This window comes from Actinoplanes italicus, from assembly GCF_003001815.1.
GTDB classification, from domain to species: Bacteria; Actinomycetota; Actinomycetes; order Mycobacteriales; family Micromonosporaceae; genus Actinoplanes; species Actinoplanes italicus.
In genome coordinates, this window is sequence record NZ_PVMZ01000015.1 from 113,449 (window position 1) to 171,119 (window position 57,671).

Annotated in this window: 50 protein-coding genes and 2 pseudogenes (2 of these 52 only partly in view); 30 read left to right on the top strand and 22 right to left on the bottom strand. The window is 70.8% G+C overall.

All coding sequences use genetic code 11. The annotated features are described in order from the left end of the window. Positions 1-2,245 carry the 5' portion of an AfsR/SARP family transcriptional regulator gene (locus tag CLV67_RS31650; protein ID WP_106324950.1) on the bottom strand. The gene continues 1,019 nt to the left of window position 1, outside the view, so the window shows 2,245 of its 3,264 coding nt (coding positions 1-2,245); its start codon is at positions 2,243-2,245; its stop codon lies beyond the left edge, outside the window. 95 nt (positions 2,246-2,340) lie between these two features. Between CLV67_RS31650 and CLV67_RS31655 the strand changes: the two genes are divergently transcribed. Further along, entirely contained in the window at positions 2,341-2,964 is a 624-nt protein-coding gene (locus CLV67_RS31655; RefSeq protein ID WP_146169361.1) for a hypothetical protein, read from the top strand. A gap of 23 nt (positions 2,965-2,987) precedes the next feature. Here CLV67_RS31655 and CLV67_RS31660 read toward each other — a convergent pair whose 3' ends face one another. The 3 genes from CLV67_RS31660 to CLV67_RS31670 are packed head-to-tail and all read right to left on the bottom strand — an operon-like array spanning position 2,988 to position 5,484. Next, on the bottom strand, positions 2,988-3,659 hold the full coding sequence (locus CLV67_RS31660; protein WP_106324955.1) for a potassium channel family protein: 672 nt from the start codon (positions 3,657-3,659) through the stop codon (positions 2,988-2,990). Then, positions 3,652-4,986, bottom strand: coding sequence for a TrkH family potassium uptake protein (locus tag CLV67_RS31665; protein ID WP_106324957.1), 1,335 nt, complete (start codon positions 4,984-4,986; stop codon positions 3,652-3,654). Before CLV67_RS31665 ends, CLV67_RS31660 begins: the two co-directional genes overlap by 8 nt. Positions 4,987-4,998: 12 nt before the next feature. Beyond that, positions 4,999-5,484, bottom strand: a complete 486-nt coding sequence (locus CLV67_RS31670) for an anthrone oxygenase family protein (protein ID WP_106324959.1) — start codon at positions 5,482-5,484, stop codon at positions 4,999-5,001. Positions 5,485-5,684: 200 nt separating this feature from the next. On the opposite strand from CLV67_RS31670, the gene CLV67_RS31675 reads away from it, so the two are divergent. Then, positions 5,685-7,163 carry a hypothetical protein gene (locus CLV67_RS31675; protein ID WP_106324961.1) on the top strand — a complete coding sequence of 493 codons (1,479 nt, stop codon included), beginning with the start codon at positions 5,685-5,687 and terminating at the stop codon, positions 7,161-7,163. Positions 7,164-7,391: 228 nt separating this feature from the next. Continuing rightward, positions 7,392-8,342, top strand: a complete 951-nt coding sequence (locus CLV67_RS31680) for a pectate lyase family protein (RefSeq protein WP_106324963.1) — start codon at positions 7,392-7,394, stop codon at positions 8,340-8,342. Positions 8,343-8,407: 65 nt separating this feature from the next. On the opposite strand, the gene CLV67_RS31685 is transcribed toward CLV67_RS31680, so the two are convergent. The 6 genes from CLV67_RS31685 to CLV67_RS31710 form a co-directional block, all read right to left on the bottom strand. After that, on the bottom strand, positions 8,408-11,761 hold the full coding sequence (locus CLV67_RS31685) for an NACHT domain-containing protein (RefSeq protein WP_146169362.1): 3,354 nt from the start codon (positions 11,759-11,761) through the stop codon (positions 8,408-8,410). Positions 11,762-11,802: 41 nt separating this feature from the next. Then, positions 11,803-12,231, bottom strand: a complete 429-nt coding sequence (locus tag CLV67_RS31690; protein WP_106324967.1) for a hypothetical protein — start codon at positions 12,229-12,231, stop codon at positions 11,803-11,805. A gap of 97 nt (positions 12,232-12,328) precedes the next feature. Next, the gene (locus CLV67_RS31695) at positions 12,329-13,981 is read right to left on the bottom strand and encodes an alpha/beta hydrolase (protein WP_106324969.1); all 1,653 of its coding nucleotides are present in this window, start codon (positions 13,979-13,981) and stop codon (positions 12,329-12,331) included. Next, complete coding sequence (locus CLV67_RS31700; protein ID WP_170154072.1) at positions 13,978-14,268, bottom strand: hypothetical protein; 291 nt, start codon at positions 14,266-14,268, stop codon at positions 13,978-13,980. The genes CLV67_RS31695 and CLV67_RS31700 overlap by 4 nt, the downstream gene beginning before the upstream one ends. A gap of 58 nt (positions 14,269-14,326) precedes the next feature. Further along, positions 14,327-15,367: an LLM class F420-dependent oxidoreductase gene (locus tag CLV67_RS31705; RefSeq protein WP_106324973.1), complete on the bottom strand. Its 1,041-nt coding sequence runs from the start codon at positions 15,365-15,367 to the stop codon at positions 14,327-14,329. Positions 15,368-15,369: 2 nt separating this feature from the next. Continuing rightward, positions 15,370-16,449, bottom strand: coding sequence for an alcohol dehydrogenase catalytic domain-containing protein (locus tag CLV67_RS31710; RefSeq protein ID WP_106324975.1), 1,080 nt, complete (start codon positions 16,447-16,449; stop codon positions 15,370-15,372). 89 nt (positions 16,450-16,538) lie between these two features. Between CLV67_RS31710 and CLV67_RS31715 the strand changes: the two genes are divergently transcribed. From CLV67_RS31715 to CLV67_RS31735, 5 genes are all read left to right on the top strand, one after another. Next, complete coding sequence (locus CLV67_RS31715; RefSeq protein ID WP_106324977.1) at positions 16,539-17,126, top strand: TetR/AcrR family transcriptional regulator; 588 nt, start codon at positions 16,539-16,541, stop codon at positions 17,124-17,126. Between the two features lie 169 nt (positions 17,127-17,295). Continuing rightward, positions 17,296-18,057, top strand: coding sequence for a glucose 1-dehydrogenase (locus CLV67_RS31720; RefSeq protein ID WP_106324979.1), 762 nt, complete (start codon positions 17,296-17,298; stop codon positions 18,055-18,057). A 2-nt stretch (positions 18,058-18,059) separates the two neighbouring features. Next, positions 18,060-18,998, top strand: coding sequence for an SDR family NAD(P)-dependent oxidoreductase (locus tag CLV67_RS31725; protein ID WP_239166771.1), 939 nt, complete (start codon positions 18,060-18,062; stop codon positions 18,996-18,998). Between the two features lie 142 nt (positions 18,999-19,140). Continuing rightward, complete coding sequence (locus CLV67_RS31730; RefSeq protein WP_239166770.1) at positions 19,141-19,593, top strand: pyridoxamine 5'-phosphate oxidase family protein; 453 nt, start codon at positions 19,141-19,143, stop codon at positions 19,591-19,593. 43 nt (positions 19,594-19,636) lie between these two features. Next, positions 19,637-20,239 carry a TetR/AcrR family transcriptional regulator gene (locus tag CLV67_RS31735; RefSeq protein ID WP_106325223.1) on the top strand — a complete coding sequence of 201 codons (603 nt, stop codon included), beginning with the start codon at positions 19,637-19,639 and terminating at the stop codon, positions 20,237-20,239. Here the strand turns inward: CLV67_RS31735 and CLV67_RS31740 are convergent. The 3 genes from CLV67_RS31740 to CLV67_RS54820 form a co-directional block, all read right to left on the bottom strand. Next, positions 20,219-21,250: an MBL fold metallo-hydrolase gene (locus CLV67_RS31740; protein ID WP_170154073.1), complete on the bottom strand. Its 1,032-nt coding sequence runs from the start codon at positions 21,248-21,250 to the stop codon at positions 20,219-20,221. The two genes, CLV67_RS31735 and CLV67_RS31740, sit on opposite strands and share 21 nt — an antisense overlap. A 97-nt stretch (positions 21,251-21,347) precedes the next feature. Continuing rightward, positions 21,348-22,856: an aldehyde dehydrogenase family protein gene (locus tag CLV67_RS31745; RefSeq protein WP_106324983.1), complete on the bottom strand. Its 1,509-nt coding sequence runs from the start codon at positions 22,854-22,856 to the stop codon at positions 21,348-21,350. Positions 22,857-22,889: 33 nt separating this feature from the next. Continuing rightward, positions 22,890-23,993 carry an SDR family oxidoreductase gene (locus tag CLV67_RS54820; protein WP_106324985.1) on the bottom strand — a complete coding sequence of 368 codons (1,104 nt, stop codon included), beginning with the start codon at positions 23,991-23,993 and terminating at the stop codon, positions 22,890-22,892. Positions 23,994-24,042: 49 nt separating this feature from the next. On the opposite strand from CLV67_RS54820, the pseudogene CLV67_RS31755 reads away from it, so the two are divergent. From CLV67_RS31755 to CLV67_RS31770, 4 genes and pseudogenes are all read left to right on the top strand, one after another. Next, positions 24,043-24,771, top strand: a pseudogene (locus CLV67_RS31755) (enoyl-CoA hydratase family protein); the annotation flags it as partial. Positions 24,772-25,001: 230 nt separating this feature from the next. After that, positions 25,002-25,829, top strand: a complete 828-nt coding sequence (locus CLV67_RS31760) for a CoA transferase subunit A (RefSeq protein WP_275414944.1) — start codon at positions 25,002-25,004, stop codon at positions 25,827-25,829. Further along, positions 25,826-26,518, top strand: coding sequence for a CoA-transferase subunit beta (locus CLV67_RS31765; RefSeq protein WP_106324989.1), 693 nt, complete (start codon positions 25,826-25,828; stop codon positions 26,516-26,518). The genes CLV67_RS31760 and CLV67_RS31765 overlap by 4 nt, the downstream gene beginning before the upstream one ends. After that, positions 26,515-27,564: an NAD(P)H-dependent flavin oxidoreductase gene (locus tag CLV67_RS31770; protein ID WP_106324991.1), complete on the top strand. Its 1,050-nt coding sequence runs from the start codon at positions 26,515-26,517 to the stop codon at positions 27,562-27,564. The genes CLV67_RS31765 and CLV67_RS31770 overlap by 4 nt, the downstream gene beginning before the upstream one ends. Here CLV67_RS31770 and CLV67_RS31775 read toward each other — a convergent pair. Continuing rightward, positions 27,548-28,663: an acetyl-CoA C-acetyltransferase gene (locus tag CLV67_RS31775; protein ID WP_106324993.1), complete on the bottom strand. Its 1,116-nt coding sequence runs from the start codon at positions 28,661-28,663 to the stop codon at positions 27,548-27,550. The genes CLV67_RS31770 and CLV67_RS31775 overlap by 17 nt on opposite strands. A gap of 63 nt (positions 28,664-28,726) precedes the next feature. On the opposite strand from CLV67_RS31775, the gene CLV67_RS31780 reads away from it, so the two are divergent. From CLV67_RS31780 to CLV67_RS31795, 4 genes are read left to right on the top strand one after another with little or no spacing between them, the layout of a single operon-like run. Beyond that, the gene (locus tag CLV67_RS31780; protein WP_106324995.1) at positions 28,727-29,860 is read left to right on the top strand and encodes an acyl-CoA dehydrogenase family protein; all 1,134 of its coding nucleotides are present in this window, start codon (positions 28,727-28,729) and stop codon (positions 29,858-29,860) included. Between the two features lie 48 nt (positions 29,861-29,908). Then, positions 29,909-30,670, top strand: coding sequence for an acyl-CoA dehydrogenase family protein (locus tag CLV67_RS31785; RefSeq protein WP_106324997.1), 762 nt, complete (start codon positions 29,909-29,911; stop codon positions 30,668-30,670). Then, positions 30,667-31,536, top strand: a complete 870-nt coding sequence (locus tag CLV67_RS31790) for a TIGR03619 family F420-dependent LLM class oxidoreductase (protein ID WP_106324999.1) — start codon at positions 30,667-30,669, stop codon at positions 31,534-31,536. The genes CLV67_RS31785 and CLV67_RS31790 overlap by 4 nt, the downstream gene beginning before the upstream one ends. Before the next feature lie 10 nt (positions 31,537-31,546). Beyond that, positions 31,547-32,020, top strand: a complete 474-nt coding sequence (locus CLV67_RS31795; RefSeq protein WP_146169363.1) for a hypothetical protein — start codon at positions 31,547-31,549, stop codon at positions 32,018-32,020. A 973-nt stretch (positions 32,021-32,993) separates the two neighbouring features. On the opposite strand, the gene CLV67_RS31800 is transcribed toward CLV67_RS31795, so the two are convergent. Further along, positions 32,994-33,455 carry an integrase gene (locus CLV67_RS31800; RefSeq protein WP_106325003.1) on the bottom strand — a complete coding sequence of 154 codons (462 nt, stop codon included), beginning with the start codon at positions 33,453-33,455 and terminating at the stop codon, positions 32,994-32,996. A gap of 566 nt (positions 33,456-34,021) precedes the next feature. Between CLV67_RS31800 and CLV67_RS31805 the strand changes: the two genes are divergently transcribed. Then, the gene (locus CLV67_RS31805) at positions 34,022-35,059 is read left to right on the top strand and encodes a hypothetical protein (RefSeq protein WP_106325004.1); all 1,038 of its coding nucleotides are present in this window, start codon (positions 34,022-34,024) and stop codon (positions 35,057-35,059) included. Here CLV67_RS31805 and CLV67_RS31810 read toward each other — a convergent pair whose 3' ends face one another. After that, a complete protein-coding gene (locus CLV67_RS31810) occupies positions 35,060-36,034 on the bottom strand; it encodes an alcohol dehydrogenase catalytic domain-containing protein (protein WP_239166767.1) in 975 nt (324 codons plus the stop codon). A gap of 80 nt (positions 36,035-36,114) precedes the next feature. Here CLV67_RS31810 and CLV67_RS31815 point away from each other — a divergent pair, with 80 nt between their 5' ends. From CLV67_RS31815 to CLV67_RS31840, 6 genes are all read left to right on the top strand, one after another. Continuing rightward, positions 36,115-37,245 (top strand): hypothetical protein, encoded by a 1,131-nt coding sequence (locus CLV67_RS31815; RefSeq protein WP_106325006.1) that lies wholly within the window; start codon positions 36,115-36,117, stop codon positions 37,243-37,245. A 4-nt stretch (positions 37,246-37,249) separates the two neighbouring features. Next, positions 37,250-38,017 (top strand): SDR family oxidoreductase, encoded by a 768-nt coding sequence (locus tag CLV67_RS31820; RefSeq protein ID WP_106325008.1) that lies wholly within the window; start codon positions 37,250-37,252, stop codon positions 38,015-38,017. Further along, on the top strand, positions 38,014-39,135 hold the full coding sequence (locus CLV67_RS31825; RefSeq protein ID WP_106325009.1) for a sulfotransferase family protein: 1,122 nt from the start codon (positions 38,014-38,016) through the stop codon (positions 39,133-39,135). Before CLV67_RS31820 ends, CLV67_RS31825 begins: the two co-directional genes overlap by 4 nt. 360 nt (positions 39,136-39,495) lie before the next feature. Beyond that, a complete protein-coding gene (locus CLV67_RS31830; RefSeq protein WP_106325011.1) occupies positions 39,496-40,479 on the top strand; it encodes a polysaccharide deacetylase family protein in 984 nt (327 codons plus the stop codon). Positions 40,480-40,609: 130 nt separating this feature from the next. Beyond that, positions 40,610-41,383: a tRNA(His) guanylyltransferase Thg1 family protein gene (locus CLV67_RS31835; protein ID WP_106325013.1), complete on the top strand. Its 774-nt coding sequence runs from the start codon at positions 40,610-40,612 to the stop codon at positions 41,381-41,383. 56 nt (positions 41,384-41,439) lie between these two features. Further along, positions 41,440-43,326, top strand: coding sequence for an ABC transporter ATP-binding protein (locus tag CLV67_RS31840; protein ID WP_106325015.1), 1,887 nt, complete (start codon positions 41,440-41,442; stop codon positions 43,324-43,326). On the opposite strand, the gene CLV67_RS31845 is transcribed toward CLV67_RS31840, so the two are convergent. After that, positions 43,289-43,861: a hypothetical protein gene (locus CLV67_RS31845; protein WP_106325017.1), complete on the bottom strand. Its 573-nt coding sequence runs from the start codon at positions 43,859-43,861 to the stop codon at positions 43,289-43,291. The genes CLV67_RS31840 and CLV67_RS31845 overlap by 38 nt on opposite strands. Positions 43,862-44,127: 266 nt before the next feature. Here CLV67_RS31845 and CLV67_RS31850 point away from each other — a divergent pair, with 266 nt between their 5' ends. The 4 genes from CLV67_RS31850 (at position 44,128) to CLV67_RS31865 (ending at position 46,663) form a co-directional block, all read left to right on the top strand. Further along, positions 44,128-44,331 (top strand): cold-shock protein, encoded by a 204-nt coding sequence (locus CLV67_RS31850; RefSeq protein WP_106325231.1) that lies wholly within the window; start codon positions 44,128-44,130, stop codon positions 44,329-44,331. 133 nt (positions 44,332-44,464) lie between these two features. Further along, positions 44,465-45,043, top strand: coding sequence for a TIGR03086 family metal-binding protein (locus CLV67_RS31855; RefSeq protein ID WP_106325019.1), 579 nt, complete (start codon positions 44,465-44,467; stop codon positions 45,041-45,043). A 45-nt stretch (positions 45,044-45,088) separates the two neighbouring features. Then, positions 45,089-45,856 carry an alpha/beta fold hydrolase gene (locus tag CLV67_RS31860; RefSeq protein ID WP_106325021.1) on the top strand — a complete coding sequence of 256 codons (768 nt, stop codon included), beginning with the start codon at positions 45,089-45,091 and terminating at the stop codon, positions 45,854-45,856. Positions 45,857-45,865: 9 nt separating this feature from the next. Next, positions 45,866-46,663 (top strand): helix-turn-helix domain-containing protein, encoded by a 798-nt coding sequence (locus CLV67_RS31865; RefSeq protein WP_239166766.1) that lies wholly within the window; start codon positions 45,866-45,868, stop codon positions 46,661-46,663. Here the strand turns inward: CLV67_RS31865 and CLV67_RS31870 are convergent, their stop codons facing one another. Continuing rightward, complete coding sequence (locus CLV67_RS31870) at positions 46,664-47,749, bottom strand: NAD(P)H-dependent flavin oxidoreductase (RefSeq protein WP_106325023.1); 1,086 nt, start codon at positions 47,747-47,749, stop codon at positions 46,664-46,666. Beyond that, positions 47,739-49,334 (bottom strand): acyl-CoA synthetase, encoded by a 1,596-nt coding sequence (locus CLV67_RS31875; protein WP_106325025.1) that lies wholly within the window; start codon positions 49,332-49,334, stop codon positions 47,739-47,741. Before CLV67_RS31875 ends, CLV67_RS31870 begins: the two co-directional genes overlap by 11 nt. 53 nt (positions 49,335-49,387) lie before the next feature. On the opposite strand from CLV67_RS31875, the pseudogene CLV67_RS31880 reads away from it, so the two are divergent. Continuing rightward, positions 49,388-50,176: pseudogene (locus CLV67_RS31880) on the top strand (crotonase/enoyl-CoA hydratase family protein); the annotation flags it as partial. A 97-nt stretch (positions 50,177-50,273) separates the two neighbouring features. On the opposite strand, the gene CLV67_RS53695 reads toward CLV67_RS31880, so the two are convergent. The 3 genes from CLV67_RS53695 to CLV67_RS31900 form a co-directional block, all read right to left on the bottom strand. Then, complete coding sequence (locus CLV67_RS53695; protein WP_249037976.1) at positions 50,274-51,128, bottom strand: M23 family metallopeptidase; 855 nt, start codon at positions 51,126-51,128, stop codon at positions 50,274-50,276. Between the two features lie 381 nt (positions 51,129-51,509). Further along, positions 51,510-52,061: a tetratricopeptide repeat protein gene (locus CLV67_RS31890; protein ID WP_106325029.1), complete on the bottom strand. Its 552-nt coding sequence runs from the start codon at positions 52,059-52,061 to the stop codon at positions 51,510-51,512. A 2,235-nt stretch (positions 52,062-54,296) separates the two neighbouring features. Continuing rightward, the gene (locus CLV67_RS31900) at positions 54,297-55,844 is read right to left on the bottom strand and encodes an acyl-CoA synthetase (protein ID WP_106325031.1); all 1,548 of its coding nucleotides are present in this window, start codon (positions 55,842-55,844) and stop codon (positions 54,297-54,299) included. 90 nt (positions 55,845-55,934) lie between these two features. On the opposite strand from CLV67_RS31900, the gene CLV67_RS31905 reads away from it, so the two are divergent. Together CLV67_RS31905 and CLV67_RS31910 are read left to right on the top strand one after the other, a co-directional pair. Then, the gene (locus CLV67_RS31905) at positions 55,935-56,903 is read left to right on the top strand and encodes a Zn-ribbon domain-containing OB-fold protein (protein WP_239166993.1); all 969 of its coding nucleotides are present in this window, start codon (positions 55,935-55,937) and stop codon (positions 56,901-56,903) included. Continuing rightward, positions 56,900-57,671: the 5' portion of a lipid-transfer protein gene (locus tag CLV67_RS31910; protein WP_106325033.1), read on the top strand. It continues 134 nt past the right edge of the window; the window shows 772 of its 906 coding nt (coding positions 1-772); the start codon lies at positions 56,900-56,902; its stop codon lies beyond the right edge, outside the window. The genes CLV67_RS31905 and CLV67_RS31910 overlap by 4 nt, the downstream gene beginning before the upstream one ends.

The following is a 57,671-nucleotide window of genomic DNA, read 5'->3' on the forward strand; positions in this document are numbered from 1 at the left end:
GCTGGGCGAGGGACCGCAGGCGTGCGGTGCGCTGCTCGGTGGTCTCGGTCAGCAGTCCCGGTTCGTGGCCGGTGCGGTTGAGGACCAGGAACGCCTCGGCGCAGTCGGTCTCGACCGGGTCGGTGTCGCCGGGGACCGCGAGCACCACCCGCAGCCAGTACGCGGCGTCGTCGTGCCGCCCGAACATCTGCCAGTACCAGCACAGGTCCAGGGCGAGCGACATCGCGGCGCGGGCGTCGCCGCGGTCGCTGAGGTGACGCAGGGCGGCGAGCGCGTTGTCGTACTCGGCCCGTAGGTCGCGCAGTGCCGTGACCTGGCCGGAGGTGCGCAGCCGGGCGTCGGCGTCGGCGACGAGCGCGGCCAGGTGCCGGGCCGCGGCGTCGCGGACGTCGTCGAGGGCACCCTGCTCGGCGAGGCGTTCGATGCCGTACTCGCGCAGCGTCTCCAGCATCCGGTAGCGGCCGCCCGGCGCCAGCTGCAGCAGCGACCGGTCGACCAGGGCGGCCAGCAGGTCGGCGGTGGCCGGGCCGGTGCCGGCGATCGCCCCCGCGGACGCCGTGGTCACCCCGCCGGGCAGCACCGCGATCCGTTCGGCGAGCGCCCGTTCCTCGCCGGTGAGCAGATTCCAGCTCCAGGCGATCACCGCGCGCAGCGTGCGGTGCCGGGGCTGCGCGGTACGGCTGCCGGTGGTGAGCAGCCGGAACCGGTCGGAGAGGCCGTCCGCCAGCTCGGTCAGGCCGAGGGTCCGCAGCCGGGCCGCGGCGAGTTCGAGGGCCAGTGGCATCCCGTCCAGGGCGCGGACGATCCGGATCACGTCACCGGCTGTGGCGGCGTCCACGGCGAACCCGGGCCGGACCGCGGCGGCACGTTCGGCGAACAGGCGCACGGCCGGGGTGGCCGCCGCTTCCGGGCCGGTGGCGCCCGGTTCGGGCAGGCCGAGTGATCCGAGCGGCACGAGCGTCTCGCCGTCGACGGCCAGCGGCTCCCGGCTGGTGGCCAGCACGCGGAGCCGCGGGCAGCGTGCCAGCAGGGCGCTGACCAGGTACGCGATCGCGTCGATCAGGTGTTCACAGTTGTCGACGACGAGCAGGAGCTCGCGGCCGTACAGCCGGTCGGCGAGCAGGTCGACGTCGCTCAGCCCTTCCGGCCGGACCCGGTTGACCGTCTCGAACAGGGCCGATCCGCGCAGCCCGGCGGATGCCACGACCGCGGCGCCGACCTTCGCCGGCTCGGTCACCGACGCGAGGTCCACCAGCCAGACCCCGTCGCGGAACCCACCGGCACGCCGCCGCGCGGCCTCGGTCGCGAGCCGGGTCTTACCGGCCCCGCCAGGTCCGAGAACGGTCACCAGACGCCCGGCGGCGAGCAGCGCCTCGATCCTCGCGAGGTCGCCCTCACGGCCGACGAAGCTGGTCAACGGCTCCGGCAGGTTGGTCAGCGGCGGCGGGCCGCTCGCGGTCTGCGGTGGTCCGGCCTCGATCATCGGCGGCGGTACGTCCGGAGCACCGCGCAGCAGACGCAGGTGCCGGTCCCGCAGCGCCGCCCCGGGATCGGCCCCGAGCCGGTCGGCCAGGTCGGCGCGTACCCGCTCGTAGACGGCGAGCGCGTCGGCCTGCCGGCCCTGCCCGGCCAGCGAGTCGATGAGCAGCGCGGCGAGCCGTTCGCTGAGCGGGTGCTCGGCGACCAGACCCGTCAGCCGGACCGCGGCTCGTTCGGCGTGCCCGAGGGCCAGCTCGGCCTCGGCCAGGTCTGCGCCGGCCTCGACGATCGTCTGGTCGAGCCGGGTGGCGTAACCGGGGGCCGCACCCCGCAGTTCGGTCGCGATCGGCCCGCGGACCAGGACGGCCGCGTCGCCGAGCGTCCCGGCGGCGCCGGAGGGATCGCCGGCCCGCAGGTGGTCGCGGCCCTCGGCGGCGAGCCGCTCGAAGCGGAGGGCGTCGACGTCGTCCGGGGCGACGGCCAGCCGGTAGCCGCCCTCGGCCTGTGCGACGGTGTCACCTCCGCCGAGCAGCCGGCGCAGGCGGGAGATCAGGGACTGCAACGCGTTCGCCGGGTCGGCCGGCTGCTCCTCCGGCCAGAGCGCCTCGGTGAGCAGGCCGGGCGGCACCGGACGGCCGCCGGCGGCGGCCAGGCGGGCCAGCAGGCCGCGCAGGCGGGCGCCGGGAACGGTCAGGACGGCGTCGCCGCGGGTGACCCGCAACTCGCCGAGCACCCCGACCCGCAGCCGGTCCCCGTCCGCCCTCACGTGACGATCCTGCCGCGTGCTGTCCACCGTCCCCAAATCGGGCGCACGCCACGCCGGTCCCCCACCCCGGAACTCCGATCCCTTACGGTTGAATCATGGCAAATGTCCCATTGCATCGCAAAATTGCTGTCGCATCCGTAATCGCCGCCCTGCTCGGCCCGGCCAGCCCGGCCATGGCCGCGCCGGCGCCCGACCAGCTCCAGAAAGGTCTGCTCACCGTCGCCGAGGCGCCGCCCGGCTACACGGTGGCTCCCAAGCTCGCGACGAGCACCGACGTGCGCTACCCGGCGACCGGGACCATGTGCGCGAACAAGCCGAAGACGAACGACGTACGCCAGACCAAGGTGGCGATGCGCGGCTTCGTCGAGTCGGACGGCACGATCATCGTGACGATGATCGGGGCGCCCGGCGCGAAGTACGCCCAGGCCGCGGTCAAGGCGGCCGCGGACACCCCGGCCCGCTGCCCGAACCAGCAGCTCAAGGAAGACAAGGTGACCACCACCAAGCTGGTCCTGCCGAACCTCGGCAAACCCGCCGCCGGCGTGCGGCAGATCCTGACCCGCAAGGACGGCAAGCAGGAGCGCCTCCTGCAGGTCGGGGTGGCCGACGGAGACGTGTCGGCCACGTTCGTCCAGTCGCAGGGCACCGCCGCCGACGAGGCCGAGTTCCTCAGGTTCGTCGCCGCCGGCGTGAAGAAGCTCAGCCAGATCCCGCGCTGACGGATCGCCGTCCTGGTCGTCGCTCAGTTCTCGGCGGCGTACGCCTCCACCTTCTCGGTGTCACCGGCGACGATCAGGACGGCGCCCTCGGGAACCGTGGTCTCCGGCCGGGCGTACACGAAGTCCTCGCCCGGCCGTTTGGTGCCGACCACCGTGACGCCCCACTTGGTACGCAGACCGAGCTCGGCGAGGGTACGCCCGGCCGCGCCGCGGGGTGCCCGGACCTTGGCGATCGCGAAGCCGTCGTCGAACTCGATGTAGTCGAGCATCCGGCCGGTGATCAGGTGCGCGACCCGCTCGCCCATCTCCGACTCGGGGAAGACGACGTGATCGGCGCCGACCGAGGACAGGATCTTGCCGTGCTTGACGCTGGTGGCCTTGGCCCAGATCTCCGGCACGCCGATCTCGGTGAGCGTCAGCACGGTCAGGACGCTGGTCTCGAGGTTGGTGCCGATGCCGCAGACGACACGCTCGAACTCGTGCACCCCGAGCTGGCGCAGCGCCTCCTCGTCGGTGGAGTCGGCCTCGGCGACCTGGGTGAGGCGGTCCGACCAGTCCTGCACGATGCGTGGGTCGGAGTCGACGCCGAGCACCTCGTAGCCCATCTCCAGCAGGGACTCGGCGACGGCGCCGCCGAACCGGCCGAGGCCGATCACCGCGACGTGGCCGCCCTTGGGCAGTTTCTCGTCAGCCAACGAGGGGCCTCTCCTCCGGGTAGCGGTAGTGGCGGCGGCGGGTGTTCAGGGCGATCGCGGTGCCGACCGCGATCGTGCCGACCCGGCCGACGTACATCAGGATCACCAGGACCACCTGCGCGGACGGCGGCAGGCTCGGCGTGATGCCGGTGCTCAGGCCGACGGTCGCGAAGGCGGAGGTGACCTCGAACAGGGCCCGGTCGAACGGCACGTCCTCGGTCAGCGCGTCCAGTGCGACCGTACCGGTGGCGACCAGCGCGACGCCCATCAGGGCGACCGTGACGGCCTGCCGCTGGGAATCCTCGGCGATCCGGCGCTTGCGGATCACCACGTCCGGCTCGCCGCGGATCTCCGCCCAGATCACGAACCCGAGCAGCATGAACGTCGTGAGCTTGATGCCGCCCGCCGTGCTGGCGCTGCCGCCGCCGATGAACATCAGGCCGTTGGTGACCGCGATCGTCTCGCTGTTCATCTTGCCGAGGTCGATGCTGTTGAAGCCGCCGGACCGGGTCATCACGTCCTGGGTGAACGCGGCCAGGACCTTGCCCGGCGTGCTCAGCGGCCCCAGCGTCCCCGGATTGCGCCACTCGAAGACCAGGAAGACCAGGAATCCGACGCAGGAGAGCAGCAGCGTTCCGGCCACCGTCAGAAAGGTGTGGGTCGACCAGCATCCGGGCGTACGCCACTCGCGCGCGAGTTCGAACAGCACGGGGAAGCCGATCGCCCCGGCCATCACCCCCAGCCCCAGGGTGATGCAGATCCACGGATCCGTGACGAACCGCACCAGGCTGTCGGAGTAGAGGGCGAACCCGGCGTTGTTGAACGCCTGCACCGCGTGGAAGACCGCCTCCCACAGAGCCCGCCCGATCGGGTAGTCGTACGCCGACCAGAAGCGCACGGTGAGGACCGCGGTGATGATGCTCTCGGCGACGAGCATGACCAGAGCCACCCGGACCAGGAGCCCGACCATGTTGGCACCCGCCAGCCCTGCGCTCTCGGCCTGTGCCAGCAGCCGGCCACGCAGGCCGAGCCGCCGCGAGACGAGCAGGCTCAGCAGCGTGGCCAGGGTCATGATGCCGAAGCCGCCGATCTGGGTCAGAACGGTCAGCAGCACGTGCCCGAAGGTGGACCAGTAGGTCGGCGTGTCCACCACGGCGAGGCCGGTGACGCAGACCGCGGACGCGGCCGTGAACAGCGCGGTGACGAACGGGGCGTGGCCCGGCTCGGCACGGGCGGCCGGCAGCATCATCAGGCCGGTCCCGATGATGATCAGGGCCAGGAACGCGAACGGTACGACGCGTGCCGGGTGCCGCCAGGGTGATCGCACCGATGAGTCATATCACCCGATGTGGGCACCGTGCTCGACGAGGGCCCAGGCACCGGCCAGGAAGGCCCCCGTCGAGGTGACCGTCCGCACCGCGTTCCACCGCGTCCAGGGGGTGAAGAACGCGGCCCGCTGCCCGCCCGGATCGGCCAGCGCGGCGGGGTCGCCGAGCCGGTCCAACCGGTTGTTGAGCGGGATGTTCACGGCGAACGTGACGGCCAGCGTCGCGACGTACAGCAGCAGCGCGGCCAGCAGCGGCCCGGCCACCCGCGGGTGCTCGGAGTTCTGGAACAGGGCGACGGCGGTGAGCACCGGGGAACCCATGAAGAGCAGCAGGAACAGCGGATTCTGGATGGCCGTGTTGATCCGCTGCATGACGTCGACGGCGGACCGGTCCGCGGCCCGGCGCATACCGGGCATGACCGAGCCGGAGTACGCGTAGAACAGCCCGGCCATCAGCCCCAGCATGAGGACGGCGAGCAGAATGACGACGGTACGCATCCGGCACTCCCGAAGGTCGGCGATCGGCTCGGTTCACCTTCACGGGGCGGTTCGCCCTCGCGTCGCGACGGTACGATGTCGGGACAACTCCGCCAACCGGGCACGGATGTCCTGGTCGTGGGAGTGCGACGGTTGACACGTTGCGGTCGGTGACCGGTGTTCACAAAAGCCGGTTATCCTCCTCCGCCGGGGAGGACAACATGAAACTCGTACGGGGGATTCTTGCGGGCATTCTGGTCGCCGCCACGGCGACCGGTCTGATCGCGTGCGGCCCCATCGGCGTGCAGGACTCGCGCCTGGTGGAAGCCGGCGGCGCGAGTAAGTCCGCATTGGACGGACACGTCCGTTTCAGCGTGCCCGCCGGTGGCGGCACCGGGGACATCCGGGTCCGGTTCGTCCGCGGACCGCTTCCCGCCGACCGCCCGATCCCGGCCGGGATCGTCACCGTGGGTGACATGGTGAGTATGGAAGCGCATGGTGACGTCGAGCGCGGCCGGATCACCATCGACTACCACGAGCTCCCCGCCGGCGTGCTCCCCGAGATGCTCAACCTCTTCGGCTGGTCCGGTGATCTCGGCGGATGGGTCCCGTTGCCCGGCACCATCACCGACACGGTCGACCGGTCGATCTCCGGCGAGACCATCCTGTTCGACAGCTTCGTGATCGGGACCTGGCACGTCACCACCGACGCGGTCGGCGACTCGATCACCACCGGCACCGGCACGCTCGTCCCGGTGAAGACCGGCACCAACCGGGGCTTCTGGCCGTACGCACGGGCGGCCGCCGTCTCCTCCCTGGCGGACACCCTGGAGCACCTGACCGGGCCGCCGGAGGATCTGTCCTGCGAGCCGCGGGCCACCGGCACCACGGCCGCGGTCGCCTCCGTCCCGGGCGGGCGTTTCGACGCCTGCGTCCTGGCCGGCACCGGCTCCCGGCAGATCCGCGTGCGCAATCGTTTCCCGTTCCCGATGATCCTCCAGCTGCCGCCGGACGGCCGGGTCCGCCCGGTCGTGGACACCGAGGTCACCGCGTTCTCCCCGGACCTGCTGGACGGCGTCCGCGACACCGTGCTGACCTACCTGGCCGGCAGCGTCGCGGTCGGTGGCGGCCAGACCGTCACCCTGGAACTGCAGCCCGGCAAGCCCGGCCCGATCCGGCTCACCGGTCATCTCGACTGGTCGGTGATCGCCCTCGACGCCGGGCTCCGCCAGCTGGACCTGCTGCTGCCGGGCAGCCGGGCGCTGCGGCCCGACGCGGCCGAGGCGCTGCTGCAGGCCTACACCGAGCACGGCGCGGCCGCCCGTCCGGGACTCGCCGCCGGTGACCTGACCGATCCGGCGGTGCAGAGTCTGCTGAGCGCCGCCGGTCTCACCGGGTCCGGGCGGGCCGTCGCCGACGTCTTCGCGTTCGGCTCCTGCGTGCTCAAGCGCACCGACACGATCGCCGGGGCCGACCAGGACGTCCTGTCCTCCGCCCGCACCACGGGCCCGACCGTCGCCTCGTTCACCGCCGACTGCCTCAACACGATCTACGACAAGTACCTGCCGCCGGGCAGCCGGTCCGCCCAGTCGATCCTGGACACCCTCCGGGGAGCCACCGGGACGGTCCGGCAGGCCATCCCGAAGGCCGACCGCAAACGTGGATTCGGGCAGGTCACGGTGACCGTCACGGTCGCCTGAGAACAGCCGCTATCGGTACGCCCCGGCACCGATCCCCACTGTTGTTGCAAAAAACCTGCAAACGGATATCTCTTCACAACCACCGCAGGCTGTGTTTTTCTGGGGCTCAGGAGCGCTCCCCGATCCCCCCATAGGAATCCGTGATTCAAGGCGTGGACGATCCCCGACGTCCACCACACACGAACACGTCCTGGTCACGGATTCGCGCTACCTGAAAAGGAGCAAAAAATGCCTGGCCGAATTCATCGGCTCATGCAGGGCGCCGTTCCCCTCGCCCTCGTCGGAGCCGTCCTCGCCGTACCCTCGCCGGCCGCCGCCGCGCCCACCGATCTCGTCGGGTGGGCCACCGTGAACGGTGGCACCAGCGGCGGCGGCAGCGCCGCAACCACCACGGTGACCAGCGCGTCCGCGCTCACCACGGCGCTCGCCTCCACCTCGGCGGCGAACATCCGGGTGTCCGGCACGATCAACTGTTCCGGCATGCTTCGAGTGCGAAGCAACAAGACGATCATCGGGAACTCGGGCGCCGCGATCGTCGGCTGCGGATTGAACATCAACGGCGACCGCAACGTCATCATCCGCAATCTGTCCTTCCGGAACTGGAACGACGACGCCATCAACGTGCAGGAATCGGCGACCAACATCTGGATCGACCACAACAGTTTCAGTAACGGATACGACGGTGCCGTCGACATCAAACGCGGTTCCGATTACATCACCGTCTCGTGGAACCGGGTATTCAATCACGACAAGTCGATGCTGCTCGGGCACAGCGACAGCAACGCGAGTCAGGACGTCGGCCACCTGCGGGTCACGTACCACCACAACTGGTTCGACTCGTCGACGCAGCGGCACCCGCGGGTCCGGTTCGGCAACCCCGTGCACGTCTACAACAACTACTACAACAACAATTCCGGGTACGGCGTAGCCAGCACCGAGGGCGCCGGCGTCCTCGTCGAGGCGAACTCGTTCGAGAACGTCGACGACCCGTTCCACCTCGGTGAGGGCTCGTCCGACGCGGGCACCCTCGTGGCCCGCAACAACCTGCTCGTGAACTCGGGCAGCGGCCAGACCGGCGGCTCGGTCGCGTCGATCCCGTACTCCTACACGGCGGACGCTGCCGCCAGCGTGAAGTCGATCGTCACCGCGAACGCGGGTGCCGGCCGCATCAGCGTGTAGGAACCCGTCCCCACCGGCGCCCTCCCCCGCTCCTCGTCACTCGCGGGGGAGGGCGCCGCCACGAGTCAGCCGGGCGGCGGGTCGAAACGGGCACGGGCGGCGCGGATTCGGGCGGCGAGCTCGCGCTCGGTCTCCAGATGGCGCACCACGAAATCCTGCCGCAGGACGCGATCCACCTTCTCCAGGATCAACGCGACGCCTCGCGACGGTTCCGGCGGCATCGCCTCCAACAGCCGCAGACAGCTGTCGACCGACATGTCCTCGCCGTACAGGGCGAGGATCATGTCGATCCCCCGCCTCAGCTCGGGATCGACATGATCCTCCTTGACCGCCTTGTTCGCCTCGCCCACGGCCAGGCACTCCAGCAGCAGCGGCAGCAACTCGGGATGGCCCGAGACCTCGCCGAGCAGACTCCGCGCGAGCCCGAGAACCGACCCCGGCGGGAGGCGTTTCGCGTCGTCGAGCAGGGATCGCAGCAGGAACTCGAGCCAGCTGGCGTCGAGCGGCAGCGCTTCCCGATCCCCCTCCCGCCGCCGCATCGCCCGAACCGCCCGGTCGTAGACGTCGTCGAGCTCCTGACCGGAACAGCCGAGACGGGACGCCAGCGCCAGCTGAACCAGGCTGTGCGCCACCGACTCGACATCCCCCGGCTCATGCTCGACGAAGGTCAGCAACGCCGATGTCGACAGCAGCCTGGCCGCCGGCTCGGCCGCGTGCCGGATCACGTCGTCACTGAACGCGCCGGTCAGGTCCATCGAGGCGAACGCCTCGCCGACCGGGAAGTCGACGAAACTCCAGTACTTGCGACGGGAGGACTCGGCGTGGGCCCGCGGGAACGCCTCCATCGACCACAGAGGATCAAGATTGACGATCGCGGTACGTACGCCGCCCGTCAGGATGAGGTCGCGGCGGCCGTCCTCGGCCCAGGCCCGCTCGATCAGCACCGATCCGAGAAACTCCAGGTACAAGCCGCTCGGCAGGGCGGCCCGCCACTGCAGGGCGGTCGACCGCAGCCAGTGGGCCGGGTCTTCGGCGTACCGGAAGAGTTCCGAGGCACGGACCGGCACGTCACAGGCCAGCGCGATCAGCAGCAGGTTGAACGAGTAGGTGGCCATCCAGTGATCGACCCGCTTGTCGATCGGCTGGTACCGCCGCGAGGTCCACGCCGGCCGGGTCACCGCCGTCCGCAGCCGGTCGATCGCCCAGTCCCCCAGTTCTCCGCGATCCGGGGCGGCCAGCAGCTCGGCGACGAACGGCATGACGGTGTTGCGGGTGCACAGCGGTGTGTACCCGAGCAGTGACTGGAGCAGGTCGTCCTCGTCGCGGCGGCCCATCCGCACCGACCGGGCCCGCGACACGGCGGCCGCCTCCCGGACCGCCCGCACGACCAGTCGGGCCACCAGATACTCGCCGAAGGTGGCATGCAGGAACTCGTACGTCTGCAAGGTCTGATCGTCCTGGAGGGCCTGCGCGCGCTGGATGAAGAAGAACCGGCCGACCGTCTCCTGGCCCGCGGACAGCGCACCGCGGAACCCGTCGGCCGGCCGCGGTCGACCCGCCGCCAGATCCAGTCCGGCCAGGTCGGCATCGAGTTCGGCGGTGGTCACCCAGAGCCGCAGCCGGTGGAACATAGCGAACGCGACCACCGACAGCCGCAGCAGCTCCTCCTCGACCAGTTCGGGCAGATCCTCCTCCGGGCCGCCGTCGTGGAGCCGCCGGACCTCCCGCTCGGCGAAATCGGTCAGCAGCCGCTCGTAGAGCTGCCCGGCGCCGATCTCGTCGGCGTCCTGCAGAGCGTTCGCGGTCGCGTCGTGCAGGGCCAGCATCAGCAGCAGCAACGGCTGGCCGGCCAGCTCCGGGAAGCGCAGGACCACGTCACGCTGCAGCGGCCGGCGCCCCGTCGACGCCCAGAACCCGGAATTCGCGGCGTTCCAGGTCGCCAGCCACCGCCCGACCTGTGGCTCGTCGAACGCGTCCAGCCGCACCGCGAGGCTGCCGACGGGCAGCCGGGCCCGGTCCGCGACCGCCACCCGGCTGGTCACCACCACCGCCGCCGGACGGCCGAGCAGCGCCTCACGCTGCTGGAACGCCGCCACCCTCTGCAGATAGTCGGACTGGTGCACACCGGTCGCCTGCAGCAACTCGTCGAAACCGTCCAGCAGCACGACCGGCATCGCCGCACCGGCGTCACGGGCCAGATCGGCCCAGGCCACCGTCTCGCCGAGCGCGTCCCGCAGCGCCTGCTCGATCTGGTCCAGGATCTCCGCCTCGGCCCGGACCTCCCGCAGCACCACCCGCACCACCAGGTAGTCGGCGGGCGGCAGGCGGGCGGCGAGCACCCTGGTCAGCGACGACTTGCCGGCGCCCGGCTGCCCGAGCAGCAGCATCGGCGCCCACGCCGACTGCGGGGTCGTCAGGTAGGTGGCCAGGAACCGGTCGAAGTCGTCACGGACGTCGCACCCGCGCCACCAGTCCTCGTCCGCGGGCCGGGCGCCCCGGTTCGCGGCCCGCACCCGGAACCGCGGATCCAGGTAGGCCGTCCCCAGGCTGGGCATCGTCAGCCCACCGAACCCGTCCGCGCCGCTGTCGCCACCGCCGGCCCGGAGGCTGTCGCCGCCGAGGACCGGCTCGTCGAGCGCGGCACGGTAGACGGCGGCCAGACCGGCGCGGCGCCGGGCCGGCACGTCGTCGGAGGTGATCCGGGCCAGGGCGGCCTCCAGCGCCTCGAGGCCCCGCGACACCGCCCGGGACTCCAGCTCGGACAGCCAGATCGCGAACTCGGGCACCTCGGCCGACAACGTACGGGCGGTCTCCTCGTAGCGGGCCACGGCCAGATCGGGCAGCGCCTCCTCCAGGAGACGGTCGACCGCTTCACGGGTGCCCGGACCGGACGTCTCCCAGACCGCGAGACCGCGCAGGTGGCGGCTGAGGTGGCGGGCCAGCGTCCGGCACCAGCCGTCGACCGCGGTCAGCAGCCGGTCCCGGCCCAGGTCCGGGTCCGGCGCCGGGATCTCCGCGTTCAGCAGGCGGGCCTGCCAGGAACCCTCGGTCCGGGCCGCCGCCACGAGCAGCAGCTGGTCGTCGCGGGAGAAACCGGGGGACGCCAGACCGGCGTTCTGCAGGCAGTCGTCCAGCGCGGCGAAGAACGACGAGACGACCAGGACACCATGCGCGGCCTGCAGGCGCTCGCTGCGGTTGAAGCGCGCCTGTCCGCGTACGACATCGGTGATCTTCTCAGCGACCACGTGCCCGAGCCGGATCGCCTCGGTCTTGGCGTCGAAGAGGCTGATGGCGGCCTCGCTGCCACCGGCCGTGGCGATGGAGAGTGCGCCACCCAGCAGGTTGTCGGCGGCCTTCATCAGCGGCCCGGAGCCGCCGAGAAGCTTGACGGCATCGAGATAGGTCAGACCGTGGGACACGGTCCCCACTATATGGACGGACGCCCCACCCGCGGCCCCGGCTAAGGCTCGGGTGTGCCGTTCTCCCAGACACACGGCGAACTGCCGCTGAGGGTGAAGTCGTAGTGGTCGCCGCGGTCGTAGCCGTGGACGATCACGGCGTAGCCGTCCGGAGTGTCGACGACGAACTTCGGGTCGCGCCGGTCACGGCCGTCGTCGTAGACGCGATAACCCTGCTTCTCCCAGAAAGCGACCAGCGCCGGAATAGCCTGCTCCTCGGGCCACCCGCCGCCGGCGCGGGGCACCACGTTGTACCGCTTCTCGACGAAGACGCGCCCCCGGGGAAGACCGCTCTCGGCGTCGTCGCACGAACCGTGGTCGCTGCCGTCGCTGAACTTCAGCGTCGCTCCGGCAGGCAGTTGCGCGAAGGCCTCCTGCACGAGCGCCTCGACACGCTTCACGGCCTCCGCCGACGTTTCGGTGGGCTGCATGGCCTCGTTCCCTCCTGTGCAGGCAGCGACCATCATCAGGGCGGCCACGAGTCCTAGAACGCTCTTCGACTTTCTCGGTCCCACGTCGTATTCCTCGCTACAGTCGTCCGGTAATGATCTTGGCGAAGTTGTCACGAGCGATGTTGCGCTCGTTCCAGTAGGCGGAATGGGTGTGGTCCTGGCGAACAGGGTCGCCGGGATCGCTGGGGAAGACCCACGCGCCGAAGTCGGATCGGACCGGATCGTTGCCGTGTGCGACGTCCAGGTCCGGAATCCACTTGATCGCGTCGTTCTCGGCCCTGGTCGCGTAGATCCCGTCACGCGGCAGGCCGGGTAGTTGGGAAACGTGATTGACGTCCACGCCGGGTGAACCGACGAAGATAGCCGCGTCGGCCTGGAATCCCGGCTGCATCGCGGAATGCCCCATGACCGTGCTGCCGTAACTGTGCCCGAGCACGGTGTTACGCGACGGTACGTCACCCTCGTGGGTCGCGCGGAGCCCACTTTGGAAGTCCGTGAGGTCGACAGCGCCCTTCTCGGCGTATTCGCTGGACGCGGCGTTCGGAATCAGGTCCGGAGCGTCGTATCCGAGCCAGTAGATCGACGCGGTCGCGGCATCCGGGTCAGCCTGGCGCGCGTCGCCCTCCATCTTGTCGGCGCGGTCGATGTCGCCGCGGGCGCCGGCGAGGTCGGCGGTGGTGCCGGGGACGTATGTGAGGACGTTGTTCGCGGTGTCCGGGTTGTTGACCGAGACGATGGCGCGGCCGTCGTCGGCCGTGGAGAGGCCGAGCAGGAACGCCGGCGGCTGCGAGACCGCGAGCCGGTCACTGATCGCGCCGAGGCCCTCGATCTTGCCGGCCAGCGGTCCGCGTTCGGCGCCGAGGTTCAGCATCTCGCGGTCCATGGCGCTGCGGGGGTCGATCTCGGTCGGGTAGACCTCGTAGATGCGGCCCTGGTCGAACATGCTCTGCAGGTAGGCCAGGCGGCTGTCGATCTCACCGAGCCGTCCGGTCAGCGCCGCCGTCTCGCGGTCGAGGATCGCGCGGTTGGCCAGGTCGCGGTCGGTGGCGGGGACGCCGTCGAGCCAGCCGACCAGGTCCGGGAAGTCGCGGATGGCCTGTTCCTGCTGCTCGGGGGTGAGCACCGACCACCAGGCGTTGACCTCGGCGGGTGTACGGCCGGCCTGCTCCCGCAGGTCGTCAGCGGTCACCGGCTGCAGGCGGTTGGTGCCGAACGCGGTTCCGGTGGTGGGCACGTTGACGTTGATCGCGTTGGCGGTGGAGTCGTCGAGGGCGCGGGCCTGTTCCAGCACGGAGCGCAGGTCCCCGCCGAGCATGCCGATCGCCCGGCCGGTGCGGTCCAGGTTGCCGCCCTGGTAGTACGACGCGGGCGCGGTGATGTCGAGGGTCGCGGTGTCGACGGTGTAGCCGGCCTGCCGGGCCGCGGCCAGGATCTCCTCGGCCTGGCGGCGGAGCGCGTCCATGCCGTACGCGTGCCGGTCCATCGCGTCGAAGACGCGCCTCGCCGGGTTGTAGCTGTTGCTGACCTCGGACCGCAGGCGGTCGGCCCGGCCGTGGGCCGCGGTGGCGCCGGCACCCGACGACCACACGTGGGCCAGGTCGCGGGTGCCGCGGATGAGGCGCTCGGCGGCGTCGTCGATGCGCTGCGAGAGTTGCTGCCAGGTGTCGGCCGCGGTGTGCCAGGAGCTGACGTCGGTGGCGAGCAGCAGCGGCAGGGTCAGTTCGCTCATCGGGGCACCTGCCGCAGGTCGTCGGCGCCGGCCCGGTCGGTGACCGTGATCTGCCGCGCCGCGGCGGTCAGGGTGGCGCCGAAGTCGTTGAGGTCGGTGGTGAGGCGGCGCAGTTCGCTCATCCAGCCGGTGGCCGCGGCGCGGGCGGCCGTGGCGGCGGCCGAACCGGAGTGACCTGCGGGTGCCAGGCGGCCGTCGGCCGCGGCGGTGGCGGCACCCAGGTCCGCGCCGGCCGCGCGGACCTCGGCACCGGCCGCGTTCAGGCCGGCGACATCGACGTCGAGCAACGGTTCCACTGGAGACCCCCTTCCTCACAGGGGTCTACGCCGATGGTCTTGACCTGGTTCAGGCTCTGCCGGGCAGAAGACGGTGAAGTTCGGCGATGTCTTTGACGCGTTCGGCGCGGGTGGTGGCGAGCGGGGAAGCCAGCAGGGTGGTGACGCCGGCGGCGGCCAGGGCGTCGAGGCCGCGGCGCACGTCGTCGGGGCGGCCCACGAGCGAGGTCGCGGTGACCAGGTCGTCGGGGACCGCGGCGACGGCCTCGGCGCGGCGGCCGGACAGGTAGAGGTCCTGGACGCGTTTCGCCTCGTCGGCGTATCCGTAACGGCGGACCAGGTCGTTGGAGAAGTTGCGGCCGCGGGCGCCCATGCCGCCGAGGTAGAGCGCGAGCTGGGCGCGGTGGCGGATGAGCAGGGCGGGGTCCGGATCGCCGAGGGCGAAGGGTACGGGCACGCTGATGTCCAGTGGGCCCAGGGCGGGGTCGCGCCGTGACCTGCCGTCGGCGAGCGCGTCGCCGAAGACCCGCTCGGCGGAACGCGGGTCGAGCCATAGCGCCTGCCAGCCCTCGGCGATCTCGGCGGCCAGGGCCACGTTGCGCGGGCCCATGGCGGCGAGCAGGATCGGCACGCGTGGCCGTACCGGATGATTGATGATCTTCAAAGGTTTGGCGTAGTCGCCGGGCAGCGGGATGCGGTAGTGGGCACCCTCGAAGGTGAGGGTCTCGCGGCGCCAGACGCGGCGGCAGATCTCGACGATCTCGCGGGTGCGTGCGACCGGGGCGTCGTAACGGACGCCGTGGAAGCCTTCGATGACCTGCGGGCCGGACGCGCCGAGGCCCAGGTTGAACCGGCCGCCGGACACGTGGTCGAGTCCGGCGGCGGTCATCGCGGTCAGCGTTGGAGTGCGAGTGTAGAGCTGCATCACACCCGACGCCAGATCCATCGTCCGCGTACGGGCGGCGAGGTAACCCAGACGGCTGACGGCGTCGAAGCTGTACGCCTCCGGCACCACCACGAGGTCCGCGCCGGCCTCCTCGAACTCGACGGCCTCGTCGGCCTCGGAGGCGAAGTCGTCGCCGCTGTAACCCAGCTGGATCCCGAGTCGCATGATCAGTCGTGGACGATGACTTGGCGGATGACGTCACCGCTGCCGAGCGCGGCCAGCGCGTCGCCGGCCTGGTCGAGCCGCAGGCGCCGGCTGATCATGCCCTCGATGTCGAGTCGCCCGGCCCGCCACAGCGCGAGCAGGCGGGGGAAGTCGCGGTGCGGGTCGGCCGAGCCGTAGAGCGACGGGATGATCCGTTTGCCCTCGAAGAGCAGCTCGAACGGGCTGAACTCGACCTGGTCCTCGGCGCGGCCGGCGCCGACCACGACGACGGTGCCGCCGCGACGGCAGGCCGCCCAGGCGGTCCGGAGCGTCTGGGGTACGGCCACGACGTCGAAAGCATGATCGAAGCCCTCCGGCACGACCTCCATCTGCAGGTCGCTCAGGTCGTCCGGGCCGGCCGTGTGGGTGGCGCCGAACCGCCGGGCCGCCTCGTGCCGCGCGGGCACCGTGTCGACCGCCATGATCACGGCGGCACCGGCCAGCCGGGCGCCCTGGATGGCGGCGATCCCGACCCCGCCGCAGCCGATCACGACGACGGTGTCGCCGGGCCGCACCTGAGCCGTGTTGATCACCGCGCCGACGCCGGTGGTGACGCCACAGCCGACCAGCGCGGCCACCTCGTACGGCACGTCGTCGTCGATCTTCACGGCGCCGGCCCGGGGCACCACCATCTCCTCGGCGAACGAGCCGCACCCGGCCATCCCGAAGATCTGCAGGTCACCGGAGGCGAACCGGGGGATCACATAGCCGGCCATCACGTGTGTCATGCACAGGTGCTGCTCGCCGCGCCGGCAGTGGGTGCAGACGCCGCAGGCGGGCAGCCAGTTGATCGCGACCCGGTCGCCGGGCAGCAGGTCCTCGACGCCGTCGCCGACCTCGATCACGTCACCGGCCGCCTCGTGGCCGAGGACCGCGGGCAGCGGCTGCGGCAGGCCCCCGTGGAGGGCGGACAGGTCGGAGTGGCAGACACCGGCGGCGCGGACCCGCAGGCGCACCTCCCCCGGCCCGGGGCCGAGGACCGTCACGTCGTCACGCAGGTCGAGTTTCTCGTCCCCGATCGTGTGCAGCACCGCCGCGCGCATCCCGGTACCCCCTCGAAATTAGAACGCGTTCTACGCTATCGACGAGCCTGATACCAAGCAAGCGTTCGGTCAAGGGCGATAATCGGCCGGTGACGCAATCCAAGAGCCCGTCCGAGCGGCGCGCCCATCTCGTCCAGCTGGCCGGGGACCTCTTCGCCGAGAAGGGGTTCCGGGCGACGACGGTCCGCGAGATCGCCGACGCGGCCGGCATCCTCTCCGGCAGCCTGTACCACCACTTCGACTCCAAGGAGTCGATCGGCGACGAGATCCTCAGCGCCTTTCTGGAGGACGTGCTGGCCGGATACCGGGAGGCGGTCCGCGACACGGCCGATCCGCGGACGGCGATCGAGCAGATCGTACGGTCGAGCACCGCCAACCTGAGCCGCCACCGTGCCGCGCTGACGATGCTGCAGAACGACTGGAACTACTTCAGCGGGCAACCGCGGTTCGCGTACCTGCGTACCGCCATGAAGGAGATCGAGCAGACCTGGATCGAGCAGCTGGAGCGCGGGAAGCAGACCGGGCAGTTCCGGGCCGACCTGGACACCCGGCTCACCTACCGGCTGCTGCGCGACATCCTCTGGCTGCCGACGTCGTGGCGCTCGTCGGCGACGTGGAGCACCGAGCAGATCATCGACGGACTTCTCCGCCTTCTGTTCGACGGCATCCGGGCGTAGCCTCCCAAGCAAGCGCTTGGTTAGCGCCCGGCTGTGCCTCACCGCCGTCTCGGCGCGCTGAGGCAGCGGTACGGCACAGCCGTGAAGATCCGGCTGTGTCTCACCGCTGTCTCGGGCGCGTTGAGACAGCGGTACGGCACAGCTGGAGGACCGGGACCGGAGGACGCGGATGGGGCGGCTGGACGGCAAGGTTGCACTGATCACCGGTGGGGCTCGCGGCATGGGCAAGGCCCACGCCCGGCACTTCGCCGCCGAGGGGGCACGCGTCGTGATCGGCGACGTGCTCGACGAGAAGGGGCAGAGGGTCGCCGACGGGATCGGTGCGGACAGCTGCCGGTACGTGCATCACGACGTGACCGATGCCGATCAGTGGGCGGCCGCCGTGCGGGCCACACTCGACGCGTTCGGGCGGGTCGACGTGCTGGTCAACAACGCGGGCATCCTGCGGCACGCGCCGGTCGCCGAGATGGACCCGGGCGAGTTCCGGCAGGTCATCGAGGTGAACCTGGTCGGTACGTGGCTCGGGATCCGCGCGGTCGTCCCGGCGATGGCCGCCGCCGGGGGTGGCTCGATCGTGAACATCTCGTCGATCGAGGGGTTCGCCGGGGCGTCGGGACTGTCCGCCTACAGTGCCAGCAAGTTCGGCGTCCGCGGCCTGACCAGGTCCGCCGCGCAGGAGCTCGGGCCGCTCGGCATCCGGGTGAACTCGGTGCACCCGGGCGGCGTGATGACGTCGATGGCGCTGGCCGCCGCGCAGACCATGACCGGCGTGGACGGGAGCGGTTTCCTCAAGGGCCTGCCGATCGCCCGGTTCGCCGAGCCCGTGGAGATCTCCCGGCTGGTCGCGTTCCTGGCCTCCGACGAGTCGTCGTACACCACCGGCGCCGAGTTCCTCGCCGACGGCGGCCTGCTCAGCGGCCCGGGGTACTGATCATGCCCAGCGAAATGGCCGCCACTCCACGTGCCGACCGGTCGCTGGACGGGCGCGTCGCCATCGTCACCGGTGCCGGGCAGGGACTCGGGGCGGCGGAGGCACGGGCCCTGGCCGCGGCCGGCGCGCGGCTCGTCCTCAACGACCTCCCCACCGACGGACTCGACCGCATCGTCGAGGAGATCCGCGCTGCCGGTGGCGAGGCGGTCGCCCGCCCCGGCGACGTCGCCGACTGGGCGACCGGCGAAGCCCTGGTCACGACGGCCGTCGACACGTTCGGCGGGCTGCACGTGCTGGTCAACAACGCGGGCGTGCTGCGCGACCGGATGGTCTTCTCGATGTCCGAACAGGAGTGGGACACGGTGATCCGGGTCCACCTGCGCGGGCACTTCGTGACCACACGGTTCGCCACCGCGTACTGGCGCGGGCTCAGCAAGTCGGAAGGCCGGCCCGCCTACGCACGGATCGTGAACACCTCCTCCGAGGCCTACCTACTCGGCTCCGCCGGACAGCCCAACTACGCGGCGGCCAAGGGCGGGATCGTCGCACTCACCCTCGCCACGGCTCGGGGTTGCTTCAACCATGGGGTACGGGCGAACGCGATCTGCCCTCGCGCACGCACCGCGATGACCGGCGACCTGATGGGCCCCGCGCCCGGCGGAGACGACCCGATGGCGCCGGAGCGCGTCGCGCCCCTGGTCGTGCACCTGGCCGGCCCGGCCGGCGACCGGATCACCGGCGAGGTCTTCGTGGTCCACGGCGGCGTGGTGGCCCTTCTGGGACCGCCGACCGTCCGCGCGACGTTCCACGCGACGACCGGCCAGTGGACCGCCGCCGAACTGGACGCCGCCCTGAGCACCGTGTTCATCGATTCACCACCCACCTCCGGCTATCTCTGCGAGGCAACTCTCCCGCTTGCCACGTCCACTTTCAACGAATGATTCGACCTCGTGGCCTTTTGGTCGCCCACACGGCAAAACCTCGCAAGATCGCCCGATGGGAGAGGCGAGCGGCGAGCGGCGGGCGGCGGGGGAACGGGGGTGCACGGGGAGTGGGACTGCGGGAGGAGAGGGAGGGTCAGACGTGAAACAGCGCGACGCGGTGTCGATGACGTCCGACGAGATCGGCGCGCTTCTGGCGTACGCCAGGAAGGCCCAGATCGCCACCATCAACCCGGATGGCACGCCGCATCTGGTGACCATGTTCTTCGCGTCGGCCGGAGGCCGGATCGCGTTCTGGACCTACCGTGCCTCGCAGAAGGCCCGCAACCTGGCCCGCGACCCGCGGCTGACGTGCCTCGTCGAGGACGGTGAGGAGTACTTCGAGCTGCGCGGCGTGCAGATCGGCGGCACGGTGACCGTGATCGAGGACCTGCCCGGGGTCACCGGGATCGGCCGGATGATCGCCGGCCGGATGCCGGACATGCCGGCTGACGCCCTCGACGCGTACGTCACGCACGCCGCCCGGAAGAGGACCGCGTATCTCATCGACCCGATCCGGATCGCGAGCTGGGATCATCGCAAGCTGCTCGCCTAAACTGAGCGATCGTCGACGCAGTCCGGGCCCCTCGGGAGTGAACATGACAGCCGGTTCCGCCCTGGGTCGGCCCCGCGACCCCGAGGTCGACGAGCGGATCACCCGGGCCGCGGCCGAGGTGTTCGGCGCCGAGGGATGGGCCCGGTTCTCGGTCGACGCGGTGGCCCGCCGGGCCGGTGTCGGCAAGGCCTCGATCTATCTGCGCTGGCCCAACAAGGAGGCGCTGCTCGTGGGGGTGTTCGCGTCCCGGCTGTCGGGGGTGCGCGACATCGACACCGGCTCGCTGCGCGACGACCTCGTGGCGATGGCCCGGCAGGTGCTGCACGCCTTCCTCGACGAGTCCGGGGGCGCGGTGCTGCGGCTGATGCTCGAGGCGGAGAGCATCCCTGCCGGTCAGGAGCACCTCGACCGGTTCCTGCAGTCGCAGGCGGCGGCCGCACGGGCGATCGTGCACCGCGGCATCGACCGGGGGCAGCTCGGCGGCGACATCAGCGTGACCCTGCTGCTGAACACGATCAGCGGTGGCGCGCTCAACCACGCGCTGACCACCCCGGCCCGGTCACGGGCCAAGGTCGCGGCGGGTGCCGACCGGTACGCCGAGGAGCTCGTCGATTTCGTCCTGGCGTCAGTGGCCAAGGCCGAATAGGGCACCCACCCGGAGCCGCTCGGCGTCACGGACGAGTTCGCCCGATCGGACCAGCAGTTCCACGTGCGCGGCGGTCTCGGCGACCGCGCCGACCAGCATCGGCCCGATCTGGTCCCATGGCCGTGACCAGGTCAGCTCGGACGCCACCTGCCAGATCGTGGGCGCGCCCAGCCGGTCGACGGTCGCCAGGATCTCCCGGCACCGCTCGCGGTGGTGGCCGTCCAGTTCGGCGGCCCGCGCGGCGATACCTGAGAACCGGTACTCGTGGCCGGGCAGCGCCTCGCACGCGTCGTAGGCCGCGACCTTCTCCAGCGACTCCAGGTAGCGACCGAGCGGGTCGCCGCCGCTGAGCTGCAGGCCGATGTTGGGGCTGATCCGCGGCAGCACGTGGTCGCCGGTGAGCAGCACCTGCGCGTCCGCGTCGAACAGGCACAGGTGGCCCGGCGTGTGACCCGGCGTCCAGATGGCTCGTAGCCGCCGGCCGGCCAGAGGCACGAAGTCGCCGTCCTCGAGCATGACGTCCGCATCGGCGAGCGGTGCGAAGTGCAGGTCGACCGCCTTGCCCCAGCGGCCCAGCAGGCCGGCGATCTCCGCCTCCGGGACGTGCAGGTCGCGCAGCCAGCCGGTCAGCGCGATGCCCGGCTCGGTGTCCAGGTCACGCACCATCGTCGCCTGCTCGGCGGGGTGCATGGCCACCCAGGCTCCCGAGGCGGCCTTCAGCCGTGTGGTGAGTCCGTGGTGGTCGGGGTGCACGTGGGTGAGCACCACGCCGGTCACGTCGGCGGCCGTGGCGCCTGCCTGGGCGAGCCCGGTGGTGAGGGCGTCCCAGCCGGCGTCGCTGTCCCAGCCGGGGTCGACCACGACGAGGCCGTCGCCGCCGGGGACCAGGTAGCACAGCGTGTAACGCAGCGGGTTGTCCGGGATCGGCACCGGGACCGACACCAGTCCCCCGGCCAGCTTCTCCACCGGCGGCAACTCCTTGGCCCGCCAGGCGGCCTGCTGCACGTTCATCCCGAACCCCTTTCCTAGACGGCAACCGTCTAGGAAAGAGACGATATCGTGAACGGCCGCCGATCAGCAATCTCCATCGGCGGCCGGCGGCCGGGGTTTACATCATTTCCTCGGTGGTGGGGATCAGGACGGTCTTGAGCTCGGTGTAGGCCTCGATCGACGTACGGCCGCCCTCGCGGTTGAGGCCGGACTGGCCGTAGCCGCCGAACGCCACGTGCGGTTCGAGCTGGTAGCCGTTCACGCCCACGGTTCCGGCGCGCAGCGCCTTGGTCAGGCGGAACGCCCGCTTCACGTCACCGGTCCAGACGGTGGCGGCCAGGCCGTACGTGGTGTCGTTGGCCAGCCGCAGAGCCTCCTCCTCCTCGGTGAACGGCACCACCGCCAGCACCGGTCCGAAGATCTCCTCGCGGGCGATCGTCGCGTCGTTCGAGACGTCGGCGAAGAGCGTGGGCTGCACGAAGTTGCCGGCCGCCAGCTCGCCGTCGGGACGGCCGCCGCCGGTCACCAGGCGGGCCCCCTCGGTGCGGCCGCTCTCGATGTAGCCGAGCACACGGTTCAGCTGGCGCTCGTTGATCAGCGGGGACGCGGTGGTCTCCGGGTGGAACGGGTCGCCGTAGGTGACCAGCGCGGCCATCGCCTCGGCGATCGCCAGGAACTCGTCGTAGACGTCGCGGTGCACCAGGGCCCGGGTGTGCGCCACGCAGGCCTGACCGGAAAGGCCCATGGTCACGGTGCCCATCGTGGTGGCGGCCGCCGCGTAGACATCGGCGTCCGGGAAGACCAGCGACGGGCTTTTCCCGCCGAGCTCGAGACTGGTGCGCTTGATCCCGTTCGCGGCGGCGGCCAGAACCTTTTTCCCTACGGTACGGCTGCCCGTGAAGCTGATCTTGTCGACCAGGGGGTGGTTGATCAGGGCGTCGCCGGTCGGTTCACCGGGGCCGGTGACCACGTTCAGCACCCCCGGCGGCAGGCCGGCCTCCTCGACGATCCGGACTAGGCGCAGCGCGGAGAACGTGGCGAACTCGGACGGCTTGAGCACCACGGTGCAGCCCGCGGCCAGGGCCGGGGCGAGCTTCTGCGCGGCCAGCAGCAGCGGGCCGTTCCAGGGGATGACGGCGGCGACCACACCGACCGGCTCACGCAGCGTCATCACGAGATGGTCGCCGCCCTGGTAACCGGGCAGCGTCTCACCGGCCAGCTTGTCGACCCAGCCCGCATGGTGCTCGAAGACGTCGGCGACGCACTCGACCGACATCGCGTAGGTCTCGCCGAAACTGACCGGAACCCCGTTGTCCAGCGCGACCAGGGCCTGCAGTTCGACGGCGTGTTCCCGGACGGCGTCGGCGATCCGGCGCAGGACCCGGATACGTTCCTTTGCCCGGGTACGGGGCCACGGGCCCTCGTCGAACGCGGTGCGGGCACTGCGCACCGCGGCGTCCACATCGGTCGCGCCGGCGACGGCGAACGTGCCGACCTCCTCGGCGGTGGCCGGATGGAGGTGCGTCCAGGTCCGCCCGTCGGCGGCGGGACGCCAGCCCCCGTCGATCAGCAGTTCCCCGCCGGCCAGGCCGACCTCGTCGCGTTTGGCCTTGATCGACAGCACCATGCCCGCCTCCGCACACCCGAATTGAAACATGTTCTACTTCTGGGCACGGTACGCCGTGTCCCGGACGTCCGCCAGATACGCCGGCCACTCACCACCACCGTGCACCGCCAGCGAGGCGCCGCTGATGTAGCCGGCCAGCGGCGAGGCGAGCAGCAGGCAGGCGCTCGCCACCTCGGCGGCGGTGGCGCCCCGCCCCATCGGCACGGTCCGTGCCACCGTCGACGCCGGACCGCCCTCACCCGCGACCCGCCTTTCGCCCGGCCCCGCCGCCAGATCCCCGTCCGCGCTGCCCGGCATCCCCGCCGAAGCGGTCGCCGGCATCCTGACCCGGCCCGCAGCCATCGTCTTTCCGGCCGAGCCGGCCGCCGCCTTCACGGCCGGACCGGCGGGCAGGGTCGGCATCGCCTCGACCGGGCCGGCGGGCAGGGTCGACGTCGCCTCGACCGGGCCGACCACCAGGCTGTTGACCCGGACCTTCGGCGCCCATTCAGCGGCGAGGCTGGTCGCGAGGTGATGGAGACCGGCCTTGGCCGCGCCGTAGGCGGCGGTTCCGGGCGAGGGCCGAGTGCCGCTCACGCTGCCGATCATGAGGATGACGCCGCCGGAGTCCTGCTCGCGCATGACAGCGTTGGCGGCCTGCGCGACGTGCAGCGGAGCGATCAGGTTCAGCTCGATGATCTTCGCGTGCAGGCGGGGCGACGCGGTGGCAGCCGGGACCTGGGGACTGCCGCCAGCATTGTTGATCACCACGTCCAGACGCCCGAATCGATCGTGCGCCGCGCCGATCAGCGCCACGACCTGGGCCGGATCCCGCACGTCCGCCTGAAAGAACTCAATCGAAGGCAGTCCCGCAGCCGAACCCGGTGGCGGCACGACAGGCAAGGCGGACTGAGGAGGCGACGCCGCGGAAGACGAGGTAGCAGCGGCGGGCGTCGGCGCGTGCGGGCCGGGCGGGGGCTGGGCGGGTGAGGGCTGGGCGGGTGAGGGCTGGGCGGGTGAGGGCTGGGCGGGTGGGGTGCGGCCGCAGATCAGGACGTCGGCTCCGGCGGCGTGGAAGGCGGCCGCTATGGCGGCTCCGATGCCGCGGGTGCCGCCGGTGACCACCACGGCGCGGCCGGTGAAGTCGAGGGGGTCCATGACGATCGATGCTAGCCACCCAAGCAAGCGCTAGGTTAGCCTCACGGTCGTGGGGATTGAGCTGCACCGCGGCGCGGTCGCCGAGGTGGTCGTGGAGTATCCGCCGGTCAACGCGATTCCGGCGGCGGGCTGGCATGCCCTGGCCGATGCGGTCACCGCGGCCGGTGTCGATCCGGGGACGCGGGTGATCGTGCTGGCCGCCGAGGGGCGCGGTTTCTGTGCCGGTGTGGACATCAAGGAGATGCAGCGGACGGCGGGGCATGAGGCGCTGCTCGCGGCGAATCGGGGGTGCGCGGCGGCGTTCGCGGCGGTCTACGACTGTCCGGTTCCGGTGATCGTGGCCGTGCAGGGGTTCTGTCTGGGGGGCGGGGTCGGCCTGGCCGGCAACGCTGATCTGGTGGTGGCCGCCGACGACGCCACGTTCGGCTTGCCGGAGGTGGATCGCGGGGCGCTCGGTGCGGCCACGCATCTGGCGCGGCTGGTTCCCCATCAGCTGATGCGGACGATGGTCTACACCTGCCGGCCGGTCAGTGCGTGGGATTTGCACCGATTCGGGACGGTTCTCGAGGTGGTGCCGGTCGCCGGGCTGCGTCGGGCCGCTCGGCGGGTGGCCGAGGAGATCGCAGCGAAGGATCCGCTGGTCATCCGGCGGGCGAAGGAGTCGCTCAACGGGATCGATCCGATCGATGTGAAGCGGTCCTACCGGTTCGAGCAGGGCTTCACCTTCGAGCTCAACCTCAACGGCGCCGGCGACCGCGCCCGTCAGCGATTCATCGAAGGCGGCGCGCGAGGAGCCGACAGCGGCCCGCGAGGCGACGGCAGCAGCCCGCGAAGAGACGGCAGCAGCCCGCGAAGAGACGACGGCGGCGCGCGAGGCGACGGCGGCGCGCGAGGCGACGGCGGCGCGCGAGGCGACGGCGGCAGCGCGCGAAGAGACGGCGACGCGGAAAGGGGCGGCGGTCCGGAGGAAGACGGCGATGCGAGAAGCGGCACGTGAGGGGATGACGCGTGGATCGGGTGGTGAGCATCGAGGACGCTGCCGCGGAGGTCCGGGACGGGATGACAGTCGGGATCGGCGGGTGGGGGTCACGGCGCAAGCCGATGGCGCTGGTCAGGGCGCTCGTCCGGGCCGGGGTGCGAGACCTCACGCTGGTCACCTACGGTGGGCCCGACGTCGGGCTGCTGGTGGCGGCCGGTTGCGTACGCAGGATCGTCACCGGTTTCGTCTCCCTGGACAGCATTCCGCTGGAGCCGCATTTCCGGGCCGCCCGCGCCGCGGGCACGATCGAGCTGACGGAGTACGACGAGGGCATGCTCTACTGGGGCCTGCTGGCGGCCGCGAACCGGCTGCCGTTCCTGCCGATCCGCGCGGGCCTGGGCTCCGACGTCATGCGGGTCAACCCGGGGCTGCGCACGGTCCGCTCCCCCTACCCGGACGACACCGAACTCGTCGCCGTCCCCGCGACGGAGCTCGACATCGCCTTCGTACACCTGAACAGGGCAGACGCCGGAGGCAACGCGCGCTACCTCGGCCCGGACCCCTACTTCGACGACCTCTTCTGCCTGGCCGCGAAGAAGCGGTTCGTGTCCTGTGAGCGGCTGGTGAGCACCACCGAACTGATCGAAAGCGGTCCGCCGCAGACTTTGCTGATCAACCGGTCGATGGTCGACGGTGTGATCGAGACACCGCATGGCGCCCACTTCACCAGCTGCGTCCCCGACTACGGGCGCGACGAGGCGTTCCAGCGCGAATACGCGGACACCGGCTGGGAGACCTTCCGGGGCCGCTATCTCGAGGGCACCGAGGCCGACTACCAGCTGGCGGTCAAGCGATGACGCGGGCCGAGACGTGCGTGGCCGCCTGCGCCGAGGCGTGGCGGGGCGATGGGGCGGTGCTGGCGAGCTTCGCGGGGCTGATCCCCCAGCTGGGAGCACGGCTGGCACAGCTGACGTTCGCGCCCGGTCTGCTCGTCACCGACGGCGAGGCGACGCTGCTGCGCGACGGCCTGGAGGAGGGCTGGCTGCCGTACCGCCAGGTCTTCTCGATGGTCGCCGCCGGGACGCGGCACGTCATGATGGGCGCGAGCCAGCTCGACCGGTTCGGCAACCAGAACATCTCCTGCGTCGGGCCGTGGGAACGCCCGACCTCGCAGCTGCTCTGCGTGCGCGGTGCGCCCGGCAACACGATCAACCATCCGGTCAGCTACTGGATACCGCGGCACTCGCCGCGGGTCTTCGTCGAGCAGGTCGACATGGTGTCCGGAATCGGTCACGACCGCGGCGCGTACGAGATCCGCCGGGTTGTCACGAACCTGGCTGTCCTCGACTTCGCGACCCCGGACCGGTCGATGCGGCTGCGCTCGGTGCATCCGGGTGTGACGGTCGACGAGGTGGTCGCCGCCACCGGTTTCCCGCTGACCGTTCCCGATCAGGTGCCGCAGACCCGTGAGCCGACCGGCGCGGAGCTCGCGCTGATCCGGGAGCGGCTGGATCCGGACGGCCGCCGGGAGCGGGAGGTCCGGTGAGGACGGCGCTGACCGAGCTGCTCGGCTGCCGGCATCCGATCGTGCAGACCGGGATGGGTTACGTGGCCGGCGCGCGGCTGGTGTCGGCGGTCGCCGAGGCCGGCGGTTTCGGCATCGTGGCGTCGGCGACCATGAGCCTCGATCAGCTGCGCGCCACGATTCAGGAGATCAAGAACAGAACGTCACATCCCTTCGGAGTCAATGTACGCGCGGACGCGCCCGATGCGAGCGAACGCATCGATCTGCTGATCCGCGAACAGGTGCGGCTCGCGTCGTTCGCGCTGGCCCCCGACCGTGACCTGATCAGGCGGTGCGCCGGCGGCGGGGTGCTGACCATGCCGTCGGTGGGTGCGCGGCGGCACGCCGAGAAGGTCGCGGGCTGGGGTGTCGACGCGGTGCTCGTGCAGGGCGGTGAGGGCGGCGGGCACACCGGTCCGGTGCCGACGACGCTGCTGCTGCCGCAGGTGGTGGACGCCGTGGACATCCCGGTGGTGGCGGCGGGCGGGTTCTTCGACGGGCGCGGGCTGCTCGCGGCGCTGGCCTACGGCGCGGCCGGGATCGCGATGGGCACCCGGTTCCTGCTGACCGAGGAGAGCCCGGTGGCCGCTCGGGTGAAGCAGCTGTACCTCGACGCGCCCGTGACCGGAACCGTGGTGACGACGCGGGTGGACGGGGTGCCGCACCGGGTGCTGCGTACCCCGTACATCAATGGCCTGGAAAGATCGGGAAGGGTGAGCGCGCTGCTCAGGGCGACCCGGCACGCCGTCGCGTTCCGGCGTCTGGCCGGGCTGTCGTGGCCGCAGCTGATCCGGGCGGGGCGGGCGGCGCGGCACGGCCGTGAGCTGAGCTGGGCGCAGACGCTGATGGCCGCGGGCACGCCGGTGCTGCTGCGCACGGCGATGGTCGACGGGCGGCCGGAGTTCGGGGTGATGTCGGCCGGGCAGGTCGCCGGGGTGATCGACGACCTGCCGTCGTGCGCCGAGCTGATCGACCGGATCGTCAAGGAGGCCGAGGACGTGCTGGAGCGGCTCACAGCCGTTCGATGATCGTCACGTTGGCCTGGCCGCCGCCCTCGCACATGGTCTGCAGGCCGTACCGTCCGCCGGACCGTTCGAGTTCGTGCAGCAGGCTCACCATGAGGCGGGCGCCGGTCGCGCCGAGGGGATGTCCGAGAGCGATCGCCCCGCCGTTGACGTTGACGCGTGCCGGGTCGGCGCCGGTCTCGCGCAGCCAGGCCAGGACGACGCTCGCGAACGCCTCGTTGATCTCGAAACGGTCGATGTCGCCGACGGTGAGCCCGGTGCGGCGCAGGGCGTGGGCGGTGGCCGGGATCGGAGCGGTGAGCATGAGGATCGGGTCGTCGCCGCGGGCCGACAGGTGGTGGATGCGGGCTCGGGGGCGCAGGCCGTGGTCCCGGATCGCCTGTGCGCTCGCGACCAGGAGGGCGGCGGCGCCGTCGGCGATCTGGGAGGACGTGGCGGCCGTGGTGAGACCGCCTTCCCGGAGCGGCTTGAGCGCGGCCATCTTCGCCTCACTGGTGTCGCGGCGGGGGCACTCGTCGCTGCCGGGGCCGATGATCTCGTGCACGAAATGTCCGAGTTCGAGAGCGGCGGCGGCCCTGTCGTGACTTCTCAGCGCGAAAAGCTCCATCTCGTCCCGGCTGATCGCCCACTTCACAGCGATGTCGTCGGCGCTGCGGAACTGTGAGACCTCCTGCTTGCCGTAGCGCTGAAGCCAGCCATCGCTGCCGGCGTAGGGACCGCCCGGAGCCATCGCGCTGCCGATCGGGACCCGGCTCATGTTCTGCACTCCCCCGGCCACGACCAGATCGGCCGTGCCGCTCATCACGGCCTGCGCGGCGAAGTGCACGGCCTGCTGCGACGAACCGCACTGCCGGTCCACCGTGACACCGGGAACGTGTTCCGGGAATCCGGCCGCGAGCCACGCCGTGCGCGCGATGTCGCCGGACTGCGGGCCGATCGTGTCGACGCACCCGAGGATCACGTCGTCGACCGCGGCCGGGTCGACGTCCTCGAGCACTCCCCTGATCACCAGGGCACCGAGGTCAGCGGGATGCACGGCCGCGAGCAGGCCACCGCGGCGGCCGACCGGGGTGCGCACCGCGCCTGCCAGATAAGCCTCCATTGTTGACGCCCTCCCGTCACAGCGAGTAGAACGTGTTCTAACTTACCGGGATCGGGGTGGCCCATGCACGTCGGATACACGCCCGAGCAGGAGAAGCTGCGGGCCGCACTTCGGGAGTACTTCGCCGACCTGATGACACCGGACCTGCGCGCCGGGCTGGACGGCGGTGGCGGCGAATACGGCGACGGGACCGCGTACCGGCAGATCGTCCGCCGGCTGGGGCGCGACGGCTGGCTGACCATCGGCGGCCGGTCCCGGCTCGAGCAGCTGATCTTCGCGGACGAGGCGGCACTGGCCGGCGTGCCGGTGCCGTTCCTGACCCTCTACACGGTCGGGCCGACCATCGCCCGGCACGGCACCGAGCAGCAGAGGGCCGAACTCGTGCCACGGATCGAGGCCGGCGAGGTGCACTTCTCGATCGGCTACTCGGAACCCGGCGCCGGCACCGATCTGGCGGCGCTCAGGACGCGGGCGGTCCGCGACGGTGACTCCTACGTGATCAACGGCCAGAAGATGTGGACCAGCCTCATCCAGTACGCCGACTACGTGTGGCTGGCCTGCCGCACCGATCCGGACGCTCCCCGGCACAAGGGCCTGTCGATGCTCATCGTGCCGACCGACGCGCCAGGGTTCTCCTGGACGCCGGTGCGGACCGTGGCCGGGCCGTCGACCAGCGCCACCTACTACGACGACGTGCGGGTGCCGGTGTCCGCCCTGGTCGGTGCCGAGAACCAGGGCTGGCGGCTGATCACCGACCAGCTCAACCACGAGCGTGTCGCCCTCACCTCGGCCGCTCCCCTGCAGCGGGCGCTGCGCGAGGTCCGGGACTGGGCCGTCGGCACTCAGAAGATCGATCAGGAGTGGGTACGGCTGCATCTGGCCCGGGTCCACGCCAAGACCGAGGCGCTGAAGCTGTTCAACTGGCGCGCCTGCGTCACCGACGGCACCCCGGCCGCACCCCGGGCCTCGGCCGGCAAGGTCTACGGCACCGAGCTGGCCATCGAGGCGTACCGGCTGCTCATGGAGATCATCGGCCCGGCCGCCACGATCCGCGCCGGCTCGCCGGGCGCGGTCCTGTCCGGGCGCATCGAGCGGATGTACCGGGCGTCGCTGATCCTCACGTTCGGCGGCGGCGCCAACGAAGTCCAGCGCGACATCATCGCGGCCGGGGCCCTGGGCCTACCGATCCGGCGATAGGCGTTCCGGCGGCTTCGACGACCTTCGTTCCGGCACCGAGGAGGCGACGTGGATTTCGAACCGAGCAGCGAGGCCCGGGAACTGGCCGGGCTCACCCGTGACCTGGCCGGCTCCGGACGGCCGTTGTGGCCGGCGCTCGCCGAGGCGGGAGTGCTGGCCGCGGCCCTGCCGAAACGCGCCGGCGGCGAGGGCTACGGCCTGGCCGAGCAGTGCGCGATCCTGATCGAGCTGGGCCGGCACGCCGCCGGCGTCCCGTACCTGTCGTCGATCGTGGTCGCCGCCTCGGCGATCGCCGAGTTCGGCACCGACGAGCAGGTCGCGACGTGGGCCGCACCGGCCGGGCGCGGCGAGCTGATCGCTCCCTCGGAGGAGGCGGCGCGGATCGCCGGCTCGGCCTGGATACGCGGACGGCTCGTCATCGGGGCCGCCGCCTACCAGCTCGGCGTCGCCGAACGGGCCCTGGAGATGACCGCCGCCTACGCCCGGGAGCGGGTCCAGTTCGAGCGGCCGATCGGTTCGTTCCAGGCCGTCTCGCAACGGCTCGCCGACGCATGGATCGACGTGGAGGCGCTGCGGCTCACCGTCTGGCAGGCGGCCGGGCGGCCCGAGCCCGCCGAGGCCGCGACCGCCGGGTTCTGGGCCGCCGAGGCCGGGCACCGGGTCCTGCACACCGCGGTCCACGTGCACGGCGGCGTCGGGATCGACATGGACTATCCGCTGCACCGCTACTTCCTGGCCGCCGAGGAGCACGAGTTCCTGATCGGCGGTGCCACCGCCCAACTTCTCGACCTGGCCGAGGTGCTGCCGTGAAATTCACTCTGGGAATCGCTCTGAGTCCGCTCGACCAGCTGACCGAGCTTGCCCGTACCGCAGAAGATGTCGGCTTCTCCTCGATCGCGCTGCCGGACTCACTCTTCTACTCGGAGCACGTGTCGGCCTCGTATCCCTACACACCGGACGGCAGCCGGTTCTGGAACGCGGACACGCCCTGGCCGGACCCGATGGTCGCGGCCGGCGCGATGGGCGCTGTCACGTCGACGGTCCGCTTCTACACGCAGGTCCTCAAGCTCGACCCGCGCAACCCGCTGCTGCTGGCCCGGCAGATCGGCACGGTCGCGGTGCTCACCGGCAACCGGTTCGGCCTCGGGGTGGGGCTCGGCTGGTCGCCCGAGGAGTCGTACTGGTGCGGGACCGCCTTCTCCGACCGCGGTGTGCGCGCCGACGAGTCCATCGAGATCATCCGCCGGATCCTGGCCGGTGGCATGGTCTCCTTCCACGGCAAGCACTTCACCTTCGAGAAGCTGCAGATGAGCCCGGCGCCGACCGAGCCGGTCCCGATCTACGTGGGCGGGCACACCGAGCCGGCGCTGCGGCGGGCCGCCCGGATCGGCGACGGCTGGTCGTCGGCGATGATCGGTTTCGACGATCTGCGGTCGGTGATCGAGCGGCTGCGTGTGCTGCGTACCGAACACGGCCGGGCCGACCTGCCGTTCGAGATCCAGGCGGTCTGCATCGACCGGCCCGGCCTCGACGGCTTCCGGCAGCAGGCGGAGATCGGCGTCACCGACGCCATCGTCGTACCTTGGCGCCGCTTCGACGCCACGCTGCAGGAGAAGCGCGACGCTCTGCACCGCTTCGCCGAGCGCTTCATCGAGCCGCTGCGCGACGGGCGGTAGCTTTGGTGTGGTGACCGATGTGCCTTTTCACGCCGACGGCCCGGCGCCCGGCGTCGACCTGAGCCTGTTCGGCCGCTTCACCGGGTCGTGGGCGCTCGACTGCACCGAACACGAACCCGACGGCAGCACCACCGTCCGGCGCGGCGAATGGCATTTCGGGTACGCCCTCGGCGGCCACGCCACCACCGACGTCTGGATCCTGCCCGGCGTCGAGCACGGCGTCAGCATCCGCTTCCCCGACCCGTCGGCGGGACCCGGCGTCTGGCGTTCCACCTGGGTCGGCCCGGGCCGGCGCCGCGTGCACACATTCCTGGCCGCGCCCTCCGGCGACGGCATCGTCCTCGACGGCGGCGACCTGCGCTGGACGTTCTCCGACCTGGCGCCGGCAACCGGTTCGCCGGACACCTTCCGGTGGCGCAACGAGGCCCGCGACCCCGGCGGCGGGTGGCGACTTCAGCAGACCTTCGAGGTTTGGCGGACATAACCCCCTTCTTGCGGTACGCGTGAAGCGGCTCTCGATCCGCTAGGTGCTTCACCGGCTGCGACGCTGGCGCGATGCCGTGGACCGCCGCCCACCCGCCATGCCCACCCGCCACGCCCACCGGTCACCGGCCACCCGCGCCAGTCACCGGTCACGGCCTGATGGCAACTCGCGCAGTTTCTGCCAGCAGCCTCACGACCAACCGACGAGGCCGGCGCCCCTCCGCTCCCTGGTGACCCACGACTCGCCGGCGGACACAGGCCACCACGCTGTCGAGCGAAATGCTTCGCGTGGTGACGCGCGGCCCGCCCACGGGCGCAGATCACCACGCTGCCGAGCAGAACGCCTCACGTGGCCACCCACGGCCCGCCCGGGCGCAGATCACCACGCGGCCGGGCGAAACGCCTCACGTGGTGACGCGCGGCCCACCCACGGGCGCAGATCACCACGCGGCCGGGCGAAACGCCTCACGTGGTGACGCGCGGCCCACCCACGGGCGCAGATCACCACGCTGCCGAGCAGAACGCCTCACGTGGTGACGCGCGGCCCACCCACGGGCGCAGATCACCACGCTGCCGAGCAGAACGCCTCACGTGGCCACCCACGGCCCGCCCGGGCGCAGATCACCACGCGGCCGAGCAAAGCGCCTCACGTGGTGACGCGCGGCCCACCCACGGGCGCAGATCACCACGCTGCCGAGCAAAGCGCCTCGCGTGGTGACGCGCGGCCCACCCACGGGCGCAGATCACCACGCGGCCGAGCAAAGCGCCTCACGTGGTGACGCGCGGCCCACCCACGGGCGCAGATCACCACGCTGCCGAGCAGAACGCCTCGCGTGGTGACGTGCGGCTCGCCCGCGGGCGCAGATCACCACGGTGCCGGGCGGCAGGCTTCGCGTGGTGATGTGTCGTGTGGGCTCACCGCAAGTCACCACGCGGTTTGAGGGTGAGGGCCTGCGAATCGGGCGTCGCGGAGTTCAGGAGTCGGAGACCCTGTGGCCATGCCTTGTCGCCTGCTCGTAAGCGTGGATCACGCGGGCGGTCGGGTCGGGGGCGGCCGGATCGGTGAGGCGGTCGGTCAGTAGGAAGTCGGGCAGGCTGAAGTCGGGCGAGCTGAAGTCGGGCTGGTGCCGTTCCGAGAGAAAGAACGTTCCGCCTCGGAGGGTGGGGTTCCAGCCCAGTTGCAGGCCATACCGGATCAGAGCCCTGATGTCGGACGGCACCGGATAGGCGCCGTCGGTAGCGCACACGCTCCACGGGCTGGGCCAGGTGCGGGAGAGCAGGTCGGCCTGCAGAGAACGACCGTTCTTTCCACCGCCCCAGACCCGCACACGGATGCAGCGGTGACAGTCGGAGCCACCGCGCACGTGGCCGATCTCCGCCCACCAGGTGAAATCGACTCCGTCGACATGCAGCCGCCGCAATCGCACTCGCGTCATCTTCATCTCCAAGAGCCAGCGGAACAGGAACCTGCAGCCCGGGAACCAACCAGCCAGGGGCCAGCGGCCCGCAAGCCAGCGGCTCGCAAGCCAGCGAGCCGAAACCAACGGCCCGCAAACCTGCGGCCCGCAGCCAGAACCGGCGGGCACGGAAACCGGCAGGCCCACAAACCGGCAGGCCCGCAACCGGCAGGCCCACAAACCGGCAGGCCCGCAACCGGCAGGCCCACAAACCGGCAGGCCCGCAACCGGCAGGCCCGGAGACCGGCAGGCCCGCAACCGGCAGGCCCGGAGACCGGCAGGCCCGGAACCGGCAGGCCCGGAGACCGGCAGGCCCGGAGACCGGCAGGCCCGGAGACCGGCAGGCCCGGAGACCGGCAGGCCCGGAGACCGGCAGGCCCGGAGACCGGCAGGCCCGGGGAGCAGGGGAGCCGAAGCCGCGGCCACTCGATCCGGATTCGCGGTAGGCGGCAGCGGACACCAGGCATCAGTCCCCGCCTGGCACAGAAGCTAACAACGGCCGACCGGGCCTGTCGTGCGGGTTTTCCCGCCTTTACGATCTTGCGATGCTCTTCCTCGCCAAAGTCCTGGTCCGCCGGATCATCGGTGGGCCACTGCCCACACTGCCCGAGTTCGAGGGGGATGCCGGCCTGTTCAACCCGGACCAGGTGTCGCGGGAGGCACGGGAACGGGTGCTGCGCGACGGCGACTGGCGGGCGGCCCGGGACGCGATCGAGGCCGCGGGTGACGACTGGGATCTGCGGGGCCATCGGATCGGGGTGTTCGCCGGCCTGGCCGCGGAGGACGACGAGTGGTTCGACGGCTGGATGCGGGCTGAACCGTCGGACCCGGCGGCTGCTCTGATCTGGGCCAACGTGCTGGCCGGGCGGGCCGGTGCTGCGCGGGGCTCCGGCAAGGCGTCACAGACGTCCGACGAGCAGTTCCACAGCTACCACGTGCTGTCCGAGAAGGCCGTCGACGCGGGCGTGCGGGCGCTGGAACTGGCCTCGCCGAACGACCCCGGGCCGGTCGTGCTGCTGATGGGCAGGGCGTTCTCCGGCGGCATCGGCGGGCTGGACGAGCTGTACGCCGAGGCGGTACGCCGTGACCCGCACAACTTCGCCGCCCACGACACCGCGCTGACGCTGCGCTGCCAGAAGTGGTACGGCTCGCACCAGCAGATGTTCCAGATCGCCCGGGACGCGGCCGAGGCGGCGCCGCCCGGCCACAGGACGGTGCTGCTTCCGCTGGTCGCCCACATCGAGTACGCGCTGCTGGAGTTCGCCTGGGAGGAGGAGAAGGACTACGACCAGACGTTGCGGGACGCGAAGAACTACTTCACCAGTCCGGCGGTGATGCGTGACATCGACAGGTGGATCGCCAAGTGGCGGGCGGCCGAGCCGTCGACGGTCGGCGCGACGGGTGTCCGGCAGTGGATGGCGATGTACTACAGCCTGATCGGCAACAGGGCCGAGGCGAAGCGGGTGTTCGACGAGATCGGGCCCTATGTGCGTCCGAAGGTCGGCTGGCACTGGCTGTGGGGAGAGAAGAAGTACGGGTATCTCAAGAGCTGGTGGTGGGCGAACGGGGTTGGCCGGAACTGATCAGAGGACGACGACGGCCCGGCCGGTCAGGGAACCGGCTGCGAGCTTGGCGTACGCCTGGTCGATCTCGCCGAAGGTGAACTCCTCGACCTGGTTGCGGATCAGTCCGGCGCGGGCCAGGGCGATCACGTCCTGCGCGTCGGCGATCGACGAACCCTGGAAGGTGAACACTTCGCCGTCGCGGGGCAGTGTGGAGAACCAGGGGCCGCGCAGTTTGCCGCCGGACGAGCCGATCAGGCCGTACGCGCCGCCGGTCCCCACGGCGGCGATTCCGGCCGCGATCGTCTCGTCGGTGCCGACGAAGTCCAGCACGACGTCGGCCCGGATCCCGTCGGGAGTGTCCGCCGAGGACTGCGCGCCCACCGAAACCGCGTAGGAGCGTCGGGCGGGCAGCGGGTCGACCGCGATGACGTGGGCGGCGGTGAGCACGCGCAGGAACTGGACGGCGAACGCGCCGAGACCGCCCGCACCGACGACTACGGCCGTGTTCCCCGCGGTGATACGGGGCAACGCACGCCGTACCGCGTGGTAGGCGGTGGCTCCGGCGTCGGTCAGCGGCCCGGCGGTCCGTGGGTCGAGGTCACCGAGGGGCAGCAGCGCCCGGCGGTCGCTCACGACGACGTACGGCGCCAGGCCGCCGTCGCGTCCGTAGCCGCGGCCGGCCAGCCCTCGCGGGCAGCCGCTGTCCTGTCCGCGCACGCAGAGCCGGCAGGTTCCGCAGGAGGTGGGTGACACGAGCGCGACCGGCTCGCCGGTGTCGGCGATCCAGCCGGCGGTCTCGTGGCCGAGGGTGAACGGCATCCGCCAGCCGAGTGCCTCGCCCGCTTCCCGGGGGATGTGCCGCATGGTGAGGTCGGACCGGCACAGCCCGCATCCGGCCACCTTGACGAGCACCTCGCCGGGGCCCGGTTCGGGGTCCGGCACCTCGACCGGGCGCGCCTGCGCGCCCCACTCCGTCATCCGATACGCCAGCACGTCCTCCAGATTGGAACGTGTTATCGCGGTCGGTCAATGGGACATTGACCGGAAACTAGAACGAGTTCTATCGTCGGAGGGTGCTCACCAGACCGTTCGCGGAAGCGATCCAGGAGGCCGAGCGGGTCATCACCGGTGCCCCGCACGTGCAGGACGAACAGGATCTCGTCGAGGGCTACGACTACCTGGCCGGCAGCATCCGCGCGTCGGTGCAGATGGCCTGGGCCTACGAGCGGGACTTCCCCTATTTCGTACGATCCACCGGCCCGTACACCAAGATGGGCCTGGATAATCCGGACACCCTGTACTTCCACGCGTGGCTGCGCGACGACGCCGAGTACGTGATCACCGGGCAGCGCGGCACCACGGTGGACCTCAGCTTCCAGATCCTCGACGGCGACTATTCGCCGATCCAGGTGCCCGGCAGTCTGGCCGCGTTCGACGACCGCCGCATCGACATCGAGCCCGACGGCTCGTACCGGCTGTATCTCGGGCCGGGCCTGAAGGGCGCCGGGATGCTGGTGGTCCGGGAGGTCTTCAGTGACTGGGCCGGCGAGCGGCCCGGAATGCTGCGCATCCAGCGTGCGGATCGCATCGGTGCGGCCCCACCCTCGCCCACGCTGGATGCGCTGACCAAGCGGTACGGCGTGGCCGGCAAGATCCTGATCAGCCGGCTGCGCACGTTCCTCGCCTTCGCCGAGCGGTTCTACCTCGGGCTGCCGGTCAACACGCTCACCGTGCCACGGTCCACGCCGGGCGGGCTGACCACCCAGTTCTCCTCGGTCGGCCACTACGACCTGCAGGACGACCAGGCGATGATCGTCACCGTCCCGGCCAGCGACGCGCCCTACCAGGGCATTCAGCTGGGCAGCATGTGGTACGTGTCGCTCGACTACATCAACCGTCAGACGAGCCTCACGCGTGACCAGGCGAGGATCGACCCGGACGGGATGATCCGGTACGTGATCAGCGAGCGCGACCCGCACGTCGCGAACTGGCTGGAACGCACCGGGCACCGCCGCGGATACGTGCAGCTGCGCTGGCAGCGGCTGTCGCGCGAACTGACCGAGGCGGACGGGCCGACGGTCGACATCGTGGCGGTCGACGACCTGCCGAAGGTGCTCCCCCACTACACGCCGATCGGGCCTCACGCCTGGCGCGAACGGATCGCCGCGCGGCAGGCCGCGACCGCGGCCCGGATGCTGGGCTGAGCCGATGCTGCTCGAGGATCGGGTGGTCGTGGTGGCCGGGGTCGGGCCGGGGCTCGGCACTTCGATCGCGGTGCGGGCGGCAGGACAAGGCGCCTCCGTGGTGCTCGTGGCCCGTACCGAATCGGTGGTCAAGGATCTGGCGGCGAGCATCGGCGACCGTGCCCTCGCCGCACCCGCCGATCTCACCGACGACGTCGCGGTCCAACGGACGGTGGAACGGACGCTCGCCGAGTTCGGGCGCATCGACGTGCTGGTGCACAACGCGTTCGCGATGCCGCCGATGAGCAGCCTCGGCAGGGTCGATCTCGCGTCGGTGGGCGAGTCTTTCGAGGTCAACGTACTCGCGGCGCTGCGGACGATCCGGCACGTCACACCGGCGCTGATCGAGTCGCGCGGTGCGATCGTGGTGGTCAACTCGGCGGTGCTGCGGCACTCGCGGAAGCCGTTCGGGCCGTATCGGCTGACCAAGGCCGCCCTGCTCGCGGCGACACAGAACCTGGCCACCGAACTCGGGCCCAAGGGGGTGCGGGTCAACTCGGTGGCGCCCGGCTGGATCTGGGCGGATCAGTTGCGTGGCTGGTTCGAGTTCCAGGCGGCGCGGCGCGGGGTGCCGGCGCGGCAGATCTACGACGAGGTGGCGGCCACGACCGACCTGCGGCGGCTGCCGGAACCCGACGAGATCGCCGACGCGATCCTGTTCCTGGCCTCGGATCTGGCTCGCGGCGTCACGGGAGCGTGCCTCGACGTGAACTGCGGGGAGTTCCACCATTGACCACCACGTCACGGACCGATGTCGGAGGCTTCGACGACCTGCACGCGTCGGCGACCCGGCTGACCGGGCTGGACGACTTCGGGGGCGGTGACGATTACGCCGAAGGACTGCGGGTGCTGCTCTCGTCGTACGCCGGCGAAGCGGCCCTGACCCCCTCCGGAAGCAAGCGGACCAGGGGCCTGTTGCGCGGCGCCCTGGTCTCCCGGCTTCTCGCCGAGGCGGCGTGGCAGCAGTTCCCGGAGCACGCCGCCGTGGTGCTGCCCCGGCCGGTGTTCGTCACCGGCCTGCCGCGCACCGGGACGACCGCGTTGCACCGGCTGCTCACCGCCGATCCCGCGCATCAGGGCCCTGAGCTGTGGCTGACCGAGGTCCCGCAGCCGCGCCCGCCGCGTGCCGAGTGGGAGTCGCATCCGGTCTATCTCGTGCTGCGGGACGCGTATCAGGGCCTCGGCCTCGATGGGGTGCACCACATGGGACCGGGGCAGGTGGAGGAGTGCTGGCGGCTGCTGTGCCAATCGATGACGTCGGTGTCGTTCGAGTGCACCGCTCACATCCCGTCCTACTCGCGCTGGCTGGCCGGGCACGACTGGACCGCCGCGTACCGCCGGCACCGCCGCAATCTGCAGCTGATCGGCCTCCACGACCAGGCTCGGCGGTGGGTGCTCAAGAACCCGAGCCACCTGTTCGCTCTCGACGCCCTGTTCGCGGCCTATCCCGACGCCGTCGTGATCCAGACGCACCGCGATCCACGAACGGTGATCGCCTCGGTGTGCAGCCTCAACGAACGTGCCTCGGCCGGCTGGTCGACGGTCTTCAGCGGTCCGGTCGTCGGCGCGGCGCAGCTGTCGCTGTGGTCCCGCGGGCTGCGGCGCTTCCGCGCCGACCGGGCCCGCTACGACGCATCGCGGTTCATCGACGTACGCCACGAGGACCTGGTGGCCGATCCGTTGCGCACGGTCGAGACCATCTACGAACGCCTGGGGTCACGGTTGGCGGGTCCGGCCAGGTCAGCGGTGCTTCAAACCATCGAGGTGGGTACGCCCAAAGCCGACCACACCTACGACGCGTCGGCCTACGGGCTCACTCCGGACGTGGTGGACCGGGCTTTCAGACCCTGATGACACTCGTCCGAAAGTTTCGGGATTGCGGGCTGTAACAGTTTCGGTCGACTCGGCTGAGGCTCGCTTCCCCACTCCATTGAAACGTTTTCTAGCTGCGCCTTTCCGCCGCACCGCCGTACCGTCGCGCCAATTTTGATTCCGGTATGTTTCCGGAAGTTGTTGACAGTGTGGTCCGCGCCACTTGATACTCGGCGGCGGGAGGGAATCGCCGTACATCGATTCGCTTCCGTCCCCCATCGACACGGACTCCGACGCGCACCTGGATTCCCCGCCAGGCGTCATGTCCGTGTCACCCGTCCCCACCAGCGGCGCGCCGGACCAGCGGCCGGCGCGCCGCTAACCTCGAGGAGAACCGTCATGTGGAGACGCCTGATGATCACCGGGCTCGCCGCCGTCGCGGCCGCCACCGGCTTCGTGGCCGCCGAGACCAACCCGGCGCCGTCCCAGGCCGCCGCCTGCAACGGCTACGTCGGGCTCACGTTCGATGACGGCCCACGGGCGGGCAACACCCAGAACCTGCTCGCGGCTCTGCGCAACAACGGGCTCCGGGCCACCATGTTCAACCAGGGCCAGTACGCCGCCTCGAACCCCGCGCTCGTCCGCGCCCAGGTCGACGCCGGCATGTGGGTCGCCAACCACAGCTACACCCACCCCCACATGACCCAGCTCAGCCAGGCCCAGATGGACTCGGAGATCTCCCGGACCCAGTCGGCGATCTCCTCGGCCGGCGGCGGCACCCCCAGACTGTTCCGCCCGCCGTACGGCGAAACCAACTCGACGCTGCGCGCGGTCCAGCAGAAATACGGCCTCACCGAGATCATCTGGGACGTCGATTCGCAGGACTGGAACAACGCCAGCACCGACGCCATCGTCGCGGCCGCCGCCCGCCTCACCAACGGGCAGGTCATCCTGATGCACGACTGGCCGGCCAACACGGTCGCCGCCATCCCCCGGATCGCCCAGGGCCTGTCCTCGCGCGGCCTGTGCGCCGGCATGATCTCCCCGTCGACCGGCCGGGCCGTCGCCCCCGACGGCGGCACCACCCCGACCACCCCGACCACACCGCCGCCCGGCGGTGGCAGCTGCACCGCGACACTCTCGGCCGGCCAGACCTTCGGCGACCGTTTCAACCTCAACGTCGCGGTCTCCGGGTCGAGCAACTGGACCGTCACCCTCAACCTGAACGGCAGTCAGCGCATCCAGAACAGCTGGAACGCCTCGGTCAGCGGCACGAGCGGTTCGGTCACCGCGCGGCCGAACGGCAGCGGCAACAACTTCGGCGTGACGATCCTGGCCAACGGCTCCTGGACCTGGCCGAGCGTCTCGTGCGCATCCGCCTGACCTTGACCTGAACCGTTCTCCCGTGCCACGGCGCGGCGGCCCCGTCCGGCCGCCGCGCCGTGTTCGTCATCCCCCGGCCGCGGCCCGAATTCGCTTTCGACGGGCGCCTTTGTCGTGCCAGGCTCGCCCGATGGCCGCACCGAACGACTCGCTCGGCAACCGGATGAAGGCGTACGAGCGGGTCACCCGCACCGTTCTCCCGCCGCGCACCCACACGATCGTCCGGGCCGACGGGCGCGCCTTCCACACCTACCTGCGGGACTCGGTCAAGCCGTTCGACCTCGACTTCGTCGCCGACATGGACCGGGTCGCCACGGAACTGTGCGAGCAGGTCGCCGGAACGGTCCTCGCCTACACCCAGTCGGACGAGATCAGCCTGCTGCTCACCGACTTCGGCGGACGCGACACGCAGCCGTGGTTCGGCGGCGAGGTGCAGAAGATCGTGTCCACGGTGGCCGCGATCGCCACCGCCGCGCTGGGCGCGCGCCGGCCGGGGCGGCCCGCAACCTTCGACGCTCGTGTGTTCACCGTCGCCGACCCGGTCGACGTCGCGAACTACTTCATATGGCGGCAGCGCGACGCCGTCCGCAACTCGATCGCGATGGCCGCCCAGGCACACTTCCCGCACCGGCGGTTGCAGGGTGTGCACAGCGGCGGCATGCAGGAGCTGCTCTGGTCCGAGGCCGGCGTCAACTGGAACGACTACCCGGCAGGCGTCAGACGCGGCCGGGTGGTGACGAAGGTCAGCGGCGAGAAGGAGTTCACCTACACCCACCAGCGCACCGGCGAGGAACGGACGGTGACCGCCCGGCGTTCCTGGTGGCAGGTGGCCGACGCACCTCACTTCACCGTCGCGGCCCTGCTCGCCGGCACGATCCCGCCGATCGCGTCCGGGGGCGCGTAGCGCGTACCGGATAAATGGATTGACCTGAACCCAAGGTGAGGTGGCAGCTTCGGGGCATGAGCATGGAAGTCGCGGCCTGGAATTCGATGTGGCACGCCATGAACCGGCAGGACGACAAGCGGCCTTTCTCGAGAGCGACGCTACGCCGCATTCTCGCGCTGGCACGACCACAGCGGCGGATGCTGGCCGGGTTCCTGCTGCTCAGCGTGGTGACGGCGTTCCTCGCGGTGGCCACGCCGGTGCTGGCGGGGCAGGTGGTCAACGCGATCGTCGACTCCAGGGACCAGCGGCTGGTGATCACGCTGGCCATCGGGATCGCGGTGATCGCGCTGACCGAGGCGGGTCTGGGGCTGGTGCAGCGAGGGCTCTCGGCGCGCATCGGTGAGGGGCTCATCCTCGAGCTGCGCACCCGGGTCTTCGATCACGTGCAGCGGATGCCGGTCGCATTCTTCACCCGCACGCGGACGGGTGCGCTGGTCAGCCGGCTCAACAACGACGTGATCGGTGCGCAGCGGGCGTTCAGCGACACCCTGTCCGGCGTGGTCGGCAATCTGGTCGCGCTGGTGCTGACGCTGATCGTGATGATCGGCATCTCGTGGCAGATCACCGTGCTGGCGCTGCTGCTGTTGCCGGTGTTCGTGCTGCCGGCGCGGCGGATGGGCGGGCGGCTGGCCGGTATGGAGCGGGAGGCGGCCGAGCACAACGCGGCGATGAACACGCAGATGACCGAGCGGTTCTCGGCGCCGGGCGCGACGCTGGTGAAACTCTACGGCGACCCGGCGGCGGAGTCGGCCGAGTTCGCGGCCCGGGCCCGCCGGGTGCGTGACATCGGCATCCGGACGGCGATGGCGCAGTGGGCGTTCCTGACCGCGCTGACGAGTGTGTCGGCGGTGGCGATCGCGCTGGTCTACGGTCTGGGCGGCTTCTACGCACTGCAGGGACGGCTCGAGCCGGGCGCCGTGGTGGCCCTGGCGATCCTGCTGACCAGGCTGTATGCGCCGCTGACGAGTCTGGCGAGCGCACGGGTCGAGGTGATGAGCGCGCTGGTCAGCTTCGAGCGGGTGTTCGAGGTGCTCGACCTGAGGCCACTGATCGAGGAGAAGCCGGAGGCGCAGCCGGTGCCGGACGGCCCGGTGTCGGTGGAGTTCGACGACGTCCGGTTCGCCTATCCGTCGGCCGACAAGGTGTCGCTGGCCTCGCTGGAGGAGGTGGCCACCCTGGACACCCGTGGTGGTGACGAGGTGCTGCACGGTGTCTCGTTCCGGGCCGAGCCGGGGCAGATGGTGGCGCTGGTCGGTTCGTCGGGTGCCGGCAAGTCGACGATGGCGAGCCTGCTGCCGCGGCTGTACGACGCGGGCGAGGGTGCGGTGCGGCTGGCCGGGGTGGACGTCCGGGACCTGAGCGCCGCCTCGCTACGCCGGACGCTGGGCATGGTCACTCAGGACGGTCACCTGTTCCACGAGTCGGTGCGGGCCAATCTGCTGCTGGCCCGGCCGTCCGCGTCCGAGGACGAGTTGTGGGACGTGCTGCGCCGCGCCCACATCGCCGATCTGATCGAGTCGCTGCCGGACGGGCTGGACACGGTGGTCGGCGAGCGCGGGTACCGGCTGTCGGGCGGGGAGCGGCAGCGGCTGACGATCGCCCGGCTGCTGCTGGCGCGACCGCGGGTGGTGGTGCTCGACGAGGCGACCGCGCATCTGGACTCGACGTCCGAGCAGGCGGTGCAGGCCGCGCTCGGTGAGGCGCTGAACGGGCGGACCGCGGTGGTGATCGCGCACCGGTTGTCGACGGTCCGGGCGGCCGACCAGATCCTGGTCGTCGAGGGCGGGCGGGTCGTCGAGCGGGGCACGCACACCGATCTGCTGGCGGCAGGCGGCCGTTACGAGCAGCTGTATCGCACCCAGTTCAGTGAGACGTCGCCGCGCGCCGCAACGCGGGGGTGATCAGCCGCTCGGTGACTACCGGGTCGCCGCTGGAGGTCTCCCATCCCGAGTCGGTGACCAGCACGAGCATCCCGGCGGTGTGGGCGACGGTGCCGTACGTGTGATGAGTGACCTGCTCGCCGACGTGTTCCCAGCGCTGGGTCCAGCGGAACGTCAGCCGGTCGGCCGACGAGCGCTCCAGCCGCCAGTCCGGGCAGCTCTTCAGCGCCTTGCGGAGTTTGCGCAGGTAACCGGTGGCGCCGTCGGCGCTGTGCTCGGCGACGTACTCCATGATCGCCTCGGGTCTGGTCTCGCCGATGACGGCGGTCACCGCCCGGTCGGCGAGCGGCGCCGGGGCGGTGAGCCCGCACGGCTTCGGCGGCCGCAGCTTCGGCCAGTCGTCGTGGTCGGTGTCCCGCGGTTCGGCGCCACCGAGGTCGGCGGGCTGGAGCATGGCCGTGTCGGGGATGCCGGCGGCCACGGCGGGCGGGGCACCGGCGACTCCCCCGGCGAGCACGGCCAGCGCGGTGGCCAGGAACACGCGCACGACGAACATGCCACCCCCAACGACCGGTCTGCCTATTTTCGACCCTACGCCCGGGTGGATGGTTCGCCGGGGCACATACCCGAATCGTGTGTTACGTTGGGCGTGTTGCAGTTCTGATTTTTGGAGATTTCTCTAGACACCGACGTTTTCGGCGCCTGATGGGCAACTCGAGCCCACAGGCGTTTTTCGTCGGTGCCCGGTTTCCGGGGGTCATCAACGCGGCGACGCGGGGTTCCGCACGGTGCGGCGCTCCACCTGTCGGCAAGGAGAAAATCATGGCCACCGGTGTCGTGAAGTGGTTCAACAGCGACAAGGGCTTCGGCTTCATCACCCAGGACAGTGGCGGTCCGGACGTCTTCGCCCACTTCTCCGCGATCGCGACGAGCGGCTTCCGCACGCTTGAGGAGAACCAGCGGGTGGAATTCGAGGTTGCGCAGGGCGCCAAGGGCCCGCAGGCGGAGAACATCCGCACGATCTGACATTTTTGAACGGGAGCGCGTGAAGAAAATTCATGCGCTCCCGTTTTTTGTTTCCACATGGATCTCCGTGGACACGGCCGCATGCTTTAAACTTCCGGGTTGAAACCTCTGCCCGCACGGAAGGACTCGCAGCATGTCACTGGCCGAGCTGTCTCCCGCCGACCGGCACCGCAGGATCGCCGCCGATTTCACCGCCCGCGTCGAAGGCGCCAAGGACTGGGACGCGCCGGCCCCGGTCGCCGGCTGGACCGCCCGCGACGTGGTCCGTCACCTGGTCGAGTGGCTTCCGGGATTCCTGTCGTCCGGCGCGGGCGTGACCCTGCCCGCGGGCCCCGGCGTCGGCACCGACCCGGTGCAGAGCTGGCACGTGCACGTCACCGCCGTGCAGGAGCTGCTCGACGATCCGGGCACCGCCGACCGCACACTCAGCAACCCGCACCTCGGCGAGATCCCCCTCGACCAGGCGATCGACCGCTTCTACACCACCGACGTCTTCATGCACACCTGGGATCTGGCCCGCTCGACCGGCCAGGACGAAAGCCTCGACCCGGCCCTGTGCGCGACCCTGCTGTCCGGCATGGAGCCGATGGACGAGATGTTGCGCGCCTCCGGACAGTACGGCCCGGCCGTTCCGGTGCCCGCCGGCGCCGACCCGCAGACCCGGCTGATCGCCTTCATCGGCCGCGATCCGAACTGGACCGCGCCGCACTGACATTCGTTCAAGACCTCAACCGGCGGTTCGCCGCATCGTCGGGACATGGGACATGGACTGCACGTCATCCACGACGGACTCCGGTCGGCACCGCCGCTGCTGCTCCTGCACGGTTCCGGCGCGGGCAGCGCCTGCTGGGGGCCGACGATCCCGGCGCTGGCACGGCACCGGCACGTCATCCGGGTCGATCTGCCGGGCTGCGGCGAGTCCCCGCCCGCGCCGTCGTACGCCGTGCCGGCCCAGGCCGACGCCGTGGCCGCGGTGCTCGACGACCTCGGCCTGCGGTCACTGACGGTGGCCGGGCACTCCAGCGGCGGCTATGTGGCGACCGCACTCGCCGAGCGGCGTCCCGACCTGGTCGGCGCGCTGGCGCTGGTCAGCACCGGGCCGGATCTGGACGCGTTCCGCCGGCAGCCGCCGATCCTGCGGATGCTGCTGTCCCCGCCGATCGGGCCACTGCTCTGGCGGATCCGGTCGGACGCGGTGATCCGCAAGGGAATCGCGTCGACGTGCGCCCGTCGCGTGCACGTTCCGGACGACATGATCGCCGACCTTCGCGGCATCACCTTTCCCGTCCTTTCCACGGTGCTGCGCGAGAACACCGCCTATCTCGCCGAACGCGGCCTTCCCGAGCGGCTCGCCGCACTCGGCATGCCGGCCCTGGTGGTGTTCGGGGCATCCGATCCACGCTGGGAGCCGTCGTCGGCGCGCCGATACGACCGCGCCCGCGTCGAGATGCTGCCGGGTGTCGGGCACCTGCCGATGATCGAGTCCCCCGAGGCGACCGCCGAGTTGCTGCTGACCGCCGGTTAGGCTGGAGTGGTGCGGTGGTCCGACGTGGAGGTCACGGTCCCGCGCCCGCATCTCCGGCTGGCCGGGGTGCGCATGGCCGGGTTCAGCCAGCATGCGCCGGGATTCTGGGATGTCGCCATGATCGCGCACCCGTCGGTCTCGCTACTCGTCGACCTGAGCGACGGCGCGGGCGCCGTTTACGAGACCGCCGGCGCCGTGCAACGCGGCAGTGTCGCGGCCGGGCTGTTGCCGGGGCCGGTCCGGGCGACGGGATGGGCTCGGGTCGAGTGTCTCCAGATCAGGCTGTCCCCGGTGGCCGCAGCCGCGTTGCTCGGTCCGGCGGCCGACCTGACCGGTCAGGTGGTTCCGCTCGGCGAGGTATGGCGCCGGGCCGAGGGCCGGCTGCGCGCCGCCGGATCCTGGGACGAGCGCTTCACCGTCGCGACCGGGCTGCTGAGCGAACGCTGGCGGACCGATCCCGAGGTGGCACACGTCTGGGCCCGGACGGTGGCGAGTCGCGGACGGCCGCGGGTCGACGACCTGGCCGGTGAGGTCGGCTGGAGCCGCAAACGACTGTGGTCCCGGTTCCGCGCGCAGCTGGGGATCACGCCGAAACACGCGGCCCGGCTGGTCCGGTTCGACCATGCGGCCCATCTGCTCGCCGTGGGGCGGCCACCCGCCGAGGTGGCCGCCGCGAGCGGTTACGCCGACCAGTCCCACCTGCATCGCGAGACCAGGGAGTTCACCACCCTGACCCCGGCCGCCGTGGCGGCGGCCCCGTGGCTGGCCATCGATCGGACCGCCTGGCCGGGCGGCCCGCCACGGTAATCACAGCAGCTTGTGCAGGCGGGCCAGGGTCTCGTCGGCTTCGGTGACCAGGTCGGTCAGCACCTCGGCGACCGGCCGGACCTCGTTCATCCGGCCGACGATCTGGCCGACCGGCATCGGCACCACGGTCGGGTCACCGGACGCCATGAGCCGGTCGTGCGCCCCGGACACCAGCAGGTTCTGCAGTGGCATCGGCAACGCGGCCGGAGCGTCCTCGGTGGACCAGGCCTCGGTCCAGCGGTTGCGCAGCAGCCGAGCCGGTTTGCCGGAATAGATCCGGCTGCGGACCGTGTCACTGGACGTCGCCTGCAGCAGGGCGTCACGCAGAGCGGGCGCGCTGCGGTACTCGCTGGTGCCGAGCCACACCGAGCCCATCCAGACGCCGCGGGCACCGAGGGCCAGCGCCGCGGCGATCTGACGGCCGCTGCCGATGCCGCCGGCGGCCAGGACCGGCACGTCCACGGCGTCGACGATCTCCGGGATGAGCACCATGCCGGCGATCTCGCCGGTGTGACCGCCGGCCTCGTAGCCCTGGGCGACCACGATGTCGACGCCTCCGGCCACGTGGCTGCGGGCGTGGTCGGCGCGGCCGGCCAGGGCGGCGACCAGCAGGCCGTGCGCGTGGGCCTGCTCGATGACGTCGGGAGGTGGCGGGCCGAGCGCGTTCGCGATCAGCCGTACCGGGTGCCGGAGGGCGACCTCGACGTGGCTGCGGGCCACCGAGTGCAGCCAGCCGAGGACGCCGGGGCGGTCGGACGCGGACCCGAGCGGGGGCACGCCGAGCCGTAGCAGGGCCTGCTCGACGAAATCGCGGTGTCCGGAAGGAATCAGTTGGTTGAGGTCGGCGACCGGTCCCTCGGCGGGTTCGCGACCGGGCATGACCACATCGACGCCGTACGGCTTGCCGCCGGTCTCCTCGTCGAGCCAGGTGAGCACCGCCTCCAGCTCGTCGGGGTCGTTGAAGCGGACGCAACCGAGCACACCGAGCCCGCCGGCCCGGCTGATCGCCGCGACGACGTGCTCGGACGGGCTGAACCCGACGATCGGATGCTCGATTCCGAGCAGGTCACACAGGTCAGTCCGCACGGTGCGCCTCCGGGGCGGAGCGGGCGTGGGCGTGGGCCCAGCGGTAGTCGGCCTTGCCGCTGATGGTGCGGGCGATCCGGTCGACCAGCCAGACGGATCGGGGCACCTTGTAGCCGGCGATCCGCTGGCGTACATGCGTGTCGAGTTCTTGAAGGTCGAGCGTCGTGTCGGGTCTCGGCTGGATCAGGGCCGCCACCTTCTGGCCGAGCAGGTCGTCCGGGATGCCGATGACCAGTGCGTCGAAGACGTCCGGGTGGGCCTTGAGGGCGCCCTCGACCTCTTCCGGGAAGACCTTCTCGCCGGCGGTGTTGACGCACGTGTTGCCGCGCCCGAGCAGGGTGATGGTGCCGTCGTCCTCGAGCCGGGCCAGGTCACCGGGGATCGCGTACCGCTTTCCGTCCAGCTCGGTGAGCAGCTGGGCGGTCTTGTCCGGGTCCTTGTAGTAGCCGAGCGGCACGTGCCCGCCGCGGGCCAGCCGGCCGATCACGCCCGGTCCGGCGCGTTTGCCGTACTCGTCGATGACGATGGTGTCCGGGCCGGGCATGACGCGCGGGCCGTCGACCGCGCCGCCGTCCACGTCGGCGACGATGCCGATGCCGGCGAACCCGGTCTCCGACGAGCCGACAGCGTCGGTGACCATGACGTCGGGCAGCGCCTGCAGGTACTGCCGTTTCACCGACGGCGAGAAGAGGGCCGCGCTCGACGAGACCGCCACCAGCGACGATCCGTCGTAGCTACCGGCCAGATACGCCTCGATGATCGGCCGGGCCATGGCATCACCGATGAGCACCACCACGTTGACCTTGCGGCGTTCGATGACCCGCCACACCTCGTCGGGGTCGAAGCGGGGCAGGAACACGACGGTGTCGCCGGCGAAGAGAGCGGCCAGGGCGGCCCACTGCGCGTTGCCGTGGATGAGCGGGGCCAGGCAGAACCGGGTCATCGGCGGCATCTCGGCGCCGCGTCTCGTTTGCGCCCACTCGTCCTCGAGCGGGATGCCGGACATGAAGTCGATGCCGCCGCCGAGGACGCGCCAGACGTCCTCGTGGCGCCAGATCACGCCTTTCGGGTATCCCGTGGTGCCGCCGGTGTAGAGCAGATAGACGTCGTCGCCGCTTCTTCGCTCGAAGTCTCTTTTCTCATCGCCGGCCAGCAGCGCATCCTCATATGAAATGTCCGGGATTTCTGACTTGGAGCCGTCCGGCAGTGCCACGATCGCGCTCATGCCGGACGCAACCGCCTTGACACGTGTCGAGAATCCGCGGTCGTGAATCAGCGCGACGAGACCGGCATCCTCGAACAGATACTGCAACTCGTTCTCGACGTATCGATAGTTGACGTTGACGACCACGGCTCGGAGCTTGTACACGGCGATCATGGCCACTACGGCCTCGATCGAGTTGCCCGCGTACAGCCCGACGTGGGCGCCCTTGCCCACTCCTCGACTCTGCAGGAAATGGGCCAAACGGTTGGCGGTCTCCTCCAGCTCCGCGTAGGTGATCTCACGCTCGCCGCAGGCCACCGCCACGCGATCGCCGAAGGCGTCGACCGCGTGCTCGAAAAGGTCCGCAATATTGGCCGCCATCAACGCAAAGTAGAACCTGTTATCGTTCCGGGGCAAGGCCTGTACAGAAGGAGGAAGACCGGGTGGACGCGCTCGTCGAACAGCAAGGTCCGATCCTGATCGTCACGATGAACCGGCCCCGGGTCCGCAACGCGCTCTCGCCCGAGATGATGGCCGTGATGCGCGAGGCCTGGGACCGCGTCGACGCCGATCCGGAGATCAGGGTCGCGATCCTCACCGGTGCGGGCGGCGCGTTCTGCGCGGGCGCCGACCTGCGGGCCATGACCGGCGACCATCCCGGTGACGGTTTCCGCAACGGCGGCGTGGACCTGTCCCGCATCGACGCGCTGCTCAAGGGACGCCGGCTGACGAAGCCGCTGATCGCCGCGGTCGAGGGTGCGGCCGTCGCCGGCGGCACCGAGATCCTGCAGGCCACCGACGTGCGCGTCGCCGGGGAGAGCGCGCGGTTCGGCGTGTCGGAGGCACGCTGGGGGCTGTTCCCGCTCGGCGGTTCGGCGGTGCGGCTGCCGCGCCAGCTGCCGTACACGGTCGCCGCGGAACTGCTGCTCACCGGCCGGCACCTGACCGCGGCCGAGGCCCGCGACGTGGGCCTTATCGGTCACGTGGTCCCCGACGGGCAGGCCCTTCCGAAAGCCCTCGAGATCGCCGGAGCCATCGCGGCCAACGGCCCGCTCGCCGTTCAGGCGATTCTGCGTACGATCCGGGAAACCGAAGGCCTGCCCGAGAGTGAAGCCTTCAAGATCGAGTCCGGCATCGGCATGGAGGTCTTCACCTCCGACGACGCCAAGGAGGGCCCGCGAGCCTTCATCGAGAAGAGAAAACCCCAGTTCAAAGGCCTTTGACGGTACGTCACTCCGTCGCAGCGCCGAGCCTGCGGCGCGACGCGGTCCCGGTGCCGGGCCCCCACGCGACTCTCGGGCTGAGACGTCCGGTCACCCTTCAGGCTCTGCAGCCGTGCTTGGAGTGCCACGCCCTCACCGCGGAGGCCGGGCTCTTGTGGCCACCCTTGCGCCATGAGGTGAGGTAGGTGGCGGGCCACACGACACCGCGGCGGACCTTCCAGTCACCGGCCTTCTTACAGGCCGGAGAGATGCCGTAGTGCACGTGGCAGACACCGCTGGAGTTGCCGGTCCTGCCGACCTTGCCGAGTTGCTGACCGGCTTTGACCCGGACGCCTTTCTTGATGCCGGCGTTCACCGTGCTCAGGTGCGACCCGTAGTAGCGAACACCGTCGTCACCGAGAATCGAGACGAACTTGCCACCGTTGTACGGCCCGGTCTTCATGCCCTTCTTCCACCGGTCGACCCGGCTGAGCTCCACCACGACACCACCCGTGGCGGCGACGAACGGCTTACCGCAGGCCGCGAAGATGTCCGTAGCCGGATACCCGGCATGCGTCTTGTGGAACGACACGTTCTTGGCCCTGACCGGAAACGCGTACTTGACCTTGGCAGCCGCCGCCACAAGCTCCAGCTCAGCCGCCGCCGTCCCGGCCGTCCGCTCAGCCGCCGCCGTGCGCCCGGTCGCCGCTGCCTGCTCGACCGCCGCCGTCCCAGCCGCCTGCTCGACCGCCGCCGTCCCAGCCGCCTGCTCGACCGCCCCCGTCCCAGCCGCCTGCTCGACCGCCCCCGTCCCAGCCGCCTGCTCGACCGCCGCCGTCCCAGCCGCCACTATCCCGGCCGCCGGAGCCTGCTGTTGTTGCTGCGCCACGGGAGTCGCGGCCGGCTCCCCGGCCGCATAGCCGGCCAGACAGGCCAGGGCGGTGATCCCGGCCAGATAGGGATGGATTTTCATCGCGCCACCATAGGCGCCGCCCACTCGCCCCCGCTGTCCCGAACTGTCCGCTGTCAGCTTTCTCTCGCCCACCTTTGATCGTCCCCGGCCGCACGCGCCGCCGCGATCCAGGCTCCGGCCCACACCCGCATCCGACACCGCACGTGCCAGCTCTCCCGTCCGCCCCGACCTGCATCTCTCACTCCGCCCGGCCGGGAGCCTTCCATCTCCCTCACCCGCCAACCCCGGTCCGCATCTCCCTCTCCCCCGCCCGGCCGGGAGCCTTCCATCTCCCTCACCCGCCAACCCCGGTCCGCATCCCCCTCTCCCCCGCCCGGCCGGGAGCCTTCCATCTCCCTCACCCGCCAACCCCGGTCCCGCGCAAGACGCGGGCCGGACCACCTATTCGCGCTCAAGCTCGCGGCGCCGTTGCCGGGGTCGCCTCGATGATGACTCGACCTCTTCGGCGGTGCGCACCGCGCTCACCGACAACGGGTACCCCTCCGCGGCACGCATCGCCCGATACTCCGTCTCGCCATCGGCAGGCCGCCCAGCCGCGTAGAGCACGATCGCCAGCGCATGCCACATCCGCAGCGTCTCCTCATGAGACGGACCGGGACTCTCGCCAAGAAGCCCGACAGCCTCCCGGTAGACCCGCTCGGCCTCCACCGGGTCCCCACGCAGATAGGTCCGGGCAGCCGCGATGGCAAAGTCCTCCAGCGGCCCACCTCCATGAGACGGCAAGACGACCGACCCGTGATCCGGCGGCCGCCAGCGATGGTGCCGCGGGCAGCTCAAGGTAGGCATGGCCATGTCGATCACGCAGCCGCCACCAACCGCACGACCGATGTGCATCAGCTCCGCAGCGCCAGACCTCGGATACCCGTAAAGAATCGGAACCGCAGGCAGCCAGCAGTACGGACAGATGTCCTTGATATTCCGAAACTCGCCCACACGAACCTCCCCGCCAGAAGGTATCCCCACCCCACACCCACCCAGTCGATCACGCAGATCCGGAACGACAACTCGCGGCCACAACAGAGGATCACCACCCTCAAACCGCTCGGCGCAGGACGTCACCTGGCGGCAGCTGAAAATAAAAAGAAGCGCGCCAAACGAACGCAATCAAACGTAGACCCGATTTCGCCTCAGCCACAGAAGGGCACCCATCGCCATCCTGGACAATTCCTTCAACGCCAGGTGCAACCTCAGCCAAAGACCTCCGAAACCCCCCGATTCAATAAAGCCCACGCCGACCCTCTACGAGGAACCGAACTGCCATTCGCACAGCCCAGCCAATGCCAAGCCAGCCGGACGACCCGCGGGCGCCGCGCGTCGGCACAGGGGCGGCCCCAGGCGTCGGGCCCGGGCGTCGGGCCCAGGGGCCGGGCCAGGCGTCGGCGTTGGGCGTCGGCGTCGGGCCTTGGGCGTCGGGGCCTTGGGCGTCGGGCCCGGGCGTCGGGCCTCGGGCCTCGGGCCTCGGACGTCGGCCCCAGGCGTCGGGCCTTGGGCGTCGGACCTCGGGCCTCGGGCGTCGGGCCTTGGGCGTCGGACCTCGGGCCTCGGGCGTCGGGCGTCCGGTCTCCGCCGACAACGTGACCGACCGCGCGGCAGGAGCTGCCTTTGGGAATCGTGAACAGCCGCGCTCCGATGTAGCTACCCGCGGAGCATCTCGTCGGGGGCCCCGGCCCGCTGGCGCGGGAAGGAACAGGATGCCTTCGGACACCGGAACAGGCGAAATGCCGCCAGAAGCCGGAACAGGGAAGATGCCATCAGGCGGCGAACCGGGTAGCGGGACACCAAGTGACCGAACCGGCCTATCGCCACTCGGCGGCGGTACAGGCGGCCGGCCACCAAGCGACCGAACAGGGAAAGCGCCACCCGACAGGAAAGCAGGCGAACCACCACCAGACGGCGGACCGGGTGGCTGCCCACCAAGCGACCGCACAGAGACAGCGCCACCCGACGGCGGAACCTGCGGCGCACCGCAGAGCGGCGGAGCGGTCGCCTTGACTCTGGGCGTTGAGCCTGGTGGGGCGGGAGGCCTCTGCGACCCTCCGGTGGCAGAACTTTCCGGGCCTGCAGTGGCAGAACTTTGCGAGCCCGCAGAGGCAGGACTCTGCGAGCCCGCGGAGGCAGAACTTCCCGAACCCGCAGAGGCAGGACTCTGCGAGCCCGCAGAGGCAGAACCTCCCGAACCCGCGGAGACAGGAATCTGCGGGCCTGCGGAGGCAGGGCTCTGCGCCACGCTGCACTCACCCTGCCGAATGCGGCGGAGCTTCTCGGCGTGGCGGCGCCGCAGACCCCACTCGCGATGCCGGTCATGCTCACGACGGAATTCGTCACGTTCGGCGGAGTAATTGCGTGAAGCAGTCCGGTCCCGCATAGCCGCGACCTCTGCTCTGCTGAATAACGAAGCCTGCCCCATGCAAGAATTCTTCCGCATCATAAATCCGAAGTGTAAGAACTTGATCATGCCAAGATCGGATGACGCCTAGGGTCACGGTGACGGTGCGCAGGGAGCGGCCGGGGCACGCCATACGAAACGGCGAACGCGGCGGCTTACAATCGAGGCACGATGATTCGTAACTGATGATCCTCAGCCACCGGACGTGGCAGAGAGATTTAGACCACGATTCTTGAAGCAGATGAAAGCTTGACACCTCAGGCCGAGAAGCCGGTTCAGATCAAGGTGCCCGCCGGACAGAAGCCAGCCATCGCGAATGGGGCGCTGAATCACCGCTGCCGATGGTCTCAATCACATGATAATGCTGATTCCCCGGCGCTTTCCTCAGACAGAGTCGGCTCCGCCGATGGCCACATCCGCATGAGCAGAGCCGTCCGACCGCTCTCGGGCATCCCACCTCTTCGGCCGGACCGGAGAAGCTGGATCGCCGATGGAAACCCGGGCGCATGGCCGGGCCCACCAGAGCCGCACGGGATTCCGGAACACCCTGATGTACGGCCGGCACCAGCCGTACCGGAGAAGCCGCAACGGAGGCCGGAAGTCCTCCTGACGAACGGCCGGGGCACCATCGCACCGCGGAATCCGAGCCTCGAACCTGCCTGGCGTACGGCCGAAGAAACGTCGACCACACCGCGGAAGCCGGGCAGAAACGCGTGCGGCGGGAGCGCCAGCCGTACGGGTGAAAGCAGGTCTGTGGTACGGCCGGCAGGCGCGGCGGCGGGTCAGATGGCTCGGTCTCGGCCTGACCAGTACGGGTCTCGGAGGTGGCGTTTGTAGAGCTTGCCGTTCGGGTCGCGGGGCAGGGCCTCGACGTAGTCGACGGTTCGGGGGAGTTTGAAGCGGGCCAGCCTGCCGGTCAGGAACGCGAGCAGCTCGGTCGTCAAAGCCGGGCCGGGGGTCACTCCGGTGGCGGGCTGGACGACGGCCTTGATCTCCTCGCCCCACTCGTCGTGGGGGATGCCGAAGACCGCGGCGTCGGCCACCGCGGGGTGCACGGTCAGCTCGTTCTCGATCTCGGCGGGGTAGACGTTCACGCCGCCGGTGATGATGACGTCGCTTGCCCGGTCACACAGGTAGAGGTAGCCGTCGTCGTCGAGGTAGCCGATGTCGCCGACGGTGAACATTCTGTCCCGCCAGGAGGCCCGGGTCTTCTCCGCGTCGCCGTGGTACTCGAAGGTGGCGTCGCCCATCTGCAGGTAGACCGTGCCGGGTTCGCCGGGTGGGCGGTCCTTGCCGTCGTCGTCGAGTACCCGGACGCGCGAGCCGGGCCAGGCGCGGCCGACCGAGCCGGGGCGCTGCAACCAGTCGGCGGCGGTGATCAGGGTGCCGCCGCCCTCGGAGGCCGCGTAGTACTCGATGACGACGGGGCCGAACCAGTCGAGCATCTGGCGTTTGACCGGCTGCGGGCACGGGGCGGCGCCGTGAATCATGGCGCGCATCGACGAGACGTCGACCTGGGTGCGGTACGACGCGGGCAGCGCGAGCAGGCGGCGGAACTGGGTGGGGACCATGTGGCTGTGGGTGGCTCGGTGGCGTTCGGTCAGGCGCAGGAAGTCGGCGGCGTCCCAGTGGTCCATCACGACGACCGTGTGCCCGAACTGGATCGAGATGACGGCGAAGTTCATCACGGCCGTGTGGTAGAGCGGTGAGCAGCACAGATGCACGTGGTCGTCGAACGGGCGCAGGCCGAACAGCCCGAAGAACCAGAGTGACACGGGCGGCACCTGGTCGGGGTCGAGGCCGAGCAGGGGGCGTCGCACTCCCTTGGGGCGGCCGGACGTTCCCGACGTATAGACCATGAGTGCGCCGACCGTACGATCGGATGGTCTTCCTGATCCGCCGGAGCCGAGAGCCGCCAGCGGCCCGAACCCGGGGATCTCTCCGGCCGCGAAGCGGCTTGTGGCCGGGAGGCCCGCCTCGTCGGCCGCGGAGCGGGCCGCGTCGGCGAACCGTTCGTGGGCGATGAACGCGGCCGCGCCGCTGTCACGCAGGATGTAGCCGAGTTCGGCGGCGGTGAGATGCCAGTTCATCGGGACCACGTGGAGTCCGATCTGGATCGCCGCGAAGTAGGCGGCCAGGATGTCGGCGCCGTTCGGCAGCAGCAGGGCGATGGTGTCGCCGGCGCCCAGGCCGGCGGCGCGCAGCCCGCGCCCGATCCGGTCGGACTCGGCGGCCAGCTCGCCGTAGGTGAGGGTGCGCCCACCCGGTTCGACGATGGCGGTGTGCTGCGGGTTCTCCGTCGCGATGGTCCACATCCCGATGCCGGTCATGCGGCGACTCTATAACTCGTTCCATCGATGTAAAAGCCATCATGGCAGCGTTCTTGCCGGGCAAAGTTGGAACGTGTTTCACTCGTGTGCGTGGATACCCTGTCGGCGCCGCTGACCATCGCCTTCGACTACACGCGCTCGCTCGGGCCGGTACTCGGCCGGTTCATGGCGGGATTGCGGGAGCGCCGGGTGCTGGGCGGGCGGACGTCGGACGGGCGGGTGCACGTGCCGCCGCTGGAGTACGACCCGGTCACCCACGCACCGGTCACCGAGCTCGTCGAGGTCTCCCCCACCGGCACCGTGGTGTCCTGGGCGTGGCGGGAGGACCCGCTCGAGGGGCAGCCGCTCGACCGGCCGTTCGCGTGGGCGCTGATCCGGCTCGACGGGGCGGACACTGCGATGCTGCACGCGGTCGACGCGGGATCAGAAGAAGACATCAACACCGGTTTGCGGGTACGGATCCGCTGGGCCGCCGAGCGGACGGGCCACATCCGTGACATCTCGTGCTTCGAACCGGCCACCGAAGACCCCGGCGGTGTCTCACCGCTGTCTCAAGCGGCCGCAGACAGCGGTGAGACACCGCCGGTTCTGATCATGACGACACCGATCCGGCTGCACTACCTACATACGACGTCGGCGGAGGAGGACCGCTACCTGCGGGCGCTCGCCGAGGGACGGATCATCGGGCAGCGCTGCCCGTCCTGCCGGAAGGTCTACGTGCCGCCGCGCGTCTGCCCGGCCTGCGGGGTGGCGCCGGACGAGATCCTCGACGTCGAGGACCGGGGCACGGTCACCACGTTCTGCGTGGTCAACGTGCCGTTCGCGGGGCAGCGGCTGACACCGCCGTACGTCGTCGCGCAGGTTCTCCTGGACGGCGCCGACATCCCGATCCCGCACCTCGTCCTGGGCGTTCCCGCCGATCAGGTGCGGATGGGGCTGCGCGTGGCGGCCGTGTGGCGTGACCGGGCCGCCTGGTCGACGACGCCGGAGAACATCGACCACTTCGAGCCGTCCGGGGAGCCGGACGCGCCCTACGAGTCGTACCGGGAGCACCTGTGAACGACGTCGCGATCATCGGGTTCGCCCGCTCGGACCGGTCGGTCACCACGAGCGGGGTGGAGACGCTGGTGCCGGTCTTCGAGCAGGCGCTGGCGCAGGCCGGGCTCGGGCGGCGTGAGGTGGACTTCTGGTGCTCGGGGTCGTCGGACTATCTGGCCGGGCGGGCGTTCTCGTTCGTGAGCGCCGTCGACGCGATCGGGGCGGTGCCGCCGATCAGTGAGTCGCACGTCGAGATGGACGCGGCGTGGGCGCTCTACGAGGCGTACCTCAAGATCCTCGCCGGTGAGGCAGAGACGGCCCTGGTGTACGGGTTCGGCAAGGGCACCGCAGGCGATTCGGAGCGGGTACTCGCGCTGCAGCTCGACCCGTACACGGTGGCGCCGTTGTGGCCGGACGCCACGAGTGTGGCGACGTTGCAGGCGCGGCTCGCGTTCGAGGCGGGGCTGATCAGCGAGCAGGACATGGCCCAGATGGCGGCCGCGCCGGTCGCGGACGGCGCCTCGGCTGTGGTCCTGGCGGCGCGGGACCGGGTACGCGGACGGCCCGCTGCCTGGATCTCCGGCATCGCGCACCGCGTCGACCCGCAGGGACTCGGCGAACGGGATCTCACCACCGTGCCGTCGGCGGTCGCGGCCGCGCGTGACGCGGGACTGGACGCCCCGGTGGACGTGGCCGCGCTGCACGCCCCGTTCACGCATCAGGAGGTGCTGCTGCGGGACGTCGTACGAGCGGGGGTTTATCTGCCCTTCGATTCGAACGCCATGTTCT

Coding starts and splice junctions, on each gene's coding strand:
- CLV67_RS31655 (WP_146169361.1), top strand. CDS start 2,341: ATGGCAAATGTCCCATTGCATCGCAAAATTGCTGTCGCATCCGTAATC.
- CLV67_RS31670 (WP_106324959.1), bottom strand. CDS start 5,484: ATGCGTACCGTCGTCATTCTGCTCGCCGTCCTCATGCTGGGGCTGATG.
- CLV67_RS31675 (WP_106324961.1), top strand. CDS start 5,685: ATGAAACTCGTACGGGGGATTCTTGCGGGCATTCTGGTCGCCGCCACG.
- CLV67_RS31680 (WP_106324963.1), top strand. CDS start 7,392: ATGCCTGGCCGAATTCATCGGCTCATGCAGGGCGCCGTTCCCCTCGCC.
- CLV67_RS31690 (WP_106324967.1), bottom strand. CDS start 12,231: ATGCAGCCCACCGAAACGTCGGCGGAGGCCGTGAAGCGTGTCGAGGCG.
- CLV67_RS31695 (WP_106324969.1), bottom strand. CDS start 13,981: ATGAGCGAACTGACCCTGCCGCTGCTGCTCGCCACCGACGTCAGCTCC.
- CLV67_RS31705 (WP_106324973.1), bottom strand. CDS start 15,367: ATGCGACTCGGGATCCAGCTGGGTTACAGCGGCGACGACTTCGCCTCC.
- CLV67_RS31710 (WP_106324975.1), bottom strand. CDS start 16,449: ATGCGCGCGGCGGTGCTGCACACGATCGGGGACGAGAAACTCGACCTG.
- CLV67_RS31720 (WP_106324979.1), top strand. CDS start 17,296: ATGGGGCGGCTGGACGGCAAGGTTGCACTGATCACCGGTGGGGCTCGC.
- CLV67_RS31725 (WP_239166771.1), top strand. CDS start 18,060: ATGCCCAGCGAAATGGCCGCCACTCCACGTGCCGACCGGTCGCTGGAC.
- CLV67_RS31735 (WP_106325223.1), top strand. CDS start 19,637: ATGACAGCCGGTTCCGCCCTGGGTCGGCCCCGCGACCCCGAGGTCGAC.
- CLV67_RS31740 (WP_170154073.1), bottom strand. CDS start 21,250: ATGAACGTGCAGCAGGCCGCCTGGCGGGCCAAGGAGTTGCCGCCGGTG.
- CLV67_RS31745 (WP_106324983.1), bottom strand. CDS start 22,856: ATGGTGCTGTCGATCAAGGCCAAACGCGACGAGGTCGGCCTGGCCGGC.
- CLV67_RS54820 (WP_106324985.1), bottom strand. CDS start 23,993: ATGGACCCCCTCGACTTCACCGGCCGCGCCGTGGTGGTCACCGGCGGC.
- CLV67_RS31765 (WP_106324989.1), top strand. CDS start 25,826: ATGACGCGGGCCGAGACGTGCGTGGCCGCCTGCGCCGAGGCGTGGCGG.
- CLV67_RS31775 (WP_106324993.1), bottom strand. CDS start 28,663: ATGGAGGCTTATCTGGCAGGCGCGGTGCGCACCCCGGTCGGCCGCCGC.
- CLV67_RS31780 (WP_106324995.1), top strand. CDS start 28,727: ATGCACGTCGGATACACGCCCGAGCAGGAGAAGCTGCGGGCCGCACTT.
- CLV67_RS31800 (WP_106325003.1), bottom strand. CDS start 33,455: ATGACGCGAGTGCGATTGCGGCGGCTGCATGTCGACGGAGTCGATTTC.
- CLV67_RS31805 (WP_106325004.1), top strand. CDS start 34,022: ATGCTCTTCCTCGCCAAAGTCCTGGTCCGCCGGATCATCGGTGGGCCA.
- CLV67_RS31820 (WP_106325008.1), top strand. CDS start 37,250: ATGCTGCTCGAGGATCGGGTGGTCGTGGTGGCCGGGGTCGGGCCGGGG.
- CLV67_RS31830 (WP_106325011.1), top strand. CDS start 39,496: ATGTGGAGACGCCTGATGATCACCGGGCTCGCCGCCGTCGCGGCCGCC.
- CLV67_RS31835 (WP_106325013.1), top strand. CDS start 40,610: ATGGCCGCACCGAACGACTCGCTCGGCAACCGGATGAAGGCGTACGAG.
- CLV67_RS31840 (WP_106325015.1), top strand. CDS start 41,440: ATGAGCATGGAAGTCGCGGCCTGGAATTCGATGTGGCACGCCATGAAC.
- CLV67_RS31845 (WP_106325017.1), bottom strand. CDS start 43,861: ATGTTCGTCGTGCGCGTGTTCCTGGCCACCGCGCTGGCCGTGCTCGCC.
- CLV67_RS31850 (WP_106325231.1), top strand. CDS start 44,128: ATGGCCACCGGTGTCGTGAAGTGGTTCAACAGCGACAAGGGCTTCGGC.
- CLV67_RS31855 (WP_106325019.1), top strand. CDS start 44,465: ATGTCACTGGCCGAGCTGTCTCCCGCCGACCGGCACCGCAGGATCGCC.
- CLV67_RS31860 (WP_106325021.1), top strand. CDS start 45,089: ATGGGACATGGACTGCACGTCATCCACGACGGACTCCGGTCGGCACCG.
- CLV67_RS31875 (WP_106325025.1), bottom strand. CDS start 49,334: ATGGCGGCCAATATTGCGGACCTTTTCGAGCACGCGGTCGACGCCTTC.
- CLV67_RS53695 (WP_249037976.1), bottom strand. CDS start 51,128: ATGAAAATCCATCCCTATCTGGCCGGGATCACCGCCCTGGCCTGTCTG.
- CLV67_RS31900 (WP_106325031.1), bottom strand. CDS start 55,844: ATGACCGGCATCGGGATGTGGACCATCGCGACGGAGAACCCGCAGCAC.